General features: G+C 40.4%; 51 protein-coding genes (2 of these 51 running past the window's edge). 24 read left to right on the top strand and 27 right to left on the bottom strand.

What is annotated here, in order from left to right:
• Window positions 1–418: the end of a hydrogen peroxide-inducible genes activator gene (locus tag LV83_RS03030; RefSeq protein ID WP_111610116.1), read on the top strand. 515 nt of this gene lie to the left of the window's left edge; the window shows 418 of its 933 coding nt (coding positions 516–933); its start codon lies off the left edge, out of view; its stop codon occupies window positions 416–418.
• Between the two features lie 3 nt (window positions 419–421).
• On the opposite strand, the gene LV83_RS03025 is transcribed toward LV83_RS03030, so the two are convergent.
• From LV83_RS03025 to LV83_RS03015, 3 genes are all read right to left on the bottom strand, one after another.
• The gene (locus LV83_RS03025) at window positions 422–880 is read right to left on the bottom strand and encodes a copper resistance protein NlpE (RefSeq protein ID WP_111610033.1); all 459 of its coding nucleotides are present in this window, start codon (window positions 878–880) and stop codon (window positions 422–424) included.
• 173 nt (window positions 881–1053) lie between these two features.
• On the bottom strand, window positions 1054–1425 hold the full coding sequence (locus LV83_RS03020) for a VOC family protein (protein WP_111610032.1): 372 nt from the start codon (window positions 1423–1425) through the stop codon (window positions 1054–1056).
• Window positions 1422–1874: a DUF1569 domain-containing protein gene (locus tag LV83_RS03015; RefSeq protein ID WP_111610031.1), complete on the bottom strand. Its 453-nt coding sequence runs from the start codon at window positions 1872–1874 to the stop codon at window positions 1422–1424. The genes LV83_RS03020 and LV83_RS03015 overlap by 4 nt, the downstream gene beginning before the upstream one ends.
• 200 nt (window positions 1875–2074) lie before the next feature.
• Between LV83_RS03015 and LV83_RS03010 the strand changes: the two genes are divergently transcribed.
• The 4 genes from LV83_RS03010 (at window position 2075) to LV83_RS02995 (ending at window position 5311) form a co-directional block, all read left to right on the top strand.
• Window positions 2075–2650, top strand: a complete 576-nt coding sequence (locus LV83_RS03010) for a hypothetical protein (protein WP_111610030.1) — start codon at window positions 2075–2077, stop codon at window positions 2648–2650.
• On the top strand, window positions 2637–2924 hold the full coding sequence (locus tag LV83_RS03005) for a winged helix-turn-helix domain-containing protein (protein ID WP_211320445.1): 288 nt from the start codon (window positions 2637–2639) through the stop codon (window positions 2922–2924). Before LV83_RS03010 ends, LV83_RS03005 begins: the two co-directional genes overlap by 14 nt.
• Window positions 2925–2970: 46 nt before the next feature.
• Window positions 2971–3483, top strand: coding sequence for a hypothetical protein (locus tag LV83_RS03000; RefSeq protein WP_111610028.1), 513 nt, complete (start codon window positions 2971–2973; stop codon window positions 3481–3483).
• 235 nt (window positions 3484–3718) lie between these two features.
• Window positions 3719–5311: a sodium:solute symporter family protein gene (locus LV83_RS02995; RefSeq protein ID WP_111610027.1), complete on the top strand. Its 1593-nt coding sequence runs from the start codon at window positions 3719–3721 to the stop codon at window positions 5309–5311.
• Between the two features lie 53 nt (window positions 5312–5364).
• Here LV83_RS02995 and LV83_RS02990 read toward each other — a convergent pair whose 3' ends face one another.
• The 3 genes from LV83_RS02990 to LV83_RS02980 form a co-directional block, all read right to left on the bottom strand.
• A complete protein-coding gene (locus LV83_RS02990; protein ID WP_111610026.1) occupies window positions 5365–6858 on the bottom strand; it encodes a GMC family oxidoreductase in 1494 nt (497 codons plus the stop codon).
• 52 nt (window positions 6859–6910) lie between these two features.
• Entirely contained in the window at window positions 6911–8362 is a 1452-nt protein-coding gene (gene betB / locus LV83_RS02985; RefSeq protein WP_111610025.1) for a betaine-aldehyde dehydrogenase, read from the bottom strand.
• Between the two features lie 370 nt (window positions 8363–8732).
• The gene (locus LV83_RS02980; protein WP_111610024.1) at window positions 8733–9335 is read right to left on the bottom strand and encodes a TetR family transcriptional regulator; all 603 of its coding nucleotides are present in this window, start codon (window positions 9333–9335) and stop codon (window positions 8733–8735) included.
• 209 nt (window positions 9336–9544) lie between these two features.
• On the opposite strand from LV83_RS02980, the gene LV83_RS02975 reads away from it, so the two are divergent.
• The 4 genes from LV83_RS02975 (at window position 9545) to LV83_RS02960 (ending at window position 17301) form a co-directional block, all read left to right on the top strand.
• A complete protein-coding gene (locus LV83_RS02975; RefSeq protein ID WP_111610023.1) occupies window positions 9545–10441 on the top strand; it encodes a metallophosphoesterase family protein in 897 nt (298 codons plus the stop codon).
• A 409-nt stretch (window positions 10442–10850) separates the two neighbouring features.
• Window positions 10851–14084, top strand: coding sequence for a SusC/RagA family TonB-linked outer membrane protein (locus LV83_RS02970; RefSeq protein ID WP_111610022.1), 3234 nt, complete (start codon window positions 10851–10853; stop codon window positions 14082–14084).
• Window positions 14085–14193: 109 nt separating this feature from the next.
• Window positions 14194–15987 carry a RagB/SusD family nutrient uptake outer membrane protein gene (locus LV83_RS02965; protein ID WP_111610115.1) on the top strand — a complete coding sequence of 598 codons (1794 nt, stop codon included), beginning with the start codon at window positions 14194–14196 and terminating at the stop codon, window positions 15985–15987.
• 90 nt (window positions 15988–16077) lie between these two features.
• Window positions 16078–17301: an alkaline phosphatase family protein gene (locus tag LV83_RS02960; RefSeq protein ID WP_111610021.1), complete on the top strand. Its 1224-nt coding sequence runs from the start codon at window positions 16078–16080 to the stop codon at window positions 17299–17301.
• Between the two features lie 82 nt (window positions 17302–17383).
• Here LV83_RS02960 and LV83_RS02955 read toward each other — a convergent pair whose 3' ends face one another.
• The 3 genes from LV83_RS02955 to LV83_RS02945 form a co-directional block, all read right to left on the bottom strand.
• Window positions 17384–19267 carry a mucoidy inhibitor MuiA family protein gene (locus tag LV83_RS02955; protein WP_111610020.1) on the bottom strand — a complete coding sequence of 628 codons (1884 nt, stop codon included), beginning with the start codon at window positions 19265–19267 and terminating at the stop codon, window positions 17384–17386.
• A gap of 179 nt (window positions 19268–19446) precedes the next feature.
• Window positions 19447–20007 (bottom strand): type 1 glutamine amidotransferase domain-containing protein, encoded by a 561-nt coding sequence (locus LV83_RS02950; RefSeq protein ID WP_111610019.1) that lies wholly within the window; start codon window positions 20005–20007, stop codon window positions 19447–19449.
• 213 nt (window positions 20008–20220) lie between these two features.
• Window positions 20221–21210: an N-acetylmuramoyl-L-alanine amidase gene (locus LV83_RS02945; RefSeq protein ID WP_111610018.1), complete on the bottom strand. Its 990-nt coding sequence runs from the start codon at window positions 21208–21210 to the stop codon at window positions 20221–20223.
• 375 nt (window positions 21211–21585) lie between these two features.
• Here LV83_RS02945 and LV83_RS02940 point away from each other — a divergent pair, with 375 nt between their 5' ends.
• Window positions 21586–22185: a DUF1684 domain-containing protein gene (locus LV83_RS02940; RefSeq protein ID WP_111610017.1), complete on the top strand. Its 600-nt coding sequence runs from the start codon at window positions 21586–21588 to the stop codon at window positions 22183–22185.
• 53 nt (window positions 22186–22238) lie between these two features.
• Here LV83_RS02940 and LV83_RS02935 read toward each other — a convergent pair whose 3' ends face one another.
• The 6 genes from LV83_RS02935 to LV83_RS02905 form a co-directional block, all read right to left on the bottom strand.
• Window positions 22239–22682, bottom strand: coding sequence for a DoxX family protein (locus tag LV83_RS02935; protein ID WP_111610016.1), 444 nt, complete (start codon window positions 22680–22682; stop codon window positions 22239–22241).
• 173 nt (window positions 22683–22855) lie between these two features.
• Window positions 22856–24082 carry a gliding motility lipoprotein GldJ gene (gene gldJ, locus LV83_RS02930; RefSeq protein WP_111610015.1) on the bottom strand — a complete coding sequence of 409 codons (1227 nt, stop codon included), beginning with the start codon at window positions 24080–24082 and terminating at the stop codon, window positions 22856–22858.
• 178 nt (window positions 24083–24260) lie between these two features.
• A complete protein-coding gene (mfd, locus tag LV83_RS02925) occupies window positions 24261–27614 on the bottom strand; it encodes a transcription-repair coupling factor (protein ID WP_111610014.1) in 3354 nt (1117 codons plus the stop codon).
• A gap of 173 nt (window positions 27615–27787) precedes the next feature.
• Window positions 27788–28210, bottom strand: coding sequence for a hypothetical protein (locus LV83_RS02920; protein ID WP_111610013.1), 423 nt, complete (start codon window positions 28208–28210; stop codon window positions 27788–27790).
• Window positions 28211–28655: 445 nt separating this feature from the next.
• Window positions 28656–29087: a hypothetical protein gene (locus LV83_RS02910; RefSeq protein WP_111610011.1), complete on the bottom strand. Its 432-nt coding sequence runs from the start codon at window positions 29085–29087 to the stop codon at window positions 28656–28658.
• Window positions 29075–30592 carry a hypothetical protein gene (locus LV83_RS02905; protein WP_146613677.1) on the bottom strand — a complete coding sequence of 506 codons (1518 nt, stop codon included), beginning with the start codon at window positions 30590–30592 and terminating at the stop codon, window positions 29075–29077. The genes LV83_RS02910 and LV83_RS02905 overlap by 13 nt, the downstream gene beginning before the upstream one ends.
• A gap of 328 nt (window positions 30593–30920) precedes the next feature.
• Between LV83_RS02905 and gltX the strand changes: the two genes are divergently transcribed.
• From gltX to LV83_RS02875, 6 genes are all read left to right on the top strand, one after another.
• Window positions 30921–32459 (top strand): glutamate--tRNA ligase, encoded by a 1539-nt coding sequence (gene gltX / locus LV83_RS02900; protein WP_111610009.1) that lies wholly within the window; start codon window positions 30921–30923, stop codon window positions 32457–32459.
• An 11-nt stretch (window positions 32460–32470) separates the two neighbouring features.
• A complete protein-coding gene (locus tag LV83_RS02895) occupies window positions 32471–32665 on the top strand; it encodes a hypothetical protein (RefSeq protein ID WP_111610008.1) in 195 nt (64 codons plus the stop codon).
• Window positions 32666–32806: 141 nt separating this feature from the next.
• Window positions 32807–33484 carry an outer membrane beta-barrel protein gene (locus LV83_RS02890; protein ID WP_111610007.1) on the top strand — a complete coding sequence of 226 codons (678 nt, stop codon included), beginning with the start codon at window positions 32807–32809 and terminating at the stop codon, window positions 33482–33484.
• Window positions 33485–33579: 95 nt separating this feature from the next.
• Complete coding sequence (locus LV83_RS02885; RefSeq protein ID WP_111610006.1) at window positions 33580–34074, top strand: RNA polymerase sigma factor; 495 nt, start codon at window positions 33580–33582, stop codon at window positions 34072–34074.
• Window positions 34064–34375 (top strand): hypothetical protein, encoded by a 312-nt coding sequence (locus LV83_RS02880; protein WP_111610005.1) that lies wholly within the window; start codon window positions 34064–34066, stop codon window positions 34373–34375. The genes LV83_RS02885 and LV83_RS02880 overlap by 11 nt, the downstream gene beginning before the upstream one ends.
• Before the next feature lie 11 nt (window positions 34376–34386).
• Window positions 34387–35139 carry a Spy/CpxP family protein refolding chaperone gene (locus LV83_RS02875; protein WP_146613676.1) on the top strand — a complete coding sequence of 251 codons (753 nt, stop codon included), beginning with the start codon at window positions 34387–34389 and terminating at the stop codon, window positions 35137–35139.
• 54 nt (window positions 35140–35193) lie between these two features.
• On the opposite strand, the gene LV83_RS02870 is transcribed toward LV83_RS02875, so the two are convergent.
• From LV83_RS02870 to LV83_RS02865, 3 genes are all read right to left on the bottom strand, one after another.
• A complete protein-coding gene (locus LV83_RS02870) occupies window positions 35194–35481 on the bottom strand; it encodes a type II toxin-antitoxin system RelE/ParE family toxin (RefSeq protein WP_111610004.1) in 288 nt (95 codons plus the stop codon).
• Window positions 35475–35648 (bottom strand): hypothetical protein, encoded by a 174-nt coding sequence (locus LV83_RS21465; RefSeq protein ID WP_170124552.1) that lies wholly within the window; start codon window positions 35646–35648, stop codon window positions 35475–35477. Before LV83_RS21465 ends, LV83_RS02870 begins: the two co-directional genes overlap by 7 nt.
• Window positions 35649–35709: 61 nt before the next feature.
• A complete protein-coding gene (locus LV83_RS02865) occupies window positions 35710–37392 on the bottom strand; it encodes a DUF885 family protein (protein WP_111610003.1) in 1683 nt (560 codons plus the stop codon).
• A gap of 317 nt (window positions 37393–37709) precedes the next feature.
• Between LV83_RS02865 and LV83_RS02860 the strand changes: the two genes are divergently transcribed.
• Both LV83_RS02860 and LV83_RS02855 read left to right on the top strand, forming a co-directional pair.
• Window positions 37710–38597, top strand: coding sequence for an ABC transporter ATP-binding protein (locus LV83_RS02860; protein WP_111610002.1), 888 nt, complete (start codon window positions 37710–37712; stop codon window positions 38595–38597).
• 9 nt (window positions 38598–38606) lie between these two features.
• Window positions 38607–42251, top strand: a complete 3645-nt coding sequence (locus tag LV83_RS02855) for an ABC transporter permease/M1 family aminopeptidase (RefSeq protein ID WP_111610001.1) — start codon at window positions 38607–38609, stop codon at window positions 42249–42251.
• Between the two features lie 42 nt (window positions 42252–42293).
• Here the strand turns inward: LV83_RS02855 and LV83_RS02850 are convergent, their stop codons facing one another.
• From LV83_RS02850 to LV83_RS02840, 3 genes are all read right to left on the bottom strand, one after another.
• Window positions 42294–42503, bottom strand: a complete 210-nt coding sequence (locus LV83_RS02850; RefSeq protein WP_111610000.1) for a hypothetical protein — start codon at window positions 42501–42503, stop codon at window positions 42294–42296.
• A 13-nt stretch (window positions 42504–42516) separates the two neighbouring features.
• Window positions 42517–43050, bottom strand: coding sequence for a hypothetical protein (locus tag LV83_RS02845; RefSeq protein ID WP_111610113.1), 534 nt, complete (start codon window positions 43048–43050; stop codon window positions 42517–42519).
• A gap of 208 nt (window positions 43051–43258) precedes the next feature.
• Window positions 43259–44125 (bottom strand): AraC family transcriptional regulator, encoded by an 867-nt coding sequence (locus tag LV83_RS02840; protein WP_111609999.1) that lies wholly within the window; start codon window positions 44123–44125, stop codon window positions 43259–43261.
• A gap of 130 nt (window positions 44126–44255) precedes the next feature.
• Here LV83_RS02840 and LV83_RS02835 point away from each other — a divergent pair, with 130 nt between their 5' ends.
• The 5 genes from LV83_RS02835 (at window position 44256) to LV83_RS02815 (ending at window position 49899) form a co-directional block, all read left to right on the top strand.
• On the top strand, window positions 44256–45146 hold the full coding sequence (locus tag LV83_RS02835) for a dihydrodipicolinate synthase family protein (RefSeq protein ID WP_111609998.1): 891 nt from the start codon (window positions 44256–44258) through the stop codon (window positions 45144–45146).
• A 105-nt stretch (window positions 45147–45251) separates the two neighbouring features.
• The gene (locus tag LV83_RS02830) at window positions 45252–46724 is read left to right on the top strand and encodes an aldehyde dehydrogenase (NADP(+)) (protein ID WP_262510730.1); all 1473 of its coding nucleotides are present in this window, start codon (window positions 45252–45254) and stop codon (window positions 46722–46724) included.
• 156 nt (window positions 46725–46880) lie between these two features.
• Window positions 46881–47885 (top strand): 4-hydroxyproline epimerase, encoded by a 1005-nt coding sequence (locus LV83_RS02825; RefSeq protein WP_111609996.1) that lies wholly within the window; start codon window positions 46881–46883, stop codon window positions 47883–47885.
• An 80-nt stretch (window positions 47886–47965) separates the two neighbouring features.
• The gene (locus LV83_RS02820; protein ID WP_111609995.1) at window positions 47966–49213 is read left to right on the top strand and encodes an NAD(P)/FAD-dependent oxidoreductase; all 1248 of its coding nucleotides are present in this window, start codon (window positions 47966–47968) and stop codon (window positions 49211–49213) included.
• A gap of 77 nt (window positions 49214–49290) precedes the next feature.
• The gene (locus tag LV83_RS02815) at window positions 49291–49899 is read left to right on the top strand and encodes a Uma2 family endonuclease (protein WP_111609994.1); all 609 of its coding nucleotides are present in this window, start codon (window positions 49291–49293) and stop codon (window positions 49897–49899) included.
• A 64-nt stretch (window positions 49900–49963) separates the two neighbouring features.
• Here the strand turns inward: LV83_RS02815 and argJ are convergent, their stop codons facing one another.
• Genes argJ through argB form a run of 4 tightly spaced genes read right to left on the bottom strand, consistent with a single transcriptional unit; the run spans window position 49964 to window position 54242 of the window.
• Window positions 49964–51175, bottom strand: coding sequence for a bifunctional glutamate N-acetyltransferase/amino-acid acetyltransferase ArgJ (argJ, locus tag LV83_RS02810; RefSeq protein ID WP_111609993.1), 1212 nt, complete (start codon window positions 51173–51175; stop codon window positions 49964–49966).
• A 9-nt stretch (window positions 51176–51184) separates the two neighbouring features.
• On the bottom strand, window positions 51185–52228 hold the full coding sequence (argC, locus tag LV83_RS02805) for an N-acetyl-gamma-glutamyl-phosphate reductase (RefSeq protein ID WP_111609992.1): 1044 nt from the start codon (window positions 52226–52228) through the stop codon (window positions 51185–51187).
• A gap of 1 nt (window position 52229) precedes the next feature.
• The gene (locus LV83_RS02800; RefSeq protein WP_111609991.1) at window positions 52230–53423 is read right to left on the bottom strand and encodes an aspartate aminotransferase family protein; all 1194 of its coding nucleotides are present in this window, start codon (window positions 53421–53423) and stop codon (window positions 52230–52232) included.
• Between the two features lie 6 nt (window positions 53424–53429).
• Complete coding sequence (argB, locus tag LV83_RS02795; RefSeq protein WP_111609990.1) at window positions 53430–54242, bottom strand: acetylglutamate kinase; 813 nt, start codon at window positions 54240–54242, stop codon at window positions 53430–53432.
• Window positions 54243–54788: 546 nt separating this feature from the next.
• Here argB and LV83_RS02790 point away from each other — a divergent pair.
• Window positions 54789–55199, top strand: a complete 411-nt coding sequence (locus LV83_RS02790; protein WP_111609989.1) for a DoxX family protein — start codon at window positions 54789–54791, stop codon at window positions 55197–55199.
• Window positions 55200–55208: 9 nt separating this feature from the next.
• On the opposite strand, the gene LV83_RS02785 is transcribed toward LV83_RS02790, so the two are convergent.
• Both LV83_RS02785 and LV83_RS02780 read right to left on the bottom strand, forming a co-directional pair.
• Window positions 55209–57326 carry an outer membrane protein assembly factor BamB family protein gene (locus LV83_RS02785; RefSeq protein ID WP_111609988.1) on the bottom strand — a complete coding sequence of 706 codons (2118 nt, stop codon included), beginning with the start codon at window positions 57324–57326 and terminating at the stop codon, window positions 55209–55211.
• A gap of 108 nt (window positions 57327–57434) precedes the next feature.
• On the bottom strand, window positions 57435–57671 hold the 3' portion of the coding sequence (locus LV83_RS02780; protein WP_111609987.1) for a Rieske (2Fe-2S) protein. It continues 96 nt past the right edge of the window; the window shows 237 of its 333 coding nt (coding positions 97–333); the start codon falls outside the window, past its right edge; the stop codon is at window positions 57435–57437.

The raw sequence follows: 57671 nt of genomic DNA, 5'->3' as shown, positions 1-57671 counted from the left end.
ACATCCCTTATTAATAGAATCAGTTTTTCACCCAGAAAAAGTACAGAAAGAGGATTTTTGGGTACTTCAGCAAGGCCATTGCTTCCGAGACCAGGTAATTAATCTATGTGATCAAAGCCTGAGCGGGCCAAAGAATTTTCACTATGAAAGCGGTTCACTCGAAGGCCTAAAGAATATGGTGAACCGATACAAGGGAGTTACATTATTACCAGAATTAGCAACCTTAGAACTTTCTGATGAGGAAAAAACCCGATTAAGACCGTTTGACGGGGTGTCACCTACCCGGGAAGTAAGTATTATATTAAACCGAAGTTTCCTCAAGCAAAAGCTCGTGGAACTGCTATACAAAGAAATCACAGATTCCATTCCTCAGAAAATGACCTCTAAAGCTCATGGAAAAATAGTGAGGTTTAAATAAGATTTATTGCTTGGTTAGTATATAATGATCTGCAAGATCACCGGTGATCATATTACCATCCATGTCTAGTTGCCAAAGGCGATTTTCACCAACTTTATACTGCCTCGGCCCGTTGCTTACCTGCTCCAACGTGATAATCGATCCTGTTTCGTCCCACGTAAATGTGCCCATATCATCCTCTTCTAGTGCGTCATTTCTACCAAAATAGTGCGTTGACAGCTTATAAGTGCGATCAGTATTGAGCGTAAGTGTGGTTTCTATCCCCTCACAACTGGCACAGGGAACAGTGCCTTTGTAAGTTCCATTCCAGTCTAATGCGGTGGCGGAATTATCTCCTTCATACAAGTATTGGTCTGAGACTATGATTTCTTCCTCATTTTCAGATGTTGACTCGGAATTGGAGCAGGAAGTAGTCAGTGCCAAGGAAGCAAAAAGTCCTAGTAGAATCAGATTTTTGTTCATATTCAGTCAATCAATTTTGCAAAAAAGATCAAGAATTAGACCGAAAGAGCCATTTCATGGGAATTTCACAATCTTTTGAATGAGGTGGAAAAAACTTAGAGCAATTATTTGAAGCGATACTATCAAGATGTTGAAACCACAAATAAAGAATCGCCATCTTTTTTTAACAGCCCTTACAAGTTGAAAATACCAAAGTGCCAAAGGACACCAGCCGGATCATGGAGAAAAAACTCATTTCCCCAGTCGTTATATTTTATACTACTTAGTTTAGTGCCAGGAAATTTATCTGGTAAACCTAGAACTTTTATCGCTTCCCAATAGGATTCAAGATCATCTTCGATTTCTAGAAAAATCATGGAGTTTTCACACCAGGGTTTCTCATAAGCATCCTGTAAATAGAAGGCTAGAGAATCCGTCACATTTACTAAAGACATTTTGGTGTCAAGAGACTTCACCTCGAAACCCAGCACTTGGTAAAAGCGAATGCTCTCATTATAGCTTTTTGAACCAATAAATGTTCTAATAGATTTGGCTGGGTGTATCATACGCCGAATTGTGTCAGATGGTGATCTAGATGTTTATAAAAAAGGGCATTCCATTCCTCAGCAGTCAGCGGACCAAAGGAAAGAGATTCCTTTCCCCCAAAATACGGGATGCCAAGGTCTCGGGTTTTTTCTAAAAAGCCAATCAAACGTGCTTTTTCTGTCTCAAAATCCCTTCGCTCAGCAATAATGAAGGCTGGAGCAGTTCGAGAATTTTTAGGATAAGGCTTGTCATTTACCACCCCATTCTTGACGAAGGCTTTTAACAAGAACCGCATAAATGGATTTGGCTTTGGATGCTTATCGGTATAGGCCATCTCATAAGCTACGCAGCAATGAGCCATCATTTGATCTACCCGCATGATCCCCCACCGAGGAGTGGTCTCTGGAGTTAGTTCATTTATTCTGTCGATCAATTCCTGAACGATCTGGGGATGAAAAATATTTTTCATGGCTTGGCATCAAAAAGGTTTAAGATTCAAGTTAAGAAAATGAACTCAAAAACGAATTCCAGAAGGGTTCCATTTTTCTTGTCGAGACCAAATACGACAAACTGACTTTTAAAACTTTTATAATCAGTCAATTAAATTATTTTGGTTTATAATATAAACTTATTTACATTTATCGAACCAAACACCTAACACTTAAAATCATGAAAAAAGAATTATCAAGTAGTGAGTCCTTAGCGATCATCACTGATATGATTGCTAAAGTCAAAAAAGAAGCTGCAGGAGATGGAAGTTTTCACCTTTTGCTATGGGGATGGGTTATTGCAATTTGCAATCTTGGGTTTTATGCTCTGGAGAAAGCAAATTATGAATACCCATATTACATCTGGATCTTAGTTGTACCAGCTTCCCTATTCAGTTTTTACTGGAGTTACAACAAGCGGAGTAAGGCAAAATTTAAAACACATTTAGACCAGATTCTGAACCAAATCTGGATAGGGATATTTATTGCGATTCTAATTGTCCTAAGTTTTATGCCCGTGCTGGGATATAATCATAACCCTGTGATTTTGCTCCTTGCTGCAGTAGGGATGTTTGCCACCGGAAGTATTATCAGAGTTTCGGTAGTTAAGATTGGTGGGTTAGTTTTGGCATTTGCTGCTATTATTGCATTCCTAGTTTCCGTTTCTGATCAATATTTAGTTGGTGGGATTGCGATGGTTTTGGGATATCTTGTGCCTGGTTATTACTTAAAAAACACTTATCGTGAGCGCGTTTAAGCCACTAGACCCTCTTTTACATTCACAGTTACGCTTAGCGGTTATGTCCATCCTCATCAGCGTGGAATCTGCAGAATTCACATTTCTCAAAGAGAAAACTGAATCAACCGCAGGAAATCTAAGTGTGCAGTTAGACAAGCTAGATAAGGCCGAGTACATCAACATCACTAAGTCGTTCAAAGGAAAGCGGCCGCTAACTACCTGCGCCATAACACAAAAGGGGATAAGGGCTTTCGAGAGTTATGTTGAAAATCTCAAAAATTACATTACTTAAAAAATTTGATTATTTAGTTTAAAATATAAACCAATTTACATAAATCATGAAAAAATTCACACTTTTAGTACTCGCTTTTTATACCATTACAAACATTTCATTTGCTCAAAGCGGTGAAACTGATAAAACTTCCCAAGCTGAAATGAAAAAGCTATCCTTTCTAGTTGGCGAATGGTCCGGATCCGGCTGGATGATGGGTCAGGATAGAGTCAAACATACCTTTAATCAATCTGAAAATATTCAGTTCAAATTAGATTCCACAGCAATTTTAATTGAAGGGCTTGGCAAGTCAGAGGGAAAAATAGTTCACAATGCTATGGCCATCATTACATTTACCGGCAAGGAAGACCAGTTTGATTTTCAATCATTTCTCTCGTCTGGTCAAAAGGGTAGTTTCAAGTCAGAATTGATAGATGGTATCTATTATTGGTATCCCACAGAGTCAGTCAGATACATAATCCAAATAAATGAGAAAGGTCAATGGAGTGAAATTGGAGAATTCAACCAAGGAGATACCTGGTATCCCTTTTTGGAGATGACACTGGATAAGAAAGAGTGAAACTATAATTTCAGGGACCTTCCTTAATGAGAGTTAGGTCCCTGAAAACTATAATTAAGATACAGCCTAATTCTCACGAAAACGCTGATTACTGAAAGCTCTTCTAATTAAAAATAGTAGCTTGCGAGTCTCTAATCACTCCTTGCCACCTATATTTTCTGTTGGATTCAGTATCATCTTAAAGTCTAACGCCAATCGGCAAGTCATTTTCTAAGGTTGAAAAGTTAATCACCCAATGCTTAAAAAATTACTTCCCTCTTTATTAATCATGATTGTGTTATTGTTAGCCGGTGCCATCATGCATTGGTTAGGAAGACCTGTCTACTGGCCAGGGTTCATTGCCATGATGTTTTTCTATGCAGCTATTTTCTACATAGGCACTTATGCTGCCAATATGAAAGGACAGGAAACTGAGGACAGTGTCATGCTCGCTGGACGATCCCTTCCACTTGGGGTAGCCATATTTACCATGAGTGCTACTTGGGTAGGAGGAGGCTATATCAACGGTACAGCCGAGTACACCAATTCTTCGGGTATCGCCTGGGTTCAAGCACCCTGGGGATATGCACTAAGCCTCATCATTGGAGGCTTATTTTTTGCGCGGAAAATGAGAAGATATGAGTTTAAAACCATGATCGACCCCTTGGAGCAGCGATTTGGTAAAAATGTAGCTGCTGCGTTAAGCCTTCCAGCTATTACTGGTGAGTTGTTTTGGACTTCTGCTATCCTTACGGCACTTGGCACCACTTTCGGCACCGTCTTAGGAATGGACTTCGTTCCTTCCATCATCCTATCTGCAGCCATCGCCATCGCATATACGGCTTTAGGTGGATTGTGGGCAGTTGCTTTTACAGATGTTATACAGATGGTTCTATTGTTCGTTGGACTTATTCTTGTTATTCCTTTTGCGCTGGAAAAAGTAGGGGGATGGGACTACGCTTGGGCTACCTACCAAGAAAATAAAGGAATTTATGCCAACCTGTTTCCTCCTATCGACGGATGGAAAAGTGACCTTTGGGGAGACAGCTATTGGAACTGGTGGGATTCGGCTCTTCTTTTAATCTTTGGCGGAATTCCTTGGCAGGTTTATTTCCAACGAGTATTGGCTTCCAAAAATGAGAAAGTAGCCATGCGACTTTCGATCATCGCTGGTTTCGTGTGTATGATAGCTGCGGTTCCGGCTATCATGATAGGAGTAATAGGCAATGTGGTAGATTGGAATTCCTTGGGAATAGCTCCTCCAGAGGAGGCAGCACTTACTTTACCCTATGTAGTAAGATATTTGACTAATCCTGTCGTAGCGACAATCGGACTCGGGGCCATTGCGGCGGCAGTGATGTCTTCTGTAGATTCCTCAATTCTCTCAGCATCTTCCATGGCTTCTTGGAATCTGTATCGAAAGCTCATGAAGCCAACTATAGATTCTAAATCTCTAGCCAAAGTCATCAAAAAAGTGATCTGGATAATAGGGATAAGTGCCACCTTGATTGCCCTTCAGGTAAAAAGCGTCTATGCACTTTGGTTCTTATGTAGTGATTTTGTGTACTGTATTCTTTTCCCGCAGCTGGTTTGTGCACTCTTCGACAAAAAAGCCAATCGCTATGGGGCAATAGCAGGACTACTTGTGTCTGTGATTTTACGATTTGGAGGAGGAGAACCTGCTTTGGGAATTGAAGCTATTATTCTATATCCAATGACTCAATTGGATGGAACGGTTCTTTTCCCATTCAGAACACTAGCTATGGCCTGTGGACTGATCAGTATTTTAGTCGTCTCTAGGCTAACTCAAAAAAGCTGCCCTCCAACAGAGCTCAAAAAAATGGGATAAATTAGTACTCCACCTTCAGTCAATGTTTGTTGACTAAAGGTGGATAAGTATCTTCAAGAATGATCCTTAATGATAAAATCAGCGCAACGCTCTCCGATCATCATTACAGTCATGTTAGGATTTACACTGGTGATAGTTGGAAAAACGGAAGCATCAGCGATACGAAGATTGCCTATTCCATTTACCTGTAACCTACTGTTAACCACCTGATTGGTATCGTGATCACCAGCCATTTTGCAAGTTCCTGCTGGATGATAGACCGTATTGTGCGTTTTATAGATATAATCAACAATTTCCTCGTCAGTTTGTATAGCTAATCCAGGAGCAAGTTCTCTTTTTATCCAGGGCTTAAGAGCTGGTTGATCCGCTATCTTACGAGCGATTTTTATACTTTCCAGCATAACTTTTATATCATACCCTTCTGGATCTGTGAAGTATTTTGGATCTATTAATGGCGCTACTTCAGGGTCTTTGGATTGTAATCGTACAGTTCCCTCACTTTTTGCCTGCATCACATTTGGCGTCAGCGAAAATGCCTGCTCCGCCGTAGGAAATCCAGCAGGGACAGTATGCATGTCAAACGCCTCTGTTCCTAAATGAAACATAATATCAGAAATGGGCAAATTAGGATCAGACTTACAGAAAATACCTATTTCATATTTCTGAGCTGTTTCAGTTGGAACTGACTTAGCAGACTCCCACATAATCACACCTTCTGGATGGTCGACCAAATGGCTTCCTACTCCCGGCAAATCCTCCACTAACGGAATATCCATTTCTCTCAGATGCTCTGCCGGACCTATACCAGAAAGCATCAAAAGTTGTGGAGTCTGAAATGCGCCTCCAGAAAGTATAACTTCTTTTTCTGCGTAGAAATCACCTTTGCTAGTTTCTAAGCCAGTCACATTTTTGTCAGAATCTAAAATCAAGCGATAAGCAAATGTCTCAGTGAGTATGGTGAGATTTTCCGGAATCTGGTCATAGGGGTGCAAGTAGGCTACAGAGCTGGAATGTCTGATATTTCCTTTCTTATTCAGTGAAAACCAACCTGCAGATTCCTTGTATTCACCTTTAATAAAATCACCTTTAGGCACACCAAATTCTTCACTGGCCTCTATCACGGCTTTGCCACAGGCATTTCCCGAATCGGAAACTTCTAGATTCACTTTTTCGAAAACCTTATCGAAGAATGGCCTGACATCATTAGGAGCCCAACCCTCTATTCCCAATTCAGTCCAAACCTGAAAATCATAATCCGGTGCCTGAAAGGCAATTGCCGAGTTATGGGAGCTACACCCTCCCATTACCTTGGCACGGCTATGTCTCATGTTGGAATTTCCATTTTTCTGTGGCTGGATGGTAAAGTCATAATCCAACTCTCCTTCCAAAAGTGATTGCCACTGATCCAGCTGAAGCACGTCTTCACGCTTTTCATCTGAGATACCTGCTTCTATAAGTAGTACCTTACCGGCCTTCTGCTCTGCAAGGCGATAAGCAGTGATCACCCCGGCAGAACCTCCGCCGACTACTATAAAATCATATTTCATAATTAAACTTTAAATGTTGATTTTCAGACAATTACCTGTCTCAAAAATGCAATTAGAAAGGGTTCCCCAAGTCTTTCATGGCGATATAAACTGTTTTGAGCTGGGAATAATGTTCGATTGCCGCCAATCCATTTTCACGACCAATTCCTGATTGTTTATATCCGCCGAAGGGAATTTCCACTGGAGTGATATTAAACGTATTTACCCAGCATATCCCTGCCTGTAACTTGGCCACCATTCGATGAGCCCTTCTCAAATCATTTGTGTAAACGCCTGCCGCAAGACCGAAAGGCGTATTATTAGCGCGTGCTAAAACATCTTTTTCATCTGAAAAAGTTAAAATAGACATCACAGGACCGAAGATTTCTTCCTCCACTATTCTTAACTCATCCTTTGGACTGGCAAAGATAGTAGGTGCTATAAAATAGCCACCTTCACAACCTGCAACCTCAACTTGATTCCCACCGCAAATCAGCTCCGCTCCCTGTTCCTTTCCTAATGAGATATAACTCATGACTTTTTCGAAATGATTCTTATTGATCATCGCTCCTACATGAGTAGCAGGATCAGCTGTATCTCCAACTTTCAATTTTTTGGTCCGTGCTACCAGTATTTCAAGGAATTTTTCACGAATGGAAGAATGCACAAATACGCGGGTCCCATTACTGCAAATCTCACCCTGTGTATAAAAATTACCCAGTAAAACGCCATTTACTGCTTCCTCAAGATCTGCATCTTCAAATACAATTATTGGAGATTTGCCACCTAGCTCCAACGTGACATGCTTAAGCGTAGCTGCCGCAGCTGCCATCACTTTCTTACCAGTTCCTACTTCTCCGGTAATGGATACTTTAGCAATTTCCGGATGCGAGGTCATCATTTGCCCTATCTCAGCATCACCTTGCACTACATTGAAAACACCATCAGGCAATCCAGCTTCTTTGAAAACTTCTGCAAGTTTAAAAGCAGTCACAGGTGTAAGTTCTGCCGGCTTGAAGATCATCACATTCCCACAAGCTAAGGCAGGGGCAGATTTCCAACAAGCAATCTGAAGTGGGTAATTCCAAGCTCCGATGCCTGCACAAATACCCAGCGGCTCTCTACGCGTATAGGCAAAATCACCCCCCAATTCAATATGCTCACCGTGCATAGAAGAGGCAATACCTGCATAATATTCCAGACAATCCGCTCCTGAAACCACATCTACTTCTAGCGCTTCACGAATCGGCTTACCTGCATCCTGCGATTCAAGTAGGGCCAATTCATCATTTTTTTCACGTAAAAGTCGAGAAGCCTTATGTAAAATCCTTCCGCGCTCGGTTGGGGACATGACAGACCAAACCTCAAATCCTTGCTTAGCGGATTCTATAGTTTTCTCAAAATCCTCAGCAGAGGCACTGCTAACTTCATTTAGAACTTTCCCAGTAGCGGGATTGTAGTTATTAAACTTTTTGCCTGAACCTCGAACTGGCTTGTTACCAATAAATAATGGAATGCTATGCATGAATAAGGTCTATGGATTAGAATGGAGGAGTGAATAAGTATCCCAATTGTATCTTGCGGGCATCACTTCAGAAGAAATCAACTCAGCTCCAAATGTAAATTTATTCTAATAGTTTGTACCCCAAACTCTAATACCGAGCTCGGGTACGTTTGTTAAATGGTGAGATAAGAGATCATTAGTCCGAAGACTTTGTAAAGCATCTAAAATGAACCTTATGAGTACTTCCTTTTTTGGTCTTGAATGATGCCACATAATTATTGTACATCGAAAAGGCTCCCTTTTATTGTTCAAGATGGCTTTATAAATTCATTTTAATCTCTATCCCGATAAGCAAATAAACCAAGCTTTCTGAGGATTGAAATTAAGAAGGTTACAAATGCTGGACTTCGTATTTCCTAAGCAAATCATAAACCTGATTCTTGAATATTGTAACTTTCTCCTCGTACACTTCTGGATCATCAAACATGGAGAGGTAATAATATGCCCCCTCTACAACTACGAAAATCTGCTCGGCTAGAAGTTCGGTATCCTTCCCGTGTAAAGTTTCGTCTCTATCGAGTATGGCTTTCAGATTTTCTCTCAATTTTTCATGCAGAACACGATACTCATCTTTGATTCTCTTATTTCTAAAGATCAAACTGAAACAACTGTAAAAGACACCATCGTCTAAAAGCAAATTCCAATCTCTGGAGAAAAGCCGATCGACAAAGGTGTGTGGATCAGCATAATTTTGAATTTCAAGTTCCTCAAGCATGGGCTGATAGATCATCAGCATTTGTTCCAAGATGAATGAAATCAAATTTGAAATCAGAATCTCGCGAGTAGGAAAGTAATGCATGATCAAACTAGGTGGCATGCCAAGGTGCTTTCCTATTTTAGCAATCGACGTGTTTTCCAGACCATTTTGTTTTGATAACTCATAAAACCCACCAATTATCTCTTTCTTTCTTTCATCCGAAATCTTGTTACTCATATTAATAAAGTGTTAAAAGAAAGTTAATAGGACTAATATAGTTGTAAAATTCGTTGGAAACCCAAAAATCAATATATAATATTGAATGAGCGTTCAATTTATGCTTTTAAAATCAATTGTAAAAATAATCTTTTAAATGTTTAATAGCTCGAGTTAAAATTTGGAGGCAGCTTAAAGCCCCAAATATCCGTTCCAAATAAAGCACTCAAATGAAAAGAAGAAAGTTTTTAGCCCGTGGAGCCACTCTTGCTATGGGAGTGACTGCTCCAATAGCAGCAGCGAAAGCCTCCGAAAAAGCCACTTCAAGATCTCCAATACTCACGATTGCGCATATCACAGACGTTCACATCCGACCAGAAGAAAATATTCCCAACAGAGCAATTGACTGGCTCAGGGTAGTTAAGATCCATAAGCCAGATTTTTATTTAAATGGTGGTGATAGCATACACGATGCATCGTATGACGAGGTATCGCGAGAGCGGACACTAGAGCAATGGGAAGCTTGGGATCAGTTTAGAGCGGAGATCAAAGATTCGAAAGTCTATAGCTGTATCGGAAATCATGATCCCTGGTGGGATGCTCCGGCAAAAGAAGATGAAATGTACGGTAAACCCTACGTAGTTAGGCGGTTGAATATACCTGCTCCCTATTACAGTTTTGATGAAAAAGGCTGGCATTTTATTATCCTGGATGGTAATCATGAAGGGATTAGCTTGGGTGAAGAGCAGATGAAATGGTTAGAAGATGACCTTGCCAGTTTGCCTAGCAATACCCCGACGCTTATCATGTCGCATTTCCCCATTACGTCTATTACCAATGCTTTGGTAGGCGGGCAGCATAGTGACCATAAGGAATTGAAAACTCTTTTCTACAAGCACAAAGACAAAGTACGTGTCTGCCTTAGCGGTCATCAGCACCTGTTAGACAGGGCCTGGTACAACGACGTACACTATTTCTGCAATGGCGCTTTGAGCGGTTTTTGGTGGGGTGACGGAGATGATCAGTCTGCTGGAAAGCAATACTATTTGGAGACTCCTCCGGGTTTTGCTATTCTCAAACTTTATTCGGATGGAACTGTAGAAAATGAATATTTCCCGATGGTGTAACACCCCTGCATATCTATGTTTGCCAAGAGCCACCAACTTTATGGTGGCTTTTCCTTTCTATCCTTTGCATACCAAAAATAACCATCTACATAATTTGAAGAACTCTCAATGTGTGCATGCCAAAATATAGTGTTTTGGCTAGATAATATATAACTATATGTGGCCCAACATCATGCTATAATCCTCTCCAATTCCAAATCACTCTTCGTGTTATTGTAGCTTTTCGTAAATGTGAATATTAGGGTTTCAGTGTTAATCAAGTATTATAATATGATTATTAGGAATAAAATTCCTTTGATTGAAAGAAATCAATATTTAATATTGAATGAATGTTCAATAAAATTTTGTACTTTCAATTGATTTTGAAAGAGAATTATAACTGAATAAACCTTACTCAATTCACTATTTTATGAGAGAAATTTTACAAACGTCTGCATTTTGGAACAGGCTAAGCAAAGGGTTAGGACTGCTAGTTCTGATGGTCTTTGCCATCTGTTTTGAATCACTTGCTCAAGGGGAAGTGAAAGGAAAAGTGACCGACAGGTCAGGTCTGGGCATGCCCGGAGTTTCAGTACTGGTAAAGGGAACACAAAAAGGAACTATTACAGATCTCGATGGATCTTATAGCATAGTTATTACTTCTGAAGACGCCGTTTTAGTTTATTCATTCATCGGATACGAATCCATAGAAAGACCTGTTGCTGGATTATCAGTAATAGATATAGAGATGAAAGAATCGGACACACTACTTGAGCAGGTCGTAGTCGTCGGATATGGTACTCAGAAAAAAGTAAACGTCACTGGAGCTGTAGATCAACTAGCAGGAGAAGATATTGCTAAGCGTCCAATTGCAAATGTAGTCCAGGGCCTTCAGGGCATGAGCCCAGGCCTGAATATCACATATCAAGGAGGAAAGCCCGGTACAGTCCCAAATATTAATATTAGAGGTTTTACCTCAATCAATGGTGGTGGACCACTAATTGTCATCGATGGGATCCCAGGAAATGAAAGCGATTTATTAAGGCTAAGTCCTTCTGATATAGAGTCTTACTCCGTATTGAGAGACGCAGCATCTGCAGCTATCTACGGAGCAAGAGCTGCCTTTGGTGTGATACTGATCACAACAAAGAATGGTACTGAAGGCAATCAAAAAATTTCCTACAACAGCTTTTTTGCTTGGGGAAAACCTTCCGTTCTACCTGAGCCAGTGACTGATCCATACATCTATACACGAGTGCTGGAAACATCTACCAACAACACTCCTTGGGACTATGTGAACTACACAGATGCGCAATACCAATGGGCTAAAGAACGCTCAGAAGATCCAAGTATCGAAGACACTAGGCTAGACCCTATCAACCCTGATCTGTGGGCTTACATGGGTAGCAACAATTGGAATGAATACTTTTTCAATCCTTCTAGTTTTTCGACCAATCAAAGTCTTTCTATCAGTGGTAAATCTTCGGGTAAAATGCCAATTGGATATTACGTTTCTGGCGATTACACCAAAGAAAATGGCCTGAATAAACTTGCTCCGGATTACTGGGATCGCTATTCCCTGAGAGCAAAGATAAATATGAAGCCTATGCCATGGCTGACTGTTGACAACAACTTGAATATCTACCAAACCGAACGTGCAGATCCTTCTACAGATATTACAGACATCTATTATTTACAACCTACAGATGTAGCTGTCAACCCAGATGAAACTTGGGCAAACACTAGTGCAGGACGATTGGCCGCTAGACTAGTAGACGGAGGTAGAAATCAGGAAGACATGATTGGTTTTCAGAATATCATTCAGGCAACAGCCTCCTTTATGGATGGTGACTTGACTTTTACAGGTCGAGGTAGTTTCAAAAGAGAGCAGTGGAAGTATCACTGGGATCAGAGAAAATTTAATATTGGATTTGGACCAGATGACGTCAGAACTGAAGGAGGAGCAGGTTCTGTGATCGAAAGAAATGGAACACTAATCGGTACGATTTTCGATCTTTTCGGTAAGTATTCCAAAACTCTAGGAGATCATAAATTCGATCTACTGGCAGGTTTTAATCAGGAAAATTATGAATACTCAACCATTCAGGCGGAAAGAAGAGTCCTCATTTCATCCTCTCTCCCTTACATTGGCTTGACAACAGGAGACGCGTTTGTCACTCCATCTTATAGCACCTACGCTTTACGAAGTGGTTTTGGAAGAATTAATTACTCATTCAAAAACCGATATATTCTTGAAATCAACGGTAGATATGATGGTTCTTCAAGATTCCCGAGTGATAATCGCTGGGGCTTCTTTCCATCTGTCTCAGGCTCTTGGCTGGTAATGGATGAGGATTTTTTCTCAGGTTTGACCAGTGTGGTTTCTACGTTTAAAGTTAGGGCATCTTACGGTAGTCTAGGAAACCAAAATGTATCCAACTTTGGCTATATCCAGAGTTTACCTACGGGACTTTCTAGCTACCTGATCAATGGGAACAGACAAACTGTAATCACCTCATCTCCTTCATTGGCAGTTGATCCTACTAATTATACCTGGGAAAAAGTAATCACAAATAATGTCGGTTTGGATTTCGGAATGTTGGGTGATCGAATAAGCGGTACCTTTGATTATTTCATTAGAGATACCAAAGGAATGTTAACTGATCCCGTGGAATTACCTGCTGTACTTGGAACCAGCCCTCCAAAGCAAAATGCAGCTGACCTGAGAACAAAAGGCTTTGAGCTTTCTTTGGGATACAGAGACCAAGTAGGCAACTCTTCCAACCCGGTCAAATTTGGAATAAGAGCAATCCTTTCTGACTCCAAATCTTTCATCACCAGTTTTCAAAACGAAAACCAACTGTTCTCAAATTACAGAGTTGGTCAGCAAATCGGTGAGATTTGGGGATTAGTAAATGATGGGATCATGGAAAACGAAGACCAAATCGCTGCCTTGGACCAATCAGCAATTGTTCCCTGGGGGGCAATTTCCGTAGTTCCAGGCTGGCCAAAGTATAAAGATCTTAATGGAGATGGTAAAATAGAGCGTGGACAAACTGCTGAGGACCCAAAAGATTTGACACTGATAGGCAACACCAGTGCGAGATACCGCTATGGTTTCAATCTTGATATGAGCTTCAGTGGCTTTGACCTTTCAGTATTCCTTCAAGGTGTGGGCAAACGAGATTATTACCCAAGACACTACCTCTTCTGGGGACCTTATCAACAACCTTATGCTAACGTTTATCCTTGGAACCTCGACTTCTATAGAGGCTCAGCCGATAGCGATGCATTGATGGCACAGCATTCCCAGTCTTATATTGATGCTGGATTAGCTGAACAAAATCTAGATGCCGAGTACCCTGTTCTTCAGGCTTGGCTTGCAGATAACAACTACGGTTCAGGTTTGGATATTTCCCAGACGAGATACCTTCAGAATGCAGCTTACCTGCGAGTAAAAAACATCACGCTGGGCTACACTTTCCCTGCTCCTGTATTGGAAAAATTGAAGGTTAGCAGAATCAGACTATTCGTATCTGGTGAGAATATTTTTGAATTCTCTCCAATCAAGAATTTTGTAGATCCTGAAGCAATCAATGACGGATACGGATGGGCTTACCCATTCCAGAGAAAATTCTCATTTGGAGTTAATGTTGATTTGTAATTAAGAAATGAAGAGAATCATGAAATCAAGCATGACAAAAGCATCTCACAGAGACCTGATTGTCAACTATGCCAGATTTCATGTGATCAAAAAATTCAATAATAAACACATGAAAAAATATATCGTTTTAATAGGTGCAGTCATGGCTTTGTCATCCTGCAACGATGATTTTCTAGATAGATATCCACAGACATCTGTGGCCCCTGAAGAATTTTTCAAGTCTGAAGAAGATCTAGAACTCTATGTAAATGGTCTACTCACCATGCCTGGACCAGGCAGCTACCAAAGTGACCAAAGCAGTGATAACATGGCAACTACCGGCGCCGTGGAAATCAAAAACATCATAACTGGAAATCCAACTTCCCAAACAATTACGGGGGGATGGAATTGGGGCACATTGAGAAACATAAATTATTTCCTTGATAATTATGAGAAAGCTCAGGCTTCTGAAGAGGCTATTGCACACTACGTAGGCTTAGCCAGATATTACCGAGCTATGTTTTACTTCGGTATGGTAAAAAGGTATTCTGATGTACCATGGTATGAGAACACCCTTGATCCAAGTGACCAAGAGCAACTTTACAAGGGTCGTGATTCCAGAGAGATGGTGATGACTAATGTAATGGCAGATTTGGATTATGCAGTAAGCCATGTAAGAGAATCTGTCCCTACCGGAACACCTAGCCTATCAGCAGTAAAAGCCTTTTATTCTCGTCTGGCACTTTACGAAGGAACCTATAGAAAATATCACAGTGAGTTAGGGTTAGAAGCTTCTTCGGCTACATTATTGCAAAAAGCCAGAGATCTCGCCAAGGAACTGATGGATTCTGGTAAGTTTTCTATTTACTCCACGGGGAACCCAGAAAACGATTACGCTAAATTGTTCACCAGTCAGGATCTAATGGGTAACCCAGAAGTGATACTTGTAAATCCTTATGATGCAAACAAAGATCGTGGGTCGAATGTAAATACAGGAGTATTCGGTGACTATGAGCAATCTCCATCTAGAGATTTGGTTATGAGTTATTTGATGAAAGATGGTTCGTATTATTCCTCAGTACCTAATCACATGCAGCTTGGGTTTGTAGAGGAATTTAAAGATCGAGATCCACGAATGATGCAGACTTTGGTGTATCCAGGTTGGATTCGTGAGCCAAATTCAACTCCCTATATTCAAAATTTGAATAAGAACTTTACTGGATATCACCAGATAAAAGGATACCAAAACACAACGGACAACATTGCGATATCAAGCGCAGATTTTCCTGTTTATCGGTATGCGGAAGTTTTGCTAACATACGCAGAGGCAAAAGTCGAGATGAATGAATTAACTCAAGCTGACCTCGATATGACAGTCAATGTATTAAGACAAAGAGCCGGAATGCCTGATTTGATTATGACTGATGCCAATATGTCTCCTGATCCATTTCTGGTTCAGAAGTATCCAAATGTAGGAGGATCCAATCTTGGAGTTCTTTTGGAAATCAGAAGAGAAAGAAGAATTGAGTTTGCAGTGGAAGGATATAGATACGATGACTTAATGAGATGGTCAGCTGGCAAATTATTCGAAAATATTCCTCAGGGCATGTACTTCGCTGGCTTAGGTAAGTATGATTTGACAGGCGATGGCATTGAAGATGTGATCTTGGTAGGTAAAGACACGAATATCCCTGTGGGAGATGAAAAGGAGAAAAATAGCCTCGGAGTAACTCTGGTTTATTACAAAGCAGGTACTATCGATGAGAATGTTGATGTGTTCTTGGAGAATGGAGAAGCTGGCGGAATGATGGTGACTGAAACAAAAGCCAGAACTTTTGAGGAACCAAAATACTATTATCGTCCAATTCCGATTCAGCAAGTGACTTTGAATCCAAATTTGAATCAGATTTTTGGCTGGAATTAAATTACAACTCTGAAATTCGAAGGTGGCTTGACTCTAACAGTCAGGCCACTTTCATATGTAGGAAACATATATTAAAAATATAAATCAAGAATGAAAAGAATTCTAATCGTCGCTTCACTGATTCTACTGGTGGCTCAAGGATGTACTCAAAAAAACACCAAAAAGGTACTATTCGTCATATTGGATGGAATTCCCGCAGATGTGCTAGACACAGTACCTACTCCAAATATAGATAAGATTAGCGCTATAGGTGGGTTCACCAAAGCAAGTATGGGAGGCGAAGTAGGTGGATACTCGCAGACGCCTACTATTTCAGCAGTTGGATATAATTCACTATTAACAGGCGTCTGGGCAAACAAACATAATGTCTGGGGAAATAGTATTAAGGCGCCGAATTATAACTACTGGACTATTTTTAGGATGCTAAAAGAGGCTGCCCCAACAAAAAAAACAGCAATTTTCTCTACTTGGTTAGACAATAGGACCAAGCTGGTTGGAGCAAATTTACCGGAAACTGAAAGCTTTGTTTTCGACTATTATTTTGATGGGATGGAACTGGATACCTTGAATTTCCCACATGGTGATGACAGAATTTATATCCATAAAATCGATGAAGCTGTATCCAAAGAAGCTGCCCGTTACATCTCTGCGGAAGCTCCAGATTTATCATGGATGTACCTGGAATATTCCGATGATATGGGACATGGCTTTGGCAACAGTCCTGAAATGATCGATGGAGTCAAAAAAGCGGATGTTCAAATCGGACGTGTGTGGGACGCTATTCAATATAGGGAGGATACCTTCGGTGAAGATTGGCTGATAGTCATCACTACAGATCACGGAAGAACGGATGATGGGTTTGGTCATGGCGGCCATAGTGCCAGAGAGCGTGCTACATGGATAGTCACCAATTCAAAAAACACCAATTCCCATTTCCAGGAAACACCAGAAATGGTGGATATCCTGCCTTCTATGGCAAGTCATCTAGAGCTCAGTATTCCAAAGAAAATAGCAATGGAATTGGATGGCACTCCTTTCATAGGTCCAGTGGATGCAAGTGACCTAAAAGCTGAATTGAAAAATGGGGAGATCTCAATGAGCTGGAAATCCCTTTCTGACAGCGAAAAAGGAAGAGTTTGGGTATCGACAACCAACAATTTCAAGACTGGTGGCTTGGATAATTATTGGCTAGTTGGGGATGTGGATTTAAACGATGAGAAAAAGACATTTTCCCTCAATGGAACCCAGTCGGAGATATTCAAAGTGGTGCTGGAAACTCCCTCTGGCTATCTGAACTATTGGATAATGAACTGAACAATTAATACGATCTAATCCAGTAAAAAGGGGTTAATCTAGCTAGATTAACCCCTTTTTGGATTTTTTACAGAAGTTCCAATTAATCCAAAATCACTTTTTCCCGCTTAGGGTATTTCACCTCATACTGGAATTTGAGCTCTTGCTGGGCACCAGGCTGAAGCGTTATTGTCCAAGTCATTATTCCTGTATTCGCATCTAGTTTTCCCCCTGAAAGATTTAAGGCTTCTACAGAAATATCTGAATTTACAGAAACAGGAATCTGGTCTTCCACATTGAGTGTCACAGCTTGAGACTTATTGTTTTTCACGGTAATTACGTACTCTCGACTTTCAGTGATATTGGAGCCTATTGCTCTCTTTTTGGAGAATTCATCGTTTTTATCCCGCTGGATCACAATACTCCTATCCCGTCCCATGGAAATCTCCAGCGTGTCTTGAAGGGAAGAACCATTAAGAATGGAACGGCCTACAAAACCATCTTCAAAGTACAAATTGCTTTCTCCTTCCAGCAGACTGTATTGACTCCAGTCTGCAATCTCAGCGATCAAGAAGGCATCGTTATCAAGCTTTGGAACAACTGAATAACTGTAGGAAGCATCGACTTGGTAGTTTTTCAAATCAACCAATGTTTTCTCACCATTGGATTTGATCGAGTAAGGCTCAGCAACTTCTATTTCTACAGTAGTTTGGTTTTCTACTACGGAAGTCTCCAGCGCTTGAGCTGGGGAAGAATTCAGGGAACTAGTACCTCTAATTTTAACACCCGAAACCTTGCCTTCTAAAGCTTTCTTATTTTGAGTTCCATACCCTACAACAACTATCTCTTCCAGAGCCATAGTATCTTCTTGAAGAGAAATATTCACTCTAGAGGAATTAATCGCTATATCTCTAGGCTGATAACCAATAAAAGACACACTTAATTGACTAGCCCCAGAAGGTAAGGTTAGAGAGTAATTGCCATCTATATCGGTTACTGTTCCTATGGTTGTGCCCCGCACCATCACAGTTGCACCCGGAATTCCTTCTCCGTTCATCGCATCAACAACTTTCCCAGAAACTGAACCGAAGTTTTGACTTCTAGGATTGAAAGTGGTCAATCTGGCAAAATTCAACTCCCATTTTTCTAAATCAGGTATTTGACCACCTTGATTTGGATTGCCATTAGAAAACCTCAGTTTGACATCCTTCCAATCCACACCTGTATTTTGATAAACCTCAGCTTTGTAAGTCAGCGAGAGAGGAGAACTCACATCTTTCACCCGCACATCGTATTTCGGATACCATCCTGCATTGGCGACGAGGTAGTTGATTTCCAAAGTGGCGCTTCCTGCTCTTTCAGCTTTTACTCGGATTCTGATTTCGGAAGTAGACTCATTGGCAGATTCTTGCATAGCAGCTATCTGATTACTTAGCCTATTCATTTCTTCATTTTCCTTTTGAAGATTCGCCTGGATTTTCAATTCCTCCGTCTTGATTTTCATCAACTCGGCATCGTAAAAATCCATCGCCTGCTTTAACTCTGTCAGGCTAGCTCCATTCTGAGTTCCTCCGATATTCTTATTGGCATTTAGCAGACTGGACTTTTCTTTCAAAACTTCCAGACGGGCCATTTCAATGCTTTGATTTCTTTGAATAGCCAAAATAGAGTCCTGAAGCGTCTTCACTTTTTCACCTGTCTTTTGCTCAGATAAATAGTCTAATCGCTTATTAACTGCCTGAATCGTAAAATCTCCCATTCCTTTGACCTGAATACTTTTTTCATCCACATAGGGAGAAAGTCCCTTGATCAAAATAAATGACTCCCCGGCCGAGATCTGTCCACTGGACGTTTCAAAAACTTGTGCTCCAGAAAGGAATACGGTGACTTCTTGAATCTCAGATTTAAAGGTTGATTCTTTGATTTCCTGAGTGTAACTGAAAAAAGAAATTAAACAAAATGTGAGTAAAAAGGATAGTTTTTGCATGCATCGTGGGGTTGAACTATTAAATAAGTAAAAATTAAACGATAAATGAAATTCAGGGTTCAACTATCAAAAGTTAAGATTTCAAAACAATGAGGTCCTACACCAAACACGATACTGGTTAAGTGAAAAAATACCATAAAAAAAGCCCGACTAATTCAATTAATCGGGCCTCATGCTTATTAAGCTGTTTGTCCAGCGTGTTTTCCTTCTCGGAATTCCTCCACCATTTTTTTATTGAATGCAGGCAAGTCTTTAGGGCTTCTTGAAGTGACTAAACCGCTATCCACGACCACTTCTTCATCTACCCAATGCGCTCCTGAATTTTCTAAGTCTTTTCTTATTGATGCGAATGAAGTCAATGTACGACCATTTGTTACTTCAGCTTCTATGAGCATTTGTGGTCCATGGCAGATTGCCGCCACCGGTTTATGATCTTCAAAAAAGCTCTTGACAAAATTCACAGAAGTCATATCCCTCCTCAACAAGTCAGGATTGATCACGCCTCCAGGAATCAATAGGGAATCAAAGTCAGTGGCACTCACTTGATCTACCCTAGCATCAACTTTGATTGATTCACTCCAGTTTCCATTTTTCCAACCTTTGATTTCGTCATTCTCTGGAGATATTATTAAGACCTCGGCACCTTCTTTTTCAAGCGTTCGCTTTGGTTCCATCAGTTCTGATTCTTCAAATCCATTTGTAGCAAGTATAGCTACTCTTATATCTTTTAATAAACTCATTATGCTAGTTGGTTAAGTTGACAATTACTTTCTCTTATAGAAAGTAGCTTCGGTTTGGAAGCACTTATATAAGAACCAATAATGTTCCAAAAAAGAGAAACCCGTCTATGAGTAAGATAGACGGGTTTTCCTATAAATAGCAATTGGGAAAGTTCCACGATATGAGAAATGAACGCACATATCGGGAAGAATCAGACTTGGGATTACATCTGATTATTGGAAATCCAAATAACTTTTGCTTAACCATTTTTCCTCCAAACTCATCTTGCACCAACCATTCAATTCCTTGGAAATGAAGACTTCCTCAGATTTCATAAGATTATCTACACTATGATACTCAGTTCCTGGTCCACTTCTCACACGAAGTACGTTCGCATTGACGGTAGCTCTTTTTACTTCAGAAGTGTATCTTCCAAAGACCCAATGAGACTGACTATTTGAGATTTTTAGCCATCCATTTGACTCCTCATATATTCTTAGAATAGAGCCCAGTTGAGCAGCTTCTCGATCTGGATCCTTGGAAGAAGAACCATTTGGCGCGGTTCGTACATTAAGTATATTAGCTGTCACTGCTACATATTTTTCAATAGCAGGTGGAGCAATGGTTTGGTGGGACCCTTGAATCGCCTGTTCTACAAATGGAAGGAAAAAAGACGTACAGTCTTCTACTTTATTTCCACCAAAGAAATTTGAACCCGGACAAGATTTATTGCCACCGGTTCCATTATTCCTATTCCCAGTACTAAGTTCAAACCAGTGATGATAAATGATACTAAATGTATTTACGGGCAATCTAAATTTATCGCAAAGAACTGCAGTCATCTGTATTATAGCGTCTCTGTGCTCATTTGTCATGGCATCACCATCTTTATCAAAATTACCAAGGTGTTCGATACAAATGGAATCACGATTAGCTCCAAAAATACATGCTGGAGTGGCTTCCAAGGACCTTCCGGTAACAATAGTGCCATCTGGAAAAGTCGTAAAATGCTGCCCTATATCACTCCATCCATTATTTCGTACATGATGGTTTTTCATGGCTAATTGCCTGTCAAAATGATTTCTACCATTGAAGTGTGTGTAGTTTGGACTCCAGGTATGATGCTGTTGAATAGTGATAATGGTTCGAGCAATTCGCTGGGAATGAATCCAAGGGATAAATTCAGCAATGCTCATTTTCAAAAATCCATTTTTGCTTTCCATGATTTATATAGGTTAAAAGTTAAAATTCAGATTATGATTATCCGCAATGATGCCAGTCACCTTAGATTCTTTGCTTGGTTGGCTGGAAGACCGATGACCGAAGACCGAAGCGGCCTCAAAGCTAGGGTATACCATCTATTAAGTCGCTTTTATCTATTTACTGGTAACAAAGCGGATATACATAATTCAGATTATCAATTTAATGAGATTTGCCTAAGCATTGAAAATGAAGAGATTATAATTTTACATTGCTTTTATTCGGGTAGGGTGATAAATTCTTAGAAATTTCACTTTTAGAATCTAATTTCACTTATTTAAAAATCATTAGTTTAAAATGAAATTTGACCAATTTTCATTCAGTAACTTTAAGTCTCTATGAAAGCACTTCTGATCTTCTTATTCGCACTTATCAGTCTTTCAAAGGGTCTTTATGCCCAAAATGATTACAAAGCCTCTATTTTAGAATTTCAGCAGAAACTAAATGAAGAATTTAAAAATCCTGATGAATCTCCATTATCTCCAGAGGAACAAATAGCCTTTAGAGGACATGATTATTATCCAATAGATGAAAAATATCATGTAATAGCCAAATTCGAAAAGCTGCCTCCACAAAGCTTTTTTCAAATGAAGACAACGGCAAATTCTATCAAAGACTATGACATATATGGTATTGCTACGTTCACGCTGGATGGGGCAGAATACCAACTGAATATATACCAAAGTCATCAGTTGAGAACGGAAAAAAAATACAAGGATTATCTTTTCCTTCCCTTTACAGATCCTACCAATGGAAAAGAAACCTATGGAGGAGGAAGATATATGGACTTAAGGATCCCAGCTGGAAATACAATTGAGCTAGACTTCAATAAAGCCTACAATCCATTCTGCGCCTATGCAGCTGGATATGCCTGCCCAATTCCTCCCAAGGAAAATGATTTGCCTCTGGAAATAGAAGCAGGCGTGATGATGAAGTAAATAGTACAAACATGGGCGGAAAGATATTTCCACCCATATTCATTCCTATTAAATCACCACTTAGGGTGCTCCTTCATGTAATTATCCAAGGAAAATTTCCCTGATCCATAAATCAAGAAAACAGTTAATAAAATCAACACAAGAAGAGATAATTCGAATTCAAGATTATTCGAAACAGAGAGAAAACCTGAATCGATATTTACAAAGAAAACAGCTACCAAAAGGATTGGGATTTGAAATAGGATAGCAAATCGGGTAACTAACCCTAAAGCAATAAGAAAACCTCCAACTAGATGTGCAAAAGCAACGTAATGCGCTAATCCGAGGTTAAAAAATTGAAGATCCTTATTTTTCATAAGATCCATCAGAGCACCTGTATCGGAAATAAAAAGTACTCCTTTGTACATAATAAATAGTCCTAGCACTATGCGGAGGAAATCGATCCATTGAGGATGATGTCTATCTGCCCACGATTCAATTTTTGATAAAGTATTCATGTCATTTTGGGTTTAAGTACTCTAATAAGTTACAAAAAACCGGCTATAATTACTTGAAAAGGAAGTAATTATAGCCGGACATTTCTTTTGTACTTAATCTCTGCACGAAACTATTTGACACAAAAAAGCCCCAACAAATGACTTGCTGGGGCTTCAATACGATTGAGTGTTTCTTAATTTCCCTTTTCTCCGATAGAGATCATTGCACATCTGAAACCAATATGATTGGTCGCAGAATCCTGATGCATAAATCTTCTGGTACCTGGAGCAAGCCAATAAGCTACATCCCTCCAAGAACCTCCTTTATAAACTCTAAGCTCATCTGTAAGCATAGAAGTCATATAAGTATCTTCTTCATCTCCTGTCCCGTTACTTCTAACTGGGTTGAGGTCATCAAAGTCTTGGTAAGAAAGTGGTCGGTAAATATCCTGAGTCCATTCGTTCATGTTTCCTGCCATATGATACAGGCCAAAATCATTTGGAGCCATATCATAAACGTTTGTTGGAATGATATCCCCATCATTTCTCTGACCACCTGAGATTCCACCGTAATCACCTCTACCTCTTTTGAAGTTGGCAAGGAAATCACCTTGCTTACCTTTTCTTTTCACGTTGTAAGGGTTACGAACTCCTCTTCCATCCCAAGGATAGATTCGCCCGTATTCCTGATTCTCATCTAGGTATTGCGTACCGATCATTGCTTTGGCCGCATATTCCCACTCAGCTTCTGTTGGCAGTCTATAATCTGCAAGAGCAACTCCTCTTTCTATCAGTTGAGTTTTAGTGAATGTTGAGTCTATTTCTCTTTCTTTTCTAATAATCTCCTGAACGTAATCAGTTCTCCACTTGGAGTAGGCATTAGCTTGAACCCAAGAAACACCTGCAACTGGATAGAAGTTGAAACCTGGGAATCTAAAGTAGTATGACTGATACATGTCATTGAATGACATCTCTCCACCTGCCCATACATTATCCTTTGGTTCGAGTTTAAGAAGTGAATCTGCACTCACTTTTTTCTTCATATCGAAAAGAAATTCTCTAAAATCATTATTTGTGACTTCAGTTTCATCAAGGTAGAAGTTTGAAAGTGTAACAGTTCTTTCCTGATTATCACGGAAAGCCATCACATCTTCTTCCTGAGAGCCTAGAACAGCTCTACCACCTTGGATAAATTTCAAGTTTGGTCCTGGAATTTGCTCGGCATTTTTAGCTACAAAAAAATTAGTAGAATCATTTTCATCAAAACTGAATTCTGCTCCGGTCGTAGCACTTTTTTTACCAGGCTTTTCTGCAGTTCTTCTGCCATAGCCAGGAGTTTTGTTACAAGAGGTTAAAATAGAGCTTCCGACTATCGCCAAAGCTGCTACCCACATTCCCCAAGATTTGTTACTCAGACGCATATTTGTAATTGTTTAAGGTCTTTTTCAATGTGCTAATATAATTGCAATGTCAAGCACATGCAATGATTTAAGATGAAGTCCTTGGAATCCTTTTGGCAAAAAACAGCCAAAATCCCGGAAATTCAACAAAATCGATATGCAAATCTGCAATTTTTATGCCACTAAATTATTTTTAAAATCATGCTTCATTCATCTCTTTTAGCTTAATCTGGGCCTTAGAAATTGTAGAAACATTCGATAATGTAAGAATCAAACGATTCTTATACTCCTTTATTTTGCAAAGTTTACTATTCATTTGCGCAAATCGCATCACTTTTTGGAAAATATCTGAAGAATAATAATCATCACGAGTGGATGGGAGTAGGTGACACTTCATTAGGTTCCCTTTCAACACAAGTTTCTCAATGCCAAGTTTTTCGGCTTTCCATCTCAGACGTACAGTTTCCATCAAATCTTCCACAGACTCAGGTAAAGGCCCAAATCGGTCCAATAGCATATGAGAAAATTTGGTCAACTCTTCTTCATTCTTGATAGCGTCAAGTTTAGAGTAAAGCCCCAGCCTTTCGCTTATGTTTCCTACGTATTCCTCAGGGATCAATAATTCCAAATCAGTCTCTATTGTACAATCTTGAACCAACACCTTGACTTTCTCGGTCAAATCGGTTTCAAATAAAGCTGCAAACTCGTTTTCCTTCAATTCCTGAACAGCTTCATCGAGGATTTTATGATACATCTCAAAACCTAGATCGGTGATAAAACCGCTTTGCTCTGCGCCCAACAAATTCCCAGCGCCACGAATATCCAAATCCTTCATCGCTACCTTGAAGCCATCTCCCAAATCAGAAAACTCCTCCAAAGTCTGCATCCGCTTTCGAGCTTCCGCTGTCAACCCAGACATCGGCTGTGTGAGCAAATAACAAAATGCCTTTTTATTGCTTCGCCCAACTCGACCACGCATTTGATGTAAATCACTCATTCCGAACATGTGGGCCCGGTTGATGATAATTGTGTTGGCATTCGGAATATCCAGTCCAGATTCGATGATATTGGTTGAAACCAATACATCGTATTCGTGATGTATAAAATCCACCATGACTTTCTCCAGCTTTTTACCATCCATCTGACCATGAGCTCCTACTACACGAGCATCAGGAACCAATTTCATGATCAAATTGGCGATGGAGTCAATTTCTCCCACTCTATTATGAACGAAGAAAACTTGACCTCCTCGTCTTAGCTCATACGAAACCGCATCCCGAATCACTTCTTCTTGGAAGGTCTGAACTTCCGTAGTCACCGGCTGTCGGTTTGGAGGCGGAGTAGCGATCACAGACAGATCTCTAGCTCCCATCAGGGAAAAATGCAAAGTCCTCGGAATTGGCGTTGCAGTTAATGTAAGCACATCTACGTTTAGGCGAAGATTCTTCAGTTGATCCTTCACCTTCACTCCAAACTTCTGCTCCTCATCTATCACCAATAATCCCAAGTCTTTAAACTCAATATCCTTATTAACAATTCTATGTGTGCCTACGAGTATATCAATCTCGCCGGTTTTCACCTGAGCGATGATTTCTTTGATCTCCTTTGCGGTACGAAAGCGGTTGATGTACTCGACTTTCACTGGAAAATTCTCCAATCTCTCGCTAAACGTATGATAATGCTGCATCGCCAGAATGGTCGTCGGAACTAATATTGCAACTTGTTTTCTGTCATTTACAGCTTTGAATGCAGCACGGATCGCAACTTCAGTTTTTCCAAAACCCACATCACCACAAACCAATCGGTCCATAGGATAGGACTTCTCCATATCTGATTTTACATCTTGAGTAGCGGTAGCTTGATCGGGTGTGTCTTCATAGATAAATGAGGATTCCAATTCAATCTGCAAAACCGAATCTTGATGGAAAGCAAATCCTGCTGCAGATCTTCGCTTTGCGTAAAGCGCAATCAAGTCTTTTGCTATGTCTTTTACCTGCTTTTTGGCCCTGGACTTCTTGTTTTCCCACTCTGGAGAGCCCAGTTTGGACATAGACGGAACTGTGCCTTCTTGTCCGGAAAACTTGGAGATTTTGTGAAGCGAGTGAATGTTCACATAGAGCAAATCATCGTCTCTAAAAACCAATCGTACAGCTTCCTGCATTTTGCCTGCGACGTCCACTTTTTCCAATCCAGCAAATCGGCCTACTCCATAATCCACATGGACGATGTAGTCACCAGGATGAAGAGCCTTCAATTCCTTTATTGTGAGCGCCTTGGATTTACTGGCTTTGTCACGGGTTTTGTAGCGATGAAAACGCTCGAATAGCTGATGATCTGTGAAGCAGGCAATTTTTGATTGCTTATCATCAAATCCCTCACGCAAGCCAAGAAGCATACTTTGCACTTGTAAAGTGGGATCCAATTCTTTGAAAATACCTAGTAGTCTATCGATTTGCTTGGCATTTTCGGCAGTCAGAATATTGACAAAACCCTTCTTTTCATTCTCCGAAAGCTGCGTGACGAGTAAGTCAAAATTCTTATTGAAAGAGGCTTGAGGCTGAGACTCCCAAGTGGATTGCTTGGCATTTTTCAGATAAAACTGCTTGCCAAATTCCACTCTGGAGAAATTGGTGGAAAGGGTAGAAAAGTCAGATCCTTTGTCAAATAAGTCTTCAGGACCGAGGACAGTTTTAGTATCATTTGTTTTTTTGAAGATTTGGTCAAAAGCCAAAGAAGCCTTGTGAAAACATTCGTCCATGACATCCAAAGTCAGCTGGTAATCTTTGATCCAGACGATGGTCTGCTCAGGCAAAAATCCCAGAAATGACTGCCTCACTTCTTGCAAAAGCTTGGTTTGCACGTTCGGAATCAAAGCGATTTGATCAACACTGGCAATGGAAAGTTGCGATTCTGGATCAAAGGTCCGTATGCTTTCTATTTCTTTTCCGAAAAGCTCCAGTCGATAAGGGTGCTCATTAGAAAAGGAAAATACATCTAGAATACCGCCACGGATAGCAAATTGCCCAGGTTCATAGACAAACTCAGTCCGCTCAAAATCATAGCTAGCCAGGATTTCTGACACAAATTCCATATCGACTTGCTCTCCTACTTTGGCAGAAAAGGTGTTTTCCAAAAGTGAGCGCTTATTAATTACCCGCTCGTAGATTGCCTCTGGATAAGTGATGATGATGCGTGATTTTCCTTTCTCCTCCAACACTAGATTCAGGATCTCTGAGCGCATCAGCACATTGGCATTGTCGATTTCCTCGTACTGATAAGCCCGCTTGAAACTGGAAGGAAATATCATGTGCTCCTCGGTATTCAGCAAATTCTGAAGATCCGAGTTGAGGTAAGCCGCCTCTTCCTTGTCTTGTGCAACGATAAGATGAAATCCTCCCTTGGTCTGAAAAAGCGCTGAAAATAGCACCATATCCAAACTTCCTGACAATCCTTTTATCTGGTAGGTAAGCTTATCGCCACTTGAAATTTCATGCACGATAGTTTGAAAAATAGGGTCTGATTGATATATGGAAAGAAAATCGGAACGATCCAAAAGCTTGTGATTTTAATAGTAGGTTGGTGAGGTAAAGTTAGGGCTTTATGAATTCTATCGATTGCCTTCAAGCTACTTTTCCTTGCAAATAAACACGCAGAGGTAATAAGAGTTCAGAATAAAAAACCACAATTCTTAAAAGGGGTTCCTCCGAAAAAGGAGAACCACCTGTTTTACTCATTAAGCTCTAGCCCAATCTTTACTTCATATAGCATAAATGATTGATTTGACACAAAACGCTTTCCGGAGCAATAGTCACTTGAGAGAAGAATAAATATCTTTTTTTTATTTATTGCCAGTTTTGCCCATGATAATAAATCATTGATGTCTGAAGTAAATATCGGATTACTCTGCAGTATTTTGGGATAGCTCATAGTCATGGTGGCAGGCTTATCTTCAGGATATATATAGTTATGACCAAGAGTAACCAACCCTCTTTCGTCTTTATAATGCAGCGCAATAAAGAATCTTTTTGGATTTTCACCTCTCTCTACATACTTAGCAAGCTGACAATCATCCACGATCAACACTACATAATCAGAAGTAGGTAATTGAGGTAGAAACCAGAATAATAGTAGTAAGATTAATTTCCACATGGTTTTATTCGTCCCGCGTCACTTGAATCCGAATCTCGTAAAGCTTAAATACGTGGTTATATTCAAATCGCTTTCCTGAGCAATAATCATCAGGGTGAATTATAAAAACCTTTATACCCTCTTGTTCAAACTTCATCCAGTCTTCATTAGATTATTCCGAACTCGATACATATTCTTTAATATTGATTACATCCTTTAATGTAATAGTCCTGACCTCCATGGGGGATCCAAGGTGCGCTACATTACTTAGAAGGACAGGATTATTATAGTCAAAATCATTAACTATCGCAAATTCCCCTGGCTCTTTAGATATGTAAGCCTGCTTCCACTTAGTACAATTGTCAAGAACAATTATCTTATGATTTATGTGCTCTTGATTTATTGCCCAAAAGAAAATTATTACTAAACTTAATTTCCACATAGCTTCTTCAATGTTTCTGACAGATCACTCATCATGCTGTAATAGAACATTTACTTCATAAAGTGTAAATTGCTGATTTGTTATAAACCGATTTCCAGAGCAATAGTCTTTTGAAAGGAGGATAAAAATCTTTTTTTCATCTTTTCTATAGGCTACCTGATTTGCCCAGGCTTCGAAAGTCTTTAGATCAGAGGTATATAATGGATCTCTTTGCTGTATTTCAGCAAAACTCATACTCATCGTGGACGGCATATCAGTCTGATCTAAATAATCATGTCCTACCAAAATCAATTTTCTTTCATCTTTATAATCTAGAGTTATAAAAAACCGCTCTGGGCTTTCTCCCCTACTAACATATTTGGCAAGCTTGCAGTCATTTATAATCAACACTACATAATCAGGAGTAGGTAATTGCAATAGAAACCAGATTTGAATAAATACGATTAATTGCCACATGTTTTTGTCAATAATGTTGAAGTATATTGATCTCTCGCAAATTTTTCATAAGGCGAAGAAATTGGAAAATTAGTCTTTATTTCCTCCATCTGGGCGAAAGCAAAAGTATCCTTAAACCCACTCCAAAATATATTCTTATAAAACTCAACTGTTACTCCATTTGGATAATCGCCATTTCTTTTCACTAGGTCATTCAAACTCTGGTAATCTTGAGGAAACTGATAATTGTGAATATTCATTAAAGCTTCACTCATTTTACCCATCAGATTCTCGGCCATATAACGATGATGCTGATCTCCACCCAGATTAAAATCATCTGACCCATAGAATACATTGATAAATTTGTCAAAATTTTTCCCAAAATCCCCATCCAAGGCCGTTTCTCCGTTAGCCTTAAGTGCGGCATATATTTCCGCATGGGTAAGTTCATGAAGAATAGTCCTTGCTATTACCAAATCAGAACGCTTATCTAAATTATCTCTGTTAATTGTAATTTCAATAATTCCGCCTGACTTCATCTTTGTATGACCATTGGGTCCATTAATCCCTAGGGAACCGAGCTTAATCACTGAATTCCTTGTCAAATCTCCAGTTTTCACAAAAGACGCAATACCCTGCACAAAATCTGACATTTGAAGTTTTCCTACTATACAATTGACTCGTGGGTGTTTTGCAACAGTTAAATCAATCTCAATTATAAGTTTTGGAGCAGGTATAACAGGCGGAATATAAGGGTTAGGGCCAGAAGGACTACTACCTCCACCTCCGCCAACAACACCATCACCAGTAGGCCCACCTCCCATATCAACCCATTCGCATTCCTTAGAAAAGGTAGTGTCAAGATACTCTAATGAAGAGCTGCTACCTGCTACAGTCGTGATCTGATACCAGTCTGTAATGGTCTCAGTACATTCATAAACCATCTTTGCACTAGATGAAGATTCTGATCCTAGTTGGCTTTCCTGCGATAGCGTTCTAGATGAGACCTTTGTCCCTTGATCAATTCTAAATCCTATCAGATGATGCTCATCGTAGGAAAAGAGATCTATCCACCCACTCCATTTCTCATCGATTGCCAAGTAATAGAGATCGTTAAAATCCCTTGCCGAAGAAGCATCATCTGGAAAGTAGCGTACAATCAAGGGATCAAAACATTCTTCTAAAGGATCTTTCACAAACATGATATTTTGAATAGCTCCATTCTTTAGGGTATTCTCATCCTCAGATGAAGAAGGAATATAGAATTCGTCATTATCCAGATTGATCTCAAAGACTTCCCTTCCATCAGGAAAATAATAGTGATGAAACTTGTTCCAATCAGGTTCCTTTTCGAAAAATGGCAGGATCAGCTCTTGGGATTCTGTTCGGAAGTTAGTTCCGCCCATGGGCAATCTTAAGGTAGTCTTGTTGTCATTAAACCAATTTTTGACTAGGACAGTCTCTTTGTTTTTACTGAATTCATCAAGTGGAATATCCGGTTCTTCATTAATACAAGAAGTGATCATAAAATTTGCTGCGATCATAAAGAACAGAAGCCGCATAAAACTTATTCTAACTAGATTTTTGCCAGAGGGGGGGGGTAGAAATGTTTTTCATAAAATTTATTTTGGTTGACTAGCTGAAAGCGTCTAATAACCTCTTAATTATATCAGTAAAAAACAATAGGTTCACAAAATTTTCTACCCATTTTAACTCATTTTATAATTTTGTTGCCCCTCAAGTTCTTGATTCATTAACCATCCGCTTCCACCACATTTCCTTATCTTTGCCCCCTGACCACAAAATCAAAACAAGCTCTCCATTTTACAGGTGAGGGTATTGAAATAGAAATCCATGAGTAGAGAAGTTCGCGTAAGATTCGCCCCGTCACCGACTGGGCCTTTACATATTGGCGGTGTTCGTACCGCACTTTACAATTACCTTTTTGCCCGCAAAATGGGCGGAAAATTCCTTCTAAGAATTGAAGATACCGATCAAGCCCGTTTTGTTCCAGGCGCTGAAGCTTACATTCAAGAGTCATTAGCTTGGCTAGGAATTTCTCCTGACGAAAGCCCATGGAATCCAGGTGACTGCGCGCCTTATCGCCAGTCTGAGCGCAAGCCTAGCTACATGCAATACGCATTGGACTTGGTAGAGGCAGGTCATGCTTATTATGCTTTTGACACTTCTGAAGAGCTGGAAGCCATGCGTGAGCGACTGACTGCTGCTCGGGTAGTTCAGCCTCAATACAATAGCATCACGAGAACTCAGATGAAAAATTCGCTGACGCTTTCAGAAGAAGAAGTGAAAGCAAGATTGGAATCTGGCGATCCGTACGTAATCCGAGTGAAGATCCCACGAAAAGAAGAAGTACGTCTAAATGACATGATCCGTGGCTGGGTGATGGTGCAGTCTGCTACACTAGACGACAAAGTATTAATGAAATCTGACGGGATGCCAACTTACCATTTGGCAAATATCGTAGATGATCATTTGATGAAGATTACACACGTGATCCGTGGAGAAGAATGGCTCCCATCTGCTCCTTTGCACGTGTTGCTTTACAAATTCTTTGGCTGGGAAGACACCATGCCTGAGTTTGCTCACTTGCCTCTTTTGCTCAAGCCTGACGGAAACGGAAAGCTTTCCAAGCGTGATGGAGATAAGCTGGGCTTTCCGGTTTTTCCTTTGAATTGGGAAAATAAGATCGATGGCGATACAGCAGCTGGCTTCCGTGAGCAAGGTTATTTGTCAGATGCTTTTTTGAATTTCTTGGCTTTCTTAGGCTGGAATCCAGGTGATGATCGAGAAATTTTCACTTTGGAAGAATTAATTGAAGCTTTCTCTGTGGAGCGAATCGGCAAGTCAGGGACTAAGTTTGATATCGCGAAAGCAAAGTGGTTCAACGAGCAGTATTTGAGAGCCAAAACAAATGCAGAATTGGCTCCTTATGTGATCGCCGATGCGGCTAAGGAAGGAGTGACTATTATTCAGGACACAGCAGAAGCCCTAGTAGCTTTGATGAAAGAGCGTGTGACCTTCCCTTCAGAAATTTGGCAAGGAAGTAGATTTGTGGTGGAAGCTCCTACGGAATTTGACCAGGATATTGCGGGTAAAAGATGGAATGCAGATGCCGTGACCATACTTACTGCATATGCAGAGACGCTTGAAGGTTTTACTGGTGATTTCGATGCCGAAAAAGCTAAAGCATTGCTTGGAGAAACTGCTGAAGCGAAGGAATTAAAATTAGGAAAATCCATGCAAGCCGTCCGTCTGGCTGTAACTGGTGTAGGCGCAGGACCGGATTTGATGGAGATTTTTGCTATTTTAGGAACTGAAGATGTGGCTAAGCGAATTAGATTTGCGTTAGCAACTTTAGATGTAATAAGCTAAACACCTAAGCTATGACTAAGAAGAAAAAGAAAAACGAAGACCCTAAAGTTCATGAAGACTTAAACGGCTTCAAAATGAACATAAATTCCTTTGGCGAGATTTCCTCTTCCTTTTCTATTGACAAAATCAACGAGTTTCTCAACAAGAATGTGGAAGACAAGAAGCTAAAGGATAGAGATGATTTGAAATCTGATAAAAAAGAATAAAACTTCCTGATTTAGGATCTTATTCATTTAAAAGAGCTCCCCTGTGGAGCTCTTTTCGTAGGTACATCATTGATGAAGTATGATTATCTCAGAAAACGTTAAATAAAATCCGACAAAATCTTTAATTACTTACTTTTGGGCATGAACAGAGTTTTGCTAACGGGCATTTTTATTTTATCCTCTTTAGCTGCGCTGGCACAAACCAGTGTCGGAATTCGCGGCGGCTACACTACCTCCACCTATTCTTATCGGCCTACCCCCAGCACCCGTGGAATTTCAGTTGAAGGAATCGGAGCACCTACTTTTGCCTTGGTTTTTGAACATTTCAATGCAAAAAACGCAGGAATCGAAGTCAATCTTCAGTTTTTGCGCTTAGGATTCGCGCAGATTTCAGATGAAGATATAGAGCCTGCATTAGTCAATGAAACTCAGTTTGATTACCTGAAAATCCCTATTCTTTCCAGCTTTTTCATCGGCAGATCTGGAAGATTTCAGATCAAAGCAGGCCCACATCTTGGCTACATGCTTCAAGCAAAGGACATCAGAAGAGAATACGCTGATGCAAGTCCGCCGGAAATCCCGACCTATGGAGGTGTAGATGACAAACCACGAAAAATCATGTATGGCCTCACCGCAGGAGCAGGTATTTCCAAACTTTTTGGGAAAAGCACCTTGGCTGGAGAAGTACGATTTGGCTATGACTTTACCAATCCAGAAGGTCAAGAACGTATTTTCGACATGAACTCCACGAACTTGGAGTTTACCTTGGCGTACTTGTTTAGGATCAAAGATTCGAAAATTGGAAAATTGGAAAATTGATAATTTCGTCAATACAATTTTCCAATTTTAAAATCTTGAAATTTTTCAATCCACTCTGTCATATATTACCCCCATCCCCCGACTAACGGATGTAAATGAATCGCAACCAGCTAGATCATATCTTAAAAGCCCACCATAGGGATGCATACCTCTGGGCTAGGCAATGTTGCTCTTTTGAGGATGAGATGGCCAAGGATGTGCTTCAGCAGACATATTTGAAGATTCTGGAGGGACAAGCTAAGCTAAAGGATGCATCAAAAGCTAAAACTTGGCTCTTTTCTATCATCAGATATACGGCGATCGATGAACACAGGAAATCTGGAAAAGTCGTTTCGCTTGCTGATTCATATGACCCGGTAGAGATTCATGAAGAGGTGGACTCAACTGATTATGAGGGGATAATCAAGCGCTTACCAGAGATGCAGCGCGAAGTGATTTTGATGGTTTTTTATCATCAGTTGACCATTGCGCAAAGTGCCGAAATCCTACAAATCGGCTTAGGAACTGCGAGAACTCATTATGATCGCGGGAAAAAGAAACTCAAGGAATTAATTACCAAAGTTCAACTCCAGGAAGAATATGGAAAATAACGAACAATTAGAACGGTTTTTTGACCAGATGAAAAAGCAGGATGAGCAAATCGAAATCCCAGTTTTCCCAGAAGTCAAAACAGGAAAATTCAGTTTTTGGATTCCAGCAGGGATAGCTGCGTCTATCATCTTTGCATTTCTATTTATCCAAAAACCAGTACCTACAGAAAGCTCAACTCCTGAAGTAGTAATTATAACGCTAGTTGAGGATGAAAATCAAAATCAACATTTCACTATCGAAGAAAGCACATTCCTGGATACCTGGGAATCCCCTACTGCTTCCTTGTTGACAGAATATTAAACGACCCTAAAATGAAAAACATACTTCTTTTATACCTGATGCTACATGCAGGTTTTGTAAATGCACAGGATTTATTTCAAAAAAACATCTACTCCGTGGATAGAGTTATGGAGCTACGAAAAGAACTGGAATTGACCGATGCGCAAGCCACCACGATCAAAAAAATTCACAGTGAAAACGCCGGTAAGTTCAGCTCAATGAAATGGGATCTCGATGATGCCACACTGAAACTCAAGGAACTTCTGGATCAAACCAAGATCGATGAAGTAGCTGTCCAAAAGCAAATGGACAAAGTGTTGGCTTTGGAGAACTCCCTGAAAAAGCAACAGCTAAGCACAATGGTCTCTATCAAAAACGAATTGAATTTAGAGCAACAAGAAATACTGCAAGGCCAGCGGGTGCAAACAGTAAATGGGGTCAATATTGTAGGGTATGGCGTTAATTCAGTCAGTTCTACAAATCCTAAAACAAGATTTACCCCCAATTATAGAGTAGGCAAGCCTCTTTATGGATCAGTATCTAGCAGTTCGAATCCTTCTCCGCAGATCGTGTTGAAGGCGGTAGGCTCCAGTCAAAAAAACGCACCACTCTATATGCTGGACACAAAAAATGGAATGAAGGAATTCACCGATTTCAGTAACATCAATCCAAATGATATTGAGAGCATCAACGTGCTAAAAGACAAAGCAGCAATCGACACCTTCGGAGAAAAAGGGAAAAATGGAGTGATCGTCATTAAGCTAAAAGAAGACCCTAAAAAGTAAGATTAATGGTTTTATAGTTGAAAAAAGGAGTCCGGTTTCGGGCTCCTTTTTTGCCTATATTTCTAGTAACAGTCGTGCTGAATGGTGAATTCGGACTATATAAACTACCCCTTCAGCAATCCTGTAAACCATCCTATAATTACCTTCAAGTAACTCTAGTATAGTTTGATCTGAGAATTCTGGCACAACCTTGCCAGAAAAGGGTTGGTTTTGGGCTTGCTCCGATTTTTTAATGATTTTTGCAACCTGTCTTTTAGCATACTTTTCAGAGCCTCTTGCTATATACTCATGGATTTGGTGCAAATCCTCCATAGCAAGCTCAGTCCAAATAAGCTTTACCACTTTTGGGAAATATCCTTGACAGCCTCATGAGGTATAATTTTACCTTCCTTGATCTGCTCTAGGCCTGCTTCAACCTTCTCAATAAAAATAAGTCGCTCAATCAATACCTCTATATCAAACTCTCCAGGCAACTCATTTAAGACTTCTATGGCTTTGTCCTTTTTCATAAATCTCACTATTTTAAAACTTTACTAAAGATATTAAAATCTCTGCATGCTTGAAACCCGCTCAATCCAAAAACCTCCAGCTCGCCTTATGATCTTTTTTCAACGGATTTCCAGTCACTTTTGATCTTAAGATTTCCACAGGCATGGCATTTTGGCTCAGGATCAAATCGTGGAATTCCTTCTCTGTCATCTTGCCTGAATCTACCATTTCTCCCCGCATCGCATAAAACTCCAAGGCTCCAATCATATAGGCGATTTGATACAAAGGCCCATAGTTTCCTTCAAATGATCTTCTCACTTCAGCCTCTGCATTGGCACGCTCATGACCTACTTTGTCTACCAGCAGATCAATGCATTCTTGTGGAGTCATCTTTTCCAGGTGGTAATTCAGGGAGAAAATAATTCGTGCACAACGATGCATTCTCCAGAAAAGCATTCCTACTTTATCTTTCGCATCGCGAGGAAAATCCTTATCCCAAAGCACAAATTCCCAATACAGCGCCCAGCCTTCTGTCCAAAACGGCGTTCCAAACATCCTTCTATGCGTCATATTCCGCTGATTCATAAATTGCTGCAAATGATGTCCCGGAATCAGCTCATGCTGCACGGTGGCTCTGGAGAAATGCGGGTTATTTCCACGCATACTCATCATTTTATCGGCATGACTCATTTCCGAAGTTGGATAGGCAATCTGAATGGATTCTCCTCCCAAAAAGAATGGGCTTATCCGCTGACGCTCCGCAGAGATCATCACTGTTCTCCAAGTCTCCTTTGCCAAAGGAGGTACAGTCACCAAGTCATTCGATTCAACATATTCAGTAGCTTCCTCAGCTAAGCGAATCACTTCTGCCGGCCATTCTCCTGCTGGGAAATACGCTTCTTTCACTATTTCCAGCGCTGCCTTCCAGTCATCACCAAAACCCAGTTCATTGGATGCTTTCAGCATTTCTTTCTCACACCAAGCAAATTGCTTCTCAGCCTCGGCGATCAACTCCTCGGGGCTATAAGCGATCATCTCGAATGCCAATTGCTTTTCCAAGGCATCCCGGCCTATTGGTCTCCCGATAATTCCGCTTCCATCATCTTTCACCGAATTAGTATAATGCTCACGCAAGCCTTTTGCATAGGCTTTCATACTCGCATCAAGCTTCTTCCAAGGCTCTGGCATCCACCAGGTGAACATTGGGTCATAGTCGAAGTAATAATTATACGCTTCCCCAGTCGCTCTACTCATCGCTTCTATAGCACTGGCTGCAAGATCTGCTTTCTGCCAGCTGTTGTATTTGGGAGTTGAAGCAAGATTCTTAAGTTGGGCATCTACCTGTTTTGACACTTCATTCCAAGATGCAGCCAGTTTTTGAGGTTCAGGTTTTTTGGCTCTGCGTCTTCCTTGATAAAATTCTTCAAGTGGCTTGGAAAATACCAAAACCCCAGCTATTTCATCAAAAGAACCTTTTTCTATGGCTAGTTCTGCCAGTTCCTTTTCCAAATAATTCCTGAAAAGAACGTAATCTATTTTACCATCCTCCGATAGGGAACTATAGTTGATCTTTCCGAGACTAGTGAGATATTCTTGATTGAATTTCTGTATTCTGGCAAAATATTCGTCGGAAAGTGAGTTGGAGTATAGCCTCCGCAATGCCCCATAATCGGCTTGATAGGTCTGAATCGTTTGGGCTAATTCGGTTGAAAAGCCTAAAGTAGCCATCAAACAGAAGAATAGAATTAGGAAGATTTTTTTCATAAGAAAGGAGGTATTTAAAACCTTAAATTAAATGTTTTGAGCCTAATTCCTCAAAATCACTTCTTCAACTAGGCTAAGAACAGTAATTCTTTGATCAGCGGTAAAATTGATTTTTAACATAAACCCACAAATTATTTGTAGTCAATTACTTATATTGAAGCAGATCAAGAGTTTAGACTTTTCATAAATTGATCCAAACAGCATAGTCTTGAAAGTCTAAGACAGGTGATTTACTTAATTAATTTTTAACCATTGCTCTTTCTGACTGAGGCCACTTTTCAGCCCTAGAATAAGCAACCCCACAAACCCCATTTACTATGGAATTAACCATCACTAATCTTTCAAAGACTTATCCGAATGGAGTAAAGGCTTTGAACAACATTTCTTTGACCATCCCACAAGGGATGTTTGGACTACTTGGTCCAAATGGAGCTGGAAAATCCACCCTGATGCGGACTATTGCGACGCTTCAAGATCCAGACTCAGGAAGTATCATGTTGGACAATATCAATGTCCTGGATGACAAACAAGCAGTTCGTGAGCGCTTAGGTTATTTACCACAGGATTTTGGTCTTTATCCTAGAATAAGCGCTGAAGTGATGCTTGATCATATCGCTCAAATGAAGGGTATTGGAAAGAAATCGGAAAGAAAAGCATTGGTGGAAAGCCTGCTACAAAAAGTGAATCTCTATACCCATCGCAAAAAAGGGCTTGGAACCTATTCTGGTGGTATGCGTCAGCGTTTTGGGATTGCCCAAGCATTAGTAGGAAGCCCATCTTTAATTATCGTAGATGAACCTACAGCTGGACTTGATCCTTCTGAGCGAAATCGTTTCTATAACCTACTATCGGAAATAGGGGAAAACACGGTGGTGATTTTGTCAACCCACATTGTTGAAGATGTAAATACGCTCTGCTCAAATATGGCAATAATCTGTCAGGGAGAGGTACTGATGCAAGGAAAACCTGCTGAGGGCATTGCAGCTGTAAATGGAAAAATCTATAAGAAATCCATAGAGAAATCTGATCTGGGAGAATATCGTGAGAACTATTCCGTGATCTCTACCAAACTTCTTGAAGGAAAATTGAGCTTACGAATTGAAAGTGATGAAAATCCTGGAAATGGCTTTGAGGCGGTTCCAGCTGATTTGGAAGATGTTTACTTCAGCCATATATCTAAAAAAGTAGATCCAATCACGATATAACCTATAGCTATGTTTTTGGATATTTTCATTTTTGAACTGAAATACAGATTCAGTCGCCCCGCGACCTATATCTATTTCTTGATGCTATTGGTAGTCCCATTACTTCTGGTGGGATTTGGGAATACTCCCGCTTCTGAGAAAGTATATCATAATGCGCCAATTGTGATTGCAAATCTTCAGCTACTGATTTCGATTTTCGGAATTTTGATTGCATCTGCAGTGATGGGAGTGCCCATCTATCGTGACCTTGAGCATAAAACTGGCACGTTCCTCTTTAGTTACCCTATCTCCAAATTCGCCTATTTCATGGGGAGATTCTGGGGTTCTTTTGTGACTTTGATATTTATCTCCTTCGGAAGCCTTGTCGGTTTTTATATAGGCACGCTTTTAGGTCCTTTATTCGGCACAGATGAGCTTCGCTATGGCCCAAATTTGCTAATCAATTACTTGCATCCTTGGATTACACTTTCCCTTCCAAACTTATGGTTAGCTGGTTCTTTGTTCTTTGCGCTCATCGTTTTTACCAGAAATATCAAATCCATTTATTCTGGAGGAATAGTAGTTTTCATTATTTACCTACTAGCAAATTTCCTAGCTCAGGATATCGAAAATAAAAACTTGGTGGAGATTATGGATCCTTTTGGGATTAACACCTTCAACTTCCAAACTCGATATTTAACCCCTTTTGAGCAAAACAACTTTATTCTACCTGTAGTCGGCAATCTGTTGATCAACCGATTACTTTGGATCGGTGTAGGAATCTTCTTTTTCATAGCTGCCTATGCGCGATTTAGCTTTACCTATTTCTTCCAAACCCAACAGAAAAAAACAAAAGCAGAAAAAGAAGAAACGAAAACTCCGATGCTTCAACAAGTCCTTGCAAAGGCAAATTTCGCAGGAAACTACCAATGGACCAGTTTTAAAACACTTTCTAAAATTGAGTTTCAAAATATCTTCAAGGACATCTATTTCAAATCGATTTTACTCGGTGGTTTGGTATTTTTGGTTCTGGATTTTTGGATAGGAAACACAGTATATAGTGTCCCTAATTTCCCATCCACTTCTTTTTTAATGGAGTATAAAACCTTTGATTACAACCTCTTTGTCTTCATCATCATTGTCTTTTTCACCGGAGAAAGCTTGCATCGGGATAAGTCCTCTGGGTATTCTGTTATTAATGACACCTTCCCAGTAAAAGACGGGACGGTGATCGCGTCAAAGTTTGCGGGAATGGCAATTATCTGCTTACTGCTGGCAACGATTCCAATCCTAGTTGGATTGGCAGTACAGACCCTGAAGGGATATTTCAATTATGATTTGGGAGTTTACCTCGTCGATAGCTACTTGATCTCCTTGCCAGATTACCTACAAATGGTGATGCTCGTGTTTGCAGTGCACTTGGTTGTCAACAATAAATTTGCCGGTCATGCAGCAGCTATCGGAATTTGGCTGGTGATGATTGTGTTCAGGGATTTCGCAGGATATAACTTCAACCTATTCTTTTTCTCTTATAAGCCAGGCTACCGTTGGAGTGATATGAATGGACTTGGGCATTTCGGAGAGCCTCTATTTTGGTTCAATCTCTATTGGACTGCTATTGGCCTGTTCTTGATTCTTTTCTTTAGCATTTTCTATAGCAGAGGAACGGAGATTTCATTCAAAAACACCTTGAAAACTGCCAAAAGTCGCCTGACTCAGAAAACCTCCATCGCGGCATACATTTTCCTAGTGATAGGAATCGCCTCTGGAGCTTATATTTTCAATTCTCTAGTTTACGAAAATAGCTACCAAACAAGTGATGAAGGAGAGCTTCGACAAGTGGCTTATGAAAAGCAGTTGAAGCAATATGAGTTTATGCCCCAACCTAAAATAACCAAAGTCAACCTCAAAGCCGATCTCTATCCTATGGAACGTGATGCGTATTTCGAGGCTGCAGTTCAAATGGTGAATAAGACCAATGAACCCATAGATTCTGTTCATTTCAATAGTACTGGCTTGACGGATTTTGAGATTCTGTACCAAGGCGAAAGTTTGCCTTATCGTTTTCCTTTAGTCTATGAACCGGCTAAATTCCAGGTTTTCGGAAAAAAGCCAAACCGGGAATGGTATAAAATCACGGCTTTGCCTAGCACCATGTTGCCAGGAGATACACTTGACTTGGTAATAAAAAGTAAAGTCATAAACGACGGATTCCCTAATTCAGGGTTTGGTCGCGAATTGGTTTACAACGGTAGTTTTATCGCAGGAGGAATGCCCGAAATTGGATATTCGGCCGATGGTGAACTTAATAGTGATGAGAAAAGAAGAGAACATGATCTCCCTGAAAAGCCTGAAGATCTACCTCCACATGATGATCCTTTTGGTAGGAACACCCTTTTATTCTCAGATGAGGCTGATTTGATTCAATTTGAAGCAATAGTAAGTACAGTGCCGAGCCAGATTGCAATTGCGCCTGGTTACTTGCAGAAAGAATGGATCGATGGTGATCGTCGCTACTTCCATTACATTCAGGATACCCCGATTCAGTCTTTTTTCTCGGTATTATCTGCTGAGTATGAAGTGCTTCGTGATAAGGCAACTTTATCCTCTGGAAAAGAAGTTGATATTGAAATATATTATCAAAAAGGTCATGAATATAACCTTGATCGCTTTGTGAATTCATACAAAGATGGTCTGACCTATTTCTCAGATACTTATGGAGACTTCCAATTCCGACAAATGCGAATTTTGGAATTCCCTCGTTATGCCGGTTTTGCTCAATCATTTCCCAATACGGTACCCTTTAGCGAGGACTTCGGTTGGGTCGCTGATTTCTCTGATCCAAACAGTTTTGATTATGTCTATTACGTCACTGCCCACGAACTTGCGCATCAATGGTGGGGACATCAGATCACTCCTAATTATACACGAGGAGCTAATTTAACTTCAGAAGCTTTAGCAGAATTTTCAGCATTGATTCTTTCAGAGCGTAAATACGGAAAGGAAAATATGAAACGATTCCTAAAGGATGAGCTGGACGACTATCTGAGAGGAAGATCAAATGAGAGTAAAAAGGAAAATGTCTTTATCAACTGTAACCGCCCCTATCAGTGGTACAATAAAGGCAGTTTAATCCTTTATGGCCTCCGGGATTTGATCGGAGAAGAAGCGATTGACTCAGCTTTGTACAACTTCAATAAGGAGTTTGGTCAGCGGCAAGCTCCACCTTTCCCTGGCAGTTCAGATCTTTATAGACATCTGGCGGCAAAAACTCCTGATAGTTTGATGTACTATTTAGACGATACTTGGAATAAAATCACGCTCTATGACAACAAAGCAGAGGAAGTCACGGCCACAAAAATTGCTGAAGGGGAATATGATGTAACGCTCAAATTAAAATCCCAAAAGCTATACGCTGATTCAGATGGACAAGAATCTGACGCTAAGTACGATGGTGATTACATTGATGTAGGAATCTTTGCTGCTGATGATACGGATGAGGATGGAAAAGATCGGGTAAATCCGCTTTTTGTCCAAAAATATAAACTTAAGCCTGGAGAAACTACGCTTACCATTAGAGTGAAAGGTGAGCCGGCAAAAGCTGGAATCGATCCATATAATAAGTTAATAGATAGAATCCCTGATGATAACACCATCAATGTAGAAGTCGAATAACAAAAGAAAAGGGTCGTTTCAAAATTGAAACGACCCTTTTACTTATTTCTTTTTTCTGAGTAGTGCTACCAAAATCAAAATGAAAATAGCTCCTCCTACTACCCAAGCCCAAGGCTGTTGGTACCATTCCTTTTTACCAATATTGACGTCAATGTTAAGTCCGCCATCCTGAGCAAATGCTGAAACGGTAAAGAACATGGTCATGAGGAATAAAAACACTGAATTCGAGTACTTTTTGAGTTGATTTTTCATGGTTATTTAATTTTTATTTGAATCTAATATTATAAGTCGCAGCTACTCCAATAGTCTGAATATCAAATGAAGGTGCTGAAGTGAAGACTTGATTATAAAAAGCGAAAATATTCCAATCGTAATTGTGGTAACCCACTTGCGGACGAATATAAAATCCTCCATCACTGGCAATATCGCCCGTCAAAAAGGTGTACCCCAAATCAGTTCCTACAAAGAATCCGGAAGGCTGTGGGTAATATCTAAACATCAATCCCAAAGGAATCGCTCCGAAGTCTTGAGCCCCCACTACGTCAGATTTTGCGAAATATTTAGTGTAGCCAGAAACTACCCCTATTCCATAATTATCAGTTCTCATAAATTGAGCTGCTACATCAAGCCCTAGTGCAAAGGAGGAATAATCACCGAGATCAGCTACTGGAACCCCAAGATTAAGACCTAGTTTTAACCAGGAGTTATCTTCATTAATATCTTCGATTTCCCTGGTAGTTTGTGCGTAACTGGCAACAATTGCCATCATTAGTGTCAGCGATAATGCTAATTTTTTCATGGTTGCTGTTGGTTTGTTTTTCTTTCGTTTTTCCAAACCAAATGCCACTAAAAAATAGAGCTACTAAAAAGTACTCCAAATGCCTTCAATTAGTTATTTAAAAGGTTTTAACAAAACAATCACAGGAGAATATGTCCAACAAAAAAAACTTCAGGCCACCCTGTTCTGGGGAAAATTCTTCTCAATAGAGCCTTTTGGAGAACTCTTTTTACTCCAGTTTTCTCCAATCTTTAGGAGTCATTTCGGTGAGATTTTTGAAAGTCTTATTGAAATGCGATAGAGTCTGAAAACCTACTTGATAGGAAACTTGGGAAATACTCAAGTCTGTTTCTAAAAGTAATTTCTTGGCTTCAGTAACTCTGAGCTGTTGAACATATTGAGTAAAAGTTCTTCTGGTCCTAAGTTTGAAAAACCTACAAAATGCCTCCTTACTCATATATGCCTGCTCGGCGACTTCCTCCAAACTTATCTGTCTTTTACTATTGTCAAGAATGAAACGCATCACCTGATCCATTCTACGACCATCTCGCTCAGTCATTGTTTTCAATATTGGGATCTGATTCAAAGGCATCATGTCCTTGGAGGTAAAGTCCAATAATGATAGTATATGAATACAATGACCTAGTCTCGTCAATCCCGAAAACTCTCCAAATCGAGCAAGAAGCTTCGATATCTCTTCCTTCGTTTCCCCAGTAATTTTAAAACATCCAGCTATTTTTTCATTGAGATGCACTAGGTCATGAAAGTCATCTACTTCCGAGAAAGCCTTACTCATCGCTTTAAAATCAAAAAACAACGTGTTCCCTCTGATTTTTAGCGTACCATTATCCTCATAATAATCCGAATCACTCCGAAAAACATGTGGGATACTTTCTGCAAGCAAATACACATCACCTGGCTGAAATCTTCCAACATAATCTCCAACCAAAAGCTGACCTCTACCTTCTACAATTAGTGTCAATTGAGCTTGGGGATGCTGGTGCAGGCTATCGTAAAAGTGATTTCCACGATCTTCCTGGTATTGAATAAATGAATTTTCAGACTTAGGAATCTGAAAGGAAATTACTTTACTCATCTGTTATAATAGGCTTGAATTAGTAAATTAACTCAGAATTAATTGATATTTGATCAAAATAGAATCATTATTTACTAAAAAACCACTTTCATAGTTTTTATTCATGCTCTAATTTTGAAAGAAAAAAGCTATGAACTGGAAAGGTGTATTCCCCGCTGTAACGACTAAATTCCATGCTGACGGAAGTTTGGACATGGATCTATTTTTCAAAAACATTGATTTCCAACTAGAATCCGGAGTTCACGGTATTATTCTTGGTGGCACACTCGGTGAAAGTTCTGTACTTACTCAGGAAGAAAAAATCACCCTAACCCGCGAAACAGTCAATTATCTTGACGGCAAAGTTCCGGTGATTTTAAATATCGCAGAAGGAGCAACTCAAGAGGCGCTTTTCTGGGCGGCAAAAGCGAAAGAACTTGGAGCAGCCGGTTTGATGATGCTGCCTCCGATGAGATATGCTGCTGATGCCCGTGAAGTAGTTACGTACTTCAAAACCGTAGCGGATTCTACTGATCTTCCGATAATGATTTATAACAATCCTGTTGATTATAAAACACTGGTAACCATTGATATGTTTGCGGAACTGGCAGACTGTAAGAATATAGAGGCAATCAAAGAATCAACCCGTGACATTTCTAATGTGACTCGTATGCGTAACCACTTTGGCGATCGTTTCAAATTGCTTTGCGGAGTAGATACCCTAGCGATGGAGGAGTTGGTAATGGGAGCAGATGGCTGGGTTGCTGGGTTGGTTTGTGCATTTCCTAAGGAAACGGTTACCATTTTTAACCTAATCAACGAGGGTAAAAATGAAGAAGCAAGAAATATTTACCGTTGGTTCTTACCGCTTTTGGAACTAGACATTCACCCTAAACTGGTACAATACATCAAGCTTGCAGAGCAACATTGTGGCATAGGCTCTGAGCACGTGCGAGCACCAAGATTGACTTTGATCGGAGAAGAAAGAGCAAGAGTTGAGAAAATCATTACCGATGGCTTGGCTAAAAGACCTAAATTGTAGATTATAGTGTTTAGAGAGTTGAGTTCTAAATGCCATCTTTCAATCATTTGATTCTTTGGTCATTTTTATAACTCAACCTGTCTATCTTATTTTAATCTTTTAACAATCAAACTTAACAAACCTATGAACCTCGATCTTATTTTCTCAGCCGCACAAGAGGCCTTTTTATCTTACAAAAATCTCTCAGGAAACAGGAAGGCAGACTTTCTGGAAAAAATCGCAGAGATTCTTGAAGAGAACAGAAGTGCCATTGTAATGATGGCAGTAAAAGAATCAAATCTTCCAGAAGGCAGAATCAATGGAGAACTAGGTCGTACAACAGGTCAAATTAAGCTTTTTGCCAATCAGCTCAGAGAGGGCTCTTGGGTAGAGGCCACCATAGACCCTGCGGATCCATCAAGAGCTCCTTTGCCAAAGGCAGATATCCGAAGAATGCTGATCCCAATCGGACCAGTTGTGGTATTTGGTGCGAGTAATTTTCCATTAGCTTTTTCCACTGCCGGAGGTGATACCATTTCAGCTTTGGCGGCAGGATGTCCAGTGATCTACAAAGGTCATCCGGCACATCCTGATACATCAAAATTTGTCGGTGATTGTATTTCTCAAGCTGTCTCAAAATCTGGTTTGCCTGAAGGCGTATTTACGCATGTTGAAGGTGGAGTGAAAATGGGACAAGATCTTGTCAAGCATCCTCTTGCAAAAGCAGTTGCATTTACAGGATCTTACGGAGCAGGAAAATCTCTTTTTAACATCGCGTCTGATCGTGACGAACCAATTCCGGTATATGCTGAAATGGGCTCTGTAAATCCAGTTTTCACCTTTCCTCAGCGCTTAACCAATGAGCTCGTCCCGATGGCACAAAGTTATATAAGCTCGCTGACCTTAGGTGCAGGACAATTTTGCACCAATCCTGGATTAATCTTCGTGCCAAAGGAATTGGCCAGTAAATTTGAAAATGCTGTTTCTGAAGCTTTGAAAGGAGCGGCTGGATCTCCGATGCTTCATGAAGGGATTGCGAGTTCTTATTATTCCGCGCTTGACAATCTTAAAATGCGTTCAGAACTAAACTGGGTAAAAGTACCAGACGCCCAACATTTGATCAATGTGAGCCCAGCTTTGGCTGAAATCAAGGCTGCAGATTGGATTGCAGATGATCTTTTCCAGCAAGAGGTATTTGGCTCTTTTGCTTTGATGGTAGTTTATGAAAATGAAGCGCAACTACTAGAGGTAGCCAAAAAACTTCATGGACAGCTTACGATTACGCTTTGGGCAGATTCGTCTGAACTAAAAGCTAACACAGAACTGATCAATTTATTGGAAGAAAAATGTGGTCGACTGCTATTTACCGGTGTTCCTACAGGAGTAGAAGTTGGTTATGCTATGCAACATGGCGGACCTTTCCCATCGACTACTAGTGCAAATACCACCTCAGTTGGGGCCCATGCAATTAAACGATTCGCTAGACCAATCGCCTTCCAGGATATGCCAGCTGATCTACTTCCAGATGCATTGAAAAATGACAATCCATTGGGAATTACAAGGCAAGTAAATGGGAAGTTTACGGTAGAGAAAATCTGATATACGAAATACGATTTACGAGATTTTGAGGAACTACAACCCTCATTTTACGATGTATATCGTCTCTTGTAAACGATTTTCCAACCCTACCACCTTCCAACTTAAAACAGTAGCTCAATTTTCCAATCTTCAAATATTTCAATTTTGAATTTCTAAATGTCAACAAGACACACATTCTCCTGCATTGATGCACACACTTGTGGTAATCCGGTGCGGGTAGTTTCTGGCGGAGTTCCTTTCTTGAAAGGGGATAATATGCTGGAAAAACGTCAATATTTTCTAGACAATTTAGACTGGATTAGAACTGGATTGATGTTCGAGCCTAGAGGTCACGATATGATGTCGGGCTCTATGTTATTTCCTCCACACAATCCTGAGAATGACGTAGCAGTTCTCTTTATCGAAACCAGCGGCTGCCTTGCAATGTGTGGACATGGTACGATTGGAACGGTGACCATTGCGATTGAGGAAGGTTTGATTTATCCTAAAACTCCCGGTAAGCTTAGACTAGAGACTCCTGCTGGATTGGTACTCGTTGAGTACAAACAACAAGGCCAAAAGGTGAAATCAGTCAAACTGACCAACGTCAAAAGCTTTCTAGCAGCTGAAGGATTAGAGATAGAATCGGATGAGTTAGGGAAATTGACTGTGGATGTTTCCTATGGCGGCAATTTCTATTGCATCATAGACCCTCAGGAAAATTTCCCCGGCTTAGAGCATTTCAAAGCTGAGCAACTGATTTCCATGGCTCGTTCGCTTCGCAAAAAAATGAATGAGAAATACGAGTTTGTCCATCCAGAGCATCCAGCGATCAAAGGTCTATCTCATGTACTTTGGACAGGGAAAACTCTAGAACCTACGAGCACAGCAAGGAATGCGGTGTTCTATGGTGACAAGGCAATTGACCGCTCTCCATGTGGTACGGGAACTTCCGCTCGCTTAGCACAGTGGTATGCAAAAGGCCTTTTAAAACCTGGAGAAGACTTCATACACGAAAGCTTCATCGGCTCCAAGTTTATCGGGAGAATAGAAGAAGAAACTGAAATAGCTGGCAAACCAGCTATCATCCCAAGCATAGAAGGCTGGGCAAAAGTTTATGGATATAATACCATCATGCTCGACGATGACGACCCGTATGTGCATGGATTCCAAGTCATCTAAGAGTCTAGAGAAAAGAGTCAAGAACCAAGAGTGGTCTTGCTCAAATCTTGATTCTTGATTCTAACATCTTGATTCTAAAAATGAAACCAACCATCATCATCGGAGGCGGAATAATCGGCCTGTTTACCGCATATTTTCTTCAGAAAGAAGGAGTCGAAGTACAAGTAATTGACCAGGGAGATATGAATATTAACTGCTCCACGGGGAATGCCGGTATGATCGTTCCAAGCCACATTATTCCATTAGCAGCTCCGGGGATGATCAGCAAGGGGATTTCTTGGATGTTTTCTTCAAAAAGCCCGTTCTACATTCAACCTAGACTAGACGCCAAACTTTTGAAATGGTGCTACCAATTTTACAAAGCTGCGAGTCCTGCGCATGTAGAGCGATCTGTTCCTGTACTGAAAAATCTAAGTTTGCTCAGTAAGGCCCTTTATCAGGAGTTTCGGGACGAGCACCCAAACTCTCTGATTGCTTTGCAGGAGAAAGGTTTGATGATGATCTATCAGACAGAAGCAGTTGAGAAAGAGGAAATTGAATTCGCTCATCTTGCCAATGCAAACGGTTTGCAGGCAGATATTTTAACTCCAGAAGAAATCCGAACTTTCGAGCCAAATCTTGAGGTAAAAGCGCGTGGGGCAGTGAGATTTCCTGGTGACGCTCACTTGGATCCAGGGAAATTGTATGGGTTTCTAAAAAGCCACTTACAGCAAAAAGGCGTAAAATTCCTTCCAAATACGCAGGTAACTGGTTTTGAAAAAAGTGGAAAAACCGTCAATGCTGTCGTTACAGACCAAGGTAAAATCGATGCCGGAAAAGTAATTCTCGCGAGTGGTTCTTGGTCTGGAGAATTGGCAGAACTGCTAGGCTTCAACCTTCCGATGATGGGAGGAAAGGGTTATTCATTCCTACAGGAAAACAAACCTGAAATCATGCAATCATCCATTTTGACCGAAATGAAAGTTGCCGTGAGTCCTTATGGAGAGCAAATTCGATTTGGGGGAACAATGGAAATCGCTGGCACCAATCAAAAAGTAAACCTCAATCGAGTCAAAGGAATCTTTGAATCCATCAATCGGTATTACCCAGAATTCGAAGCAAAGTTCCCTGAAGAAACCAAGATATGGAAAGGCCTGAGGCCATGTTCCCCAGATGGTCTTCCTTACATAGGTTTTGCTCCTGGCTATTCTAATGTCATGGTAAACTCTGGACACTCAATGATGGGTGTGAGTTTGGCACCAGCTTCTGGCAAAATCCTCGCAGAATTGCACCAGCAAAAAGATACAACGTTAGAATTGAAAGGTTTTGAGGTAGATAGATACATGTGAGTCCTTTGAGGTTTTTAGAACCTCGAAGGACTTTTTATGATTACTATTTATTCCAGCCATTTCATTAAATTGTTCCTATGGAATCAGATGAGAAAGATCTTGTAAAAGAGCCGTTTACGGAATATGGAGTCTATTCTTATGCGGACTATCTGTCTTGGGAGATCGACGAAATGGTCGAGCTTATCAAGGGAAAAGTGTTTCGTTCTGCAGCAGCGGCACCAAGAAGAAAGCATCAGAAAATTGTGCTTCGATTAGGCTCCGAGCTTTTAAACTTCCTTGAGAAGAAATCATGCGAAGTATTTATAGCTCCTTTTGATGTGCGCCTACCCGTAAAGTCCAGAAAAAATGAAGACATATTCACAGTAGTCCAGCCAGAAGTCTGTGTGGTTTGTGACCGTTCCAAATTGGATGAAGCAGGATGTGTCGGAGCTCCAGATTTAATCGTAGAAGTGCTTTCTCCAGGAAACAATAAAAAGGAGTTGCAAAACAAATACGAAGTTTACGAGGAATCAGGAGTCAGCGAATATTGGATTATTTCTCCTTATGAAGAGACTTTAATGATCAACTCTCTTACTGATGGGAAATATGTTGCAACTAGACTTTTTACCCGCGGAGACATCGTCAAATCTAAATGTGTTTCTGGCTTTGAACTGGATTTGGAAGAGTTTTTTGAAAAAATAGATTAGAAATACATAAAAAATCCTGCTTCAAGAGAAGCAGGATAACTATTGACTGTTAGCAAAATATATATCAAGTCGTATAAACAGAATTGAACATCACATAATCTGTGGTCAAATCTGATCCCCAACCTATGCCTTCTTCTTCGCCTGAATTGAGTTCCAAATGAACTCGAATGTGAGATTCTCTAAGAAGCTTTTTCATATAAGACTTTTCAAAATCCACTGGATTGCCCTTCTCTAGGACCTGAACTAGATGATTTTGGTCTCCTATAAAGAGGTTTACTTTTTTATAATTAAAGGCAACCCCAGCATTCCCAGCCGCAGCGACAATTCTCCCCCAGTTTGGATCACGACCAAACATGGCAGTTTTCACCAAAGTAGAATCAGAGATTGCGCGAATGAGCGTCCTAGCGATCGCTTCAGTTCTCGCCTTGGTTACTTTATATTCTATAAACTTGGAGGCACCTTCACCATCTGAGACGATTAGTTTTGCTAGATGTGTTAGGATTTCCAGTAGTTTCTCCAAGAAAATCTCATACCCTGGATCATCCTTACTTTTCACTTTTCTATTGCCAGCCAAACCATTAGCCATGACAGCGACCATATCATTGGTAGAAGTATCTCCGTCTACGGTGATCATATTGAATGAACGATCTACACAATAGGAAACAGCTTCTTGAAGTAGCTTCTCGTCAATGTTAAAATCAGTCACGATGAATGCCAGCATGGTAGCCATATTGGGATGAATCATTCCAGACCCTTTAGCTACTCCACCCATGTTGATTTTCACTCCTTCATATTCGAATTCAATAAATCCTTCCTTAGCAAAAGTATCTGTGGTCAAAATAGCATTGGCCACAAATGAACCTGCCTTAATTTCACCGCTTAGTTTCGGGATATTGACTTTTAATCCTTCCACTACATCTTCGGTTGGAAATTCCACACCGATAATGCCAGTAGAAGCTACAATCACATCTTCCACTGGAATCCCCAAAGCTTCTGCTGTCGTACGGACCATCGCCTCAGCTCCTTCTCTCCCCTGATCACCGGTACAAGCATTTGCATTTCCTGCATTACAAATAATCACCTGAGCTCGATTATTTTCCAGGTGTTTCTCAGTGATTTTTATAGGCTCAGCGCGAACTTTATTCTGCGTTAAAGTGCCGGCAGCAGCAGCTGGAACTTCTGAATAAATAATAGCCAAATCGCGTTTCATCGATTTCACCCCAGTGTGAGCGCCCCAGCATTTGATGCCACGTACGTTCGTAATATTTTTAATCATCTTTTCTTATTAAGGTTTTAATGGCACTTGGTTCAATCCTTCGGACTCTGTCAAGCCAAACATCAAATTCATATTGTGCACCGCCTGACTAGCTGCGCCCTTGAGCAAATTATCAATTGCTGAGATCACGATAACGCGCTCCGTCCTTGCATCCCACACTGGAAACACATCGCAGAAATGGCTTCCACGTACGTCTTTGATTCCTGGCGCCTGATTTCTCAATCTGACAAATGGCTTGTCTTTGTAAAAATCATGGTAGATCGACGTGAGCTTTTCTTGACTCATTTCGCCTTTGATTTTGGCGTAAGCAGTAACCAAAATTCCTCGATCTACAGGAAGTAGATGCGGAGTAAATTGAACTGCAGTCTGATTGCCAGCCAATGCACCTAACTGCTCCTCTATCTCAATCGTATGTCTGTGACCTGCGATACCATAGGCTTTGAAATTTTCATTCACATTAGAAAAATGCGTGGTTGCACTAGCTTTTATTCCTGCTCCTGTCAAACCTGACTTCGCGTCTATAATTAGAGATTTTTCCTCTACGAGTTGCTTCGCAAAAAGTGGCGCCATGCTCAAAATAGATGCCGTAGGATAACAACCTGGATTTGCAACCAAATTTGCTGACTTTATTTTATCTGATAAAAGCTCTGGCAAACCATAAACAGCCGAAGCAAATCCTTCAGGATAGCTGTGTTTTTTATTATACCATTCTTCATAAACTTCCTTGGTGGAAAGTCTAAAATCTCCAGAGAGGTCTATGATTTTCGCACCTGAATCCTTCCATTTGGCAACAAATTCCATGGAAACGCCATGAGGTAGAGCTAGAAATATTACATCCAGTTTTCTCTTACTTACCTCTTCAGCACTTACCAAAGAAATGTCTAATCTATCGACAAACTGAGGGTGTAAGTCTGAAAATGGCTTGCCCTCATGCGATTCTGAAGTGATCATTTCAATTGAAACTTCCTCGTGATTCAAAAGAAGTCTTGCCAACTCAGACCCCGTAAATCCAGAGGCTCCAACTATGGCTACTTTTAATTTATGATTGCTCATCTTAGGCTACAACAGTGGTTTCGGTAAGGATTTCGTCAAACTTTTCTAGAAAAATATTTAGCTCTTCTCTGCTGATATTCAGGGCAGGAACTAGTCTTAGAATATTTCCAGCCGTAGCATTTGCCACAATGCCCTCTTCAAGTAATCGTAGCACATAGGGCTTAGCCTCTGATTTCATTTTCACTCCAAGCATCAACCCTACTCCTCTCACAGACTCAAGTTCCTCATGCTTCTCGATCAATTCAGCTAGTTTTCCTCTCAACCATTCACTGGTTTCGGTTGCTCTTTTGCAAAGCTGCTCCACATTGATCACTTCTATAGTCGCAATTGCTGAAGCTGCTACGAGCGGATTCCCACCGAAAGTGGTACCATGATCCCCAAACTCAATCGCACTGGCTACTTTTTCATTGCAAAGAATCGCACCTATCGGCGCTCCTCCTCCTAGCCCTTTGGCTAAAGTCATTATATCAGGCTGAACTCCGAAATAGTCTTTTGCAAACCAATTTCCAGTTCTTCCTATCCCACATTGGATCTCATCAAAAATCAAAAGGATTCCTTTTTCATCACATAGCTTTCTCAAACCTTCCAAGTACGCCTTTTCCGCAGGAACAACTCCCCCTTCACCCTGAATCGGCTCTACAATCACTGCTGCAGTTTCTATGTCTATTGCAGCTTCAACTGCCTTGAGATCATTGAAAGGAACTTGAGCAAATCCTGTTGGAATAGGGCCAAATCCTTGTTGATATTTCTCCTGACCAGTCGCGATGGTCGCTAAAGTTCTTCCATGAAACGAATTTTGCATGGAAATGATTTTTCCACCTTTAGATTGCTTGTGTGCATACCTTCTAGCAATTTTAATGGCTCCTTCTACGGATTCTGCTCCACTATTTGTCAGGAAAACTCGATCCAAGCCTGAGATTTTAACTAGCAATTCACTCAAAGCAACTTGCTGAGGACTCACGAAAAAATTAGAAATATGCATCAAGTTAGCCGCCTGATCCTGAATCGCTTTCACAACCGTAGGATGACAATGCCCCACATTATTTACTGCAATACCAGCTAGTAAATCAATGTATTCTTTTCCATTTGCATCCCATAATCTACTTCCTTTTCCTTTGATAAAAGCTAAAGGAAAGCGATTGAAGGTTGGTAAGTAATTCTCTTTGTCTTTGGTGTATAATTCTTGATTGTTCATAATCTTTTATAGAGTTAAGGTGGTTCCAATTTTCTCATGATTGATTACGTATCTGGCAATCTGCTCGGGCTTGGTACCATTTAAAATAATTGCTTTTTGAACTCCTTCTTTTAATGCCAGCATGCAGGATTGAATTTTGGGTATCATACCACCTTGGATGGTTGAACCCATATGCTCTTTAACAGCCCTTTCATCAAGTTCATGAATGATAGAATCTGGATCTGGGTAGTCTAGAAAAAGTCCATCTACATCCGTGAGTACTATAAGTTGATCCGCTTTCACAGCAGCCGCAAGTTTACCTGCAAAAGTATCCGCATTGATATTATAAGAAGTCCCGTCTGCTCCGTCAGCGATACAGGCAACCACAGGAATATATCCTGCTTGGCAAAGGTTGTTGATCAGCGTACTATCGATATCAGTAATTTCGCCAACCAAACCAAGATCGACCAGACTTCCATCGGAAGATTTATGCTGGTACTTTTTTGCCTGCACCATTCCGGCATCTTTACCTGAAAGACCGACGGCTTTTAGGTTGTTTTGATTTAGTAAAGAGATCAAGTCGGCATTGACTTCACCTATCAGTGCTTTTTGAATTTCTGCGAAAGCAACTGCTTCTGTCACTCTGAGACCATCCACAAACTGAGTTTTGATGGCAGCTTTTTCAAGTGCTTTATTGATAAATGGCCCACCGCCGTGCACCATCACTACTTCAAATCCCGCGTCCTGAAGTTTAAAAATCTGTGCTGCTATTTCCTGTTGCAACTGGGGATTGATCATCGCATTCCCACCATATTTGATGAGAATTCTTTGCTTAGACATTTCTACTTTTTTTATAATAAATTGATTTTTTCCTAACCCGGCTCTCCCTTATGGACTGGCAGAAATGAGAAAAAATCAGAACTGAATTACTTCTTATTAGAGATGAAAACTTGATAATTACTGGTTTTACTAATTTAACCTAACAGTTTTAAAACAACCTTCGTTCCGAAAGAGGTTATTTTGTGGAATACCCCCATGTTATTGGAATAGTGAAACTTAAAACTCTTAAAAGTCAAATTACCATTGATCATTTGGCTTGACAGGGTGACATGCTGTCAGTCGAAAGCGGAATTATTTCCCTAAAATGCGCTAAAATTTAAGTGTGAATTATTACCCGATAAATTACTCAATACTACATACGATGATGACTGGAGGAAAAATAGACCAATTCCTTCCAGCAAATAAGGCTATCATTAAATCCTTATTTCAAATTAATGGTCTACGTCCACAGATCACACTAGCATGTCACTAGTCATGTAGAAATACTTTGAAAATTGAAGTCAATCCATTATTTATATTGTTATCATTAACATTCACCCCGGAAAAATGAAGAAAACAGTTTTAGAAGATATTGGACTACTAGTACTACGATTAGGCGCTGGAGGAATGATTTTAACTCACGGCTATCCGAAATTATTGCGGCTAATTGGCGACGACCCTATTAAATTCATGGATTTTCTAGGCATAGGCCCGGTGGTTTCCTTATCACTTGCTGTTTTTGCCGAATTCATATGTGGCATATTAGTAATCATAGGATTTAAAACTCGCCTTGCCACAATCCCACTTATAATTACTATGCTGACTGCAGCATTTGTAGCGCATGCATCGGATCCTTTTGGGAGAAAAGAGCTCCCACTTTTATATTTTACAGTCTTCTTCTGTATACTTATTTTCGGAGCGGGTAAGTTTTCTCTTGATGGACTAAGTGATCGCAAATCCATGTACTATGGAGGCTAGCGTTTCAAATCATTGAGGCAAAGAAAAAGCCAGGTAAGCATCTCCGCTTTTAGTGCCTTTTCCCCCTCCACAGGCGATTACTAGAAATTGCTTTCCGTTCATTTCGTATACTGCCGGTGTAGCATGCCCCGAAGCTGGAAGCTTGGCTTCCCAAAGAATTTCACCGGTCTCCTTATCGAAAGCACGAATTTTCTCATCCTTTGTCGCCGCGATAAATAACACTCCGCCTGCAGTCACCACTGGACCTCCATAGTTTTCGGTACCTGTAGGAGCAAAACCCTGAGCACTCAGAGAGTCAATTTCTCCTAACGGAACTTGCCACTTTTTCTTCCCAGTACTCATATCAATGGCGGTCAAAAGTCCCCAAGGCGGGTTGGATCCATAGAGTCCCTCTTTGGTCACCAGCTTTTTATAGCCGTCCATATAGTAGCGAGGAAAAAGCTGTGATTGCACTCCTTCCATTTCTTGCTTGTCTCCTTCTGCAGGAGCTTTGTCCAAGAGATATTGCAAAAGCACTTTGCGGTTTTCATCAGAAATATGTGCAAAAGATGGCATCGCTCCCCTTCCTTTTTGAAGCAAAAGTGCCAATGAATCATAGGTATATTTTTCCTTTAACTCAAGTAAACTCGGGATTGCCGGCGGGTTTCCCTTCCTGTCCAGTCCATGGCAATTTCCACAAAAATTAGTGTAAACAGATTTACCTATGTTCTCAAAATCAGCATTTGGAGTCATTCCGATTACCCAAGGAATTTGATTGGCGTTCACATATAAAGTCTGAGTTGTAGGATCAAAAGATGCTCCACCCCATTCTCCACCACCATCCATTCCTGGGAAAAGAACAATCGGTTTTTCTGGATGTGGAGGAGCCCAAGTGTCTCCATAAATCGCTCCTTCTAGTTGACTTCTAATATCAGCTTCCCATTCTGGTTTCAGGTTGAGTATACTGGATTCATCAAAAACCATATTCATAAATGGCTCGGGAAATGTAGGAATCGGTTGGGTCGGAGAAGTAAATTCCCCAGGCATGACAGATTGGGTTGTTGCCGTTTCAGGAATTGGCCAAATCGGCTCGCCAGTCTCCCGATCAAAGACATAAGTCATACCTTGCTTAGAGATTTGAGCGACTGCATCAATCCACGTTCCGTCTTTTTGAATTCTAATTAAGTTAGGATTAGCAGGAAAATCCCGGTCCCACACGTCATGATGTACAGCTTGAAAGTGCCAGATCCGTTCCCCAGTTTTCGCATTCAGCGCAATCAGGGAATTCGCAAATAAATTATCTCCTTTGCGGTAACCTCCCCAAAAATCGTAAGTCGCCGAACCTGTTGGCACAAAAACAATTCCCCGCTCCTGATCCAACGTCATCCCAGCCCAATTATTTGCTCCACCGATCTGCTTTATACTTTTTGAATCCCAAGTATCGTAACCAAATTCTCCTTCCTGCGGAATGGTATGGAAAATCCATTCTCGCTTGCCTGTGCGAATATTATAGGCCCTTATATGACCTGGCGCGGCATCCAAACCCTCGGAAAGTCGCATTCCAATAATCAGTAAATCTCCATAGACTACTCCTGGAGCATTTGCCACTATCAGAAAATCCTCCCGCTCTGTGTCTAAACCTTTTCTCAAATCAACCTTGCCTTGGTCTCCAAAACTTGGAATGGGTTCTCCAGTCTCTGCATCCACTGCCATCAGCCAATTTCCAGCCCCAAAAAGAATGCGTTTGTCATCTCCATCTTCCCAATAACTCACTCCACGATTAGTCCCTGCCCAAGAATTTTCTCCTCCAAGAATTTGAAATGGATCAAATCTCCATACTTCAGCTCCGGTTTCAGCATTTACAGCAAACACATTTAAGGTAGGAGTAGAGCCGTAAAGAAGTCCATTTACTACAATCGGCTGGCATTGAATCTGGGAGCGTTCTGTTGCATCACCTGTATTGTACGTCCAAGCAACCTGAAGTTGGGAAACATTTTCTTTAGTGATTTGTGTCAAAGACGAATATCTCGAGCCATCGGCTGGACCTCCATAGTGTGACCAATCGGTGTAATCCACTTCTGTATTATTGGATTGGCATGCGGATAATAGTATCAAAAATCCAAAGGCTACCTTATAGAATGGTTTCATGAATTAGGTTGAGTTGGGTTGTTAAATGAAATCTTAACGTATGGAAAATTATCAATTGTCGAAAGCCAAATCAAATCTTCAAATTTAAAATTTGAAGACTGGTTTTCACTACTGATCATTAGAGATGAAAACTTTCAACCCTTCTTGCGTTAATTCTGTTGGATAAATCTCCAAATCCCCACAAGAACCAACTTTTACTTCACCTGTCAATAGATTAAATCTATACTGGTGTGATGGACAAATCACCTCATGTTCACTTGATAAAGAACCCTCTACTAATGAAGTTCCTCGATGCGGACAATCAGCTTGAAATGCGTGGAAATTTTCTTGGGATCGCACCAACGC

The organism is Algoriphagus yeomjeoni, assembly GCF_003259505.1.
Taxonomy (GTDB): domain Bacteria; phylum Bacteroidota; class Bacteroidia; order Cytophagales; family Cyclobacteriaceae; genus Algoriphagus; species Algoriphagus yeomjeoni.
Note: the sequence above shows the minus strand (reverse complement) of the source record. Positions and strands in the feature narration are given on the sequence as shown.

Bases quoted from the DNA above. Each gene is read 5' to 3' on its own strand.
- LV83_RS03025 (WP_111610033.1), bottom strand. From the start codon at position 880: ATGAACAAAAATCTGATTCTACTAGGACTTTTTGCTTCCTTGGCACTG.
- LV83_RS03020 (WP_111610032.1), bottom strand. From the start codon at position 1,425: ATGATACACCCAGCCAAATCTATTAGAACATTTATTGGTTCAAAAAGC.
- LV83_RS03015 (WP_111610031.1), bottom strand. From the start codon at position 1,874: ATGAAAAATATTTTTCATCCCCAGATCGTTCAGGAATTGATCGACAGA.
- LV83_RS03010 (WP_111610030.1), top strand. From the start codon at position 2,075: ATGAAAAAAGAATTATCAAGTAGTGAGTCCTTAGCGATCATCACTGAT.
- LV83_RS03000 (WP_111610028.1), top strand. From the start codon at position 2,971: ATGAAAAAATTCACACTTTTAGTACTCGCTTTTTATACCATTACAAAC.
- LV83_RS02995 (WP_111610027.1), top strand. From the start codon at position 3,719: ATGCTTAAAAAATTACTTCCCTCTTTATTAATCATGATTGTGTTATTG.
- LV83_RS02990 (WP_111610026.1), bottom strand. From the start codon at position 6,858: ATGAAATATGATTTTATAGTAGTCGGCGGAGGTTCTGCCGGGGTGATC.
- betB (WP_111610025.1), bottom strand. From the start codon at position 8,362: ATGCATAGCATTCCATTATTTATTGGTAACAAGCCAGTTCGAGGTTCA.
- LV83_RS02980 (WP_111610024.1), bottom strand. From the start codon at position 9,335: ATGAGTAACAAGATTTCGGATGAAAGAAAGAAAGAGATAATTGGTGGG.
- LV83_RS02975 (WP_111610023.1), top strand. From the start codon at position 9,545: ATGAAAAGAAGAAAGTTTTTAGCCCGTGGAGCCACTCTTGCTATGGGA.
- LV83_RS02970 (WP_111610022.1), top strand. From the start codon at position 10,851: ATGAGAGAAATTTTACAAACGTCTGCATTTTGGAACAGGCTAAGCAAA.
- LV83_RS02965 (WP_111610115.1), top strand. From the start codon at position 14,194: ATGAAAAAATATATCGTTTTAATAGGTGCAGTCATGGCTTTGTCATCC.
- LV83_RS02960 (WP_111610021.1), top strand. From the start codon at position 16,078: ATGAAAAGAATTCTAATCGTCGCTTCACTGATTCTACTGGTGGCTCAA.
- LV83_RS02955 (WP_111610020.1), bottom strand. From the start codon at position 19,267: ATGCAAAAACTATCCTTTTTACTCACATTTTGTTTAATTTCTTTTTTC.
- LV83_RS02950 (WP_111610019.1), bottom strand. From the start codon at position 20,007: ATGAGTTTATTAAAAGATATAAGAGTAGCTATACTTGCTACAAATGGA.
- LV83_RS02945 (WP_111610018.1), bottom strand. From the start codon at position 21,210: ATGGAAAGCAAAAATGGATTTTTGAAAATGAGCATTGCTGAATTTATC.
- LV83_RS02940 (WP_111610017.1), top strand. From the start codon at position 21,586: ATGAAAGCACTTCTGATCTTCTTATTCGCACTTATCAGTCTTTCAAAG.
- LV83_RS02935 (WP_111610016.1), bottom strand. From the start codon at position 22,682: ATGAATACTTTATCAAAAATTGAATCGTGGGCAGATAGACATCATCCT.
- gldJ (WP_111610015.1), bottom strand. From the start codon at position 24,082: ATGCGTCTGAGTAACAAATCTTGGGGAATGTGGGTAGCAGCTTTGGCG.
- LV83_RS02920 (WP_111610013.1), bottom strand. From the start codon at position 28,210: ATGTGGAAATTAATCTTACTACTATTATTCTGGTTTCTACCTCAATTA.
- LV83_RS02910 (WP_111610011.1), bottom strand. From the start codon at position 29,087: ATGTGGCAATTAATCGTATTTATTCAAATCTGGTTTCTATTGCAATTA.
- LV83_RS02905 (WP_146613677.1), bottom strand. From the start codon at position 30,592: ATGATCACTTCTTGTATTAATGAAGAACCGGATATTCCACTTGATGAA.
- gltX (WP_111610009.1), top strand. From the start codon at position 30,921: ATGAGTAGAGAAGTTCGCGTAAGATTCGCCCCGTCACCGACTGGGCCT.
- LV83_RS02895 (WP_111610008.1), top strand. From the start codon at position 32,471: ATGACTAAGAAGAAAAAGAAAAACGAAGACCCTAAAGTTCATGAAGAC.
- LV83_RS02890 (WP_111610007.1), top strand. From the start codon at position 32,807: ATGAACAGAGTTTTGCTAACGGGCATTTTTATTTTATCCTCTTTAGCT.
- LV83_RS02885 (WP_111610006.1), top strand. From the start codon at position 33,580: ATGAATCGCAACCAGCTAGATCATATCTTAAAAGCCCACCATAGGGAT.
- LV83_RS02880 (WP_111610005.1), top strand. From the start codon at position 34,064: ATGGAAAATAACGAACAATTAGAACGGTTTTTTGACCAGATGAAAAAG.
- LV83_RS02875 (WP_146613676.1), top strand. From the start codon at position 34,387: ATGAAAAACATACTTCTTTTATACCTGATGCTACATGCAGGTTTTGTA.
- LV83_RS21465 (WP_170124552.1), bottom strand. From the start codon at position 35,648: ATGAAAAAGGACAAAGCCATAGAAGTCTTAAATGAGTTGCCTGGAGAG.
- LV83_RS02865 (WP_111610003.1), bottom strand. From the start codon at position 37,392: ATGAAAAAAATCTTCCTAATTCTATTCTTCTGTTTGATGGCTACTTTA.
- LV83_RS02860 (WP_111610002.1), top strand. From the start codon at position 37,710: ATGGAATTAACCATCACTAATCTTTCAAAGACTTATCCGAATGGAGTA.
- LV83_RS02855 (WP_111610001.1), top strand. From the start codon at position 38,607: ATGTTTTTGGATATTTTCATTTTTGAACTGAAATACAGATTCAGTCGC.
- LV83_RS02850 (WP_111610000.1), bottom strand. From the start codon at position 42,503: ATGAAAAATCAACTCAAAAAGTACTCGAATTCAGTGTTTTTATTCCTC.
- LV83_RS02845 (WP_111610113.1), bottom strand. From the start codon at position 43,050: ATGAAAAAATTAGCATTATCGCTGACACTAATGATGGCAATTGTTGCC.
- LV83_RS02840 (WP_111609999.1), bottom strand. From the start codon at position 44,125: ATGAGTAAAGTAATTTCCTTTCAGATTCCTAAGTCTGAAAATTCATTT.
- LV83_RS02835 (WP_111609998.1), top strand. From the start codon at position 44,256: ATGAACTGGAAAGGTGTATTCCCCGCTGTAACGACTAAATTCCATGCT.
- LV83_RS02825 (WP_111609996.1), top strand. From the start codon at position 46,881: ATGTCAACAAGACACACATTCTCCTGCATTGATGCACACACTTGTGGT.
- LV83_RS02820 (WP_111609995.1), top strand. From the start codon at position 47,966: ATGAAACCAACCATCATCATCGGAGGCGGAATAATCGGCCTGTTTACC.
- LV83_RS02815 (WP_111609994.1), top strand. From the start codon at position 49,291: ATGGAATCAGATGAGAAAGATCTTGTAAAAGAGCCGTTTACGGAATAT.
- argJ (WP_111609993.1), bottom strand. From the start codon at position 51,175: ATGATTAAAAATATTACGAACGTACGTGGCATCAAATGCTGGGGCGCT.
- argC (WP_111609992.1), bottom strand. From the start codon at position 52,228: ATGAGCAATCATAAATTAAAAGTAGCCATAGTTGGAGCCTCTGGATTT.
- LV83_RS02800 (WP_111609991.1), bottom strand. From the start codon at position 53,423: ATGAACAATCAAGAATTATACACCAAAGACAAAGAGAATTACTTACCA.
- argB (WP_111609990.1), bottom strand. From the start codon at position 54,242: ATGTCTAAGCAAAGAATTCTCATCAAATATGGTGGGAATGCGATGATC.
- LV83_RS02790 (WP_111609989.1), top strand. From the start codon at position 54,789: ATGAAGAAAACAGTTTTAGAAGATATTGGACTACTAGTACTACGATTA.
- LV83_RS02785 (WP_111609988.1), bottom strand. From the start codon at position 57,326: ATGAAACCATTCTATAAGGTAGCCTTTGGATTTTTGATACTATTATCC.